At 56.6% G+C, this 57671-nt stretch carries 52 protein-coding genes, 6 tRNA genes and 3 rRNA genes (2 of these 61 running past the window's edge); 15 read left to right on the top strand and 46 right to left on the bottom strand.

From position 1 onward, the window contains the following. The 3 genes from serB to nrdF form a co-directional block, all read right to left on the bottom strand. Window positions 1–34, bottom strand: the start of a protein-coding gene (serB, locus tag I6I12_RS03160; RefSeq protein ID WP_200288692.1) for a phosphoserine phosphatase SerB. Its footprint begins 1157 nt before the window's first position; 34 of the gene's 1191 nt are visible here — the first part of the coding sequence; the start codon lies at window positions 32–34; its stop codon lies beyond the left edge, outside the window. 102 nt (window positions 35–136) lie between these two features. After that, window positions 137–1831, bottom strand: coding sequence for an aa3-type cytochrome oxidase subunit I (ctaD, locus tag I6I12_RS03155; protein ID WP_023020855.1), 1695 nt, complete (start codon window positions 1829–1831; stop codon window positions 137–139). Between the two features lie 342 nt (window positions 1832–2173). Continuing rightward, window positions 2174–3163, bottom strand: a complete 990-nt coding sequence (gene nrdF / locus I6I12_RS03150; protein ID WP_023020854.1) for a class 1b ribonucleoside-diphosphate reductase subunit beta — start codon at window positions 3161–3163, stop codon at window positions 2174–2176. 142 nt (window positions 3164–3305) lie between these two features. On the opposite strand from nrdF, the gene I6I12_RS03145 reads away from it, so the two are divergent. Next, complete coding sequence (locus I6I12_RS03145) at window positions 3306–4001, top strand: FadR/GntR family transcriptional regulator (RefSeq protein WP_023020853.1); 696 nt, start codon at window positions 3306–3308, stop codon at window positions 3999–4001. Between the two features lie 55 nt (window positions 4002–4056). On the opposite strand, the gene nrdE is transcribed toward I6I12_RS03145, so the two are convergent. The 6 genes from nrdE to I6I12_RS03115 all read right to left on the bottom strand — a co-directional run bounded on the left by nrdE (window position 4057) and on the right by I6I12_RS03115 (window position 9939). Further along, complete coding sequence (nrdE, locus tag I6I12_RS03140) at window positions 4057–6219, bottom strand: class 1b ribonucleoside-diphosphate reductase subunit alpha (protein ID WP_023020852.1); 2163 nt, start codon at window positions 6217–6219, stop codon at window positions 4057–4059. 54 nt (window positions 6220–6273) lie between these two features. Next, complete coding sequence (nrdI, locus tag I6I12_RS03135) at window positions 6274–6705, bottom strand: class Ib ribonucleoside-diphosphate reductase assembly flavoprotein NrdI (RefSeq protein WP_023020851.1); 432 nt, start codon at window positions 6703–6705, stop codon at window positions 6274–6276. A gap of 22 nt (window positions 6706–6727) precedes the next feature. Next, complete coding sequence (gene nrdH / locus I6I12_RS03130) at window positions 6728–6967, bottom strand: glutaredoxin-like protein NrdH (protein WP_023020850.1); 240 nt, start codon at window positions 6965–6967, stop codon at window positions 6728–6730. Window positions 6968–7271: 304 nt separating this feature from the next. Then, window positions 7272–8177 (bottom strand): esterase/lipase family protein, encoded by a 906-nt coding sequence (locus I6I12_RS03125; RefSeq protein WP_023020849.1) that lies wholly within the window; start codon window positions 8175–8177, stop codon window positions 7272–7274. A gap of 163 nt (window positions 8178–8340) precedes the next feature. Next, window positions 8341–8463: a type B 50S ribosomal protein L36 gene (ykgO, locus tag I6I12_RS03120; protein ID WP_003847162.1), complete on the bottom strand. Its 123-nt coding sequence runs from the start codon at window positions 8461–8463 to the stop codon at window positions 8341–8343. A 120-nt stretch (window positions 8464–8583) separates the two neighbouring features. Beyond that, window positions 8584–9939 carry a sugar porter family MFS transporter gene (locus I6I12_RS03115; protein WP_023020848.1) on the bottom strand — a complete coding sequence of 452 codons (1356 nt, stop codon included), beginning with the start codon at window positions 9937–9939 and terminating at the stop codon, window positions 8584–8586. Window positions 9940–9966: 27 nt separating this feature from the next. Here I6I12_RS03115 and nadE point away from each other — a divergent pair, with 27 nt between their 5' ends. Then, window positions 9967–10788: an NAD(+) synthase gene (gene nadE / locus I6I12_RS03110; RefSeq protein ID WP_023020847.1), complete on the top strand. Its 822-nt coding sequence runs from the start codon at window positions 9967–9969 to the stop codon at window positions 10786–10788. Here the strand turns inward: nadE and I6I12_RS03105 are convergent. Together I6I12_RS03105 and I6I12_RS03100 are read right to left on the bottom strand one after the other, a co-directional pair. Further along, window positions 10785–11510: a fructosamine kinase family protein gene (locus tag I6I12_RS03105; protein ID WP_023020846.1), complete on the bottom strand. Its 726-nt coding sequence runs from the start codon at window positions 11508–11510 to the stop codon at window positions 10785–10787. The genes nadE and I6I12_RS03105 overlap by 4 nt on opposite strands. Window positions 11511–11540: 30 nt before the next feature. Next, window positions 11541–11915, bottom strand: coding sequence for a DUF805 domain-containing protein (locus I6I12_RS03100; protein ID WP_023020845.1), 375 nt, complete (start codon window positions 11913–11915; stop codon window positions 11541–11543). 78 nt (window positions 11916–11993) lie between these two features. Here I6I12_RS03100 and I6I12_RS03095 point away from each other — a divergent pair, with 78 nt between their 5' ends. Further along, a complete protein-coding gene (locus tag I6I12_RS03095; RefSeq protein ID WP_023020844.1) occupies window positions 11994–12902 on the top strand; it encodes an NAD(P)/FAD-dependent oxidoreductase in 909 nt (302 codons plus the stop codon). A 229-nt stretch (window positions 12903–13131) separates the two neighbouring features. Here the strand turns inward: I6I12_RS03095 and I6I12_RS03090 are convergent, their stop codons facing one another. From I6I12_RS03090 to pgm, 12 genes are all read right to left on the bottom strand, one after another. Further along, entirely contained in the window at window positions 13132–13278 is a 147-nt protein-coding gene (locus I6I12_RS03090; RefSeq protein WP_200288691.1) for a hypothetical protein, read from the bottom strand. 255 nt (window positions 13279–13533) lie between these two features. Next, window positions 13534–13830 carry a hypothetical protein gene (locus I6I12_RS03085; RefSeq protein WP_200288690.1) on the bottom strand — a complete coding sequence of 99 codons (297 nt, stop codon included), beginning with the start codon at window positions 13828–13830 and terminating at the stop codon, window positions 13534–13536. A 1484-nt stretch (window positions 13831–15314) separates the two neighbouring features. Continuing rightward, on the bottom strand, window positions 15315–16634 hold the full coding sequence (locus I6I12_RS03080) for a hypothetical protein (protein WP_200288689.1): 1320 nt from the start codon (window positions 16632–16634) through the stop codon (window positions 15315–15317). Further along, entirely contained in the window at window positions 16634–16828 is a 195-nt protein-coding gene (locus I6I12_RS03075; protein WP_200288688.1) for a hypothetical protein, read from the bottom strand. The genes I6I12_RS03080 and I6I12_RS03075 overlap by 1 nt, the downstream gene beginning before the upstream one ends. Before the next feature lie 2 nt (window positions 16829–16830). Further along, window positions 16831–17415 (bottom strand): DnaB-like helicase N-terminal domain-containing protein, encoded by a 585-nt coding sequence (locus tag I6I12_RS03070; RefSeq protein WP_200288687.1) that lies wholly within the window; start codon window positions 17413–17415, stop codon window positions 16831–16833. Beyond that, window positions 17416–17730 carry a hypothetical protein gene (locus tag I6I12_RS03065; protein WP_200288686.1) on the bottom strand — a complete coding sequence of 105 codons (315 nt, stop codon included), beginning with the start codon at window positions 17728–17730 and terminating at the stop codon, window positions 17416–17418. Beyond that, complete coding sequence (locus I6I12_RS03060; RefSeq protein WP_200288685.1) at window positions 17730–17999, bottom strand: helix-turn-helix domain-containing protein; 270 nt, start codon at window positions 17997–17999, stop codon at window positions 17730–17732. Before I6I12_RS03060 ends, I6I12_RS03065 begins: the two co-directional genes overlap by 1 nt. Window positions 18000–18434: 435 nt before the next feature. Then, the gene (locus I6I12_RS03055) at window positions 18435–19685 is read right to left on the bottom strand and encodes a tyrosine-type recombinase/integrase (RefSeq protein ID WP_200288684.1); all 1251 of its coding nucleotides are present in this window, start codon (window positions 19683–19685) and stop codon (window positions 18435–18437) included. A 173-nt stretch (window positions 19686–19858) separates the two neighbouring features. Continuing rightward, window positions 19859–19931 (bottom strand) — tRNA-Ala (locus tag I6I12_RS03050). Window positions 19932–20007: 76 nt separating this feature from the next. Then, window positions 20008–20757 carry a DsbA family protein gene (locus I6I12_RS03045; RefSeq protein WP_200288683.1) on the bottom strand — a complete coding sequence of 250 codons (750 nt, stop codon included), beginning with the start codon at window positions 20755–20757 and terminating at the stop codon, window positions 20008–20010. Window positions 20758–20811: 54 nt separating this feature from the next. After that, window positions 20812–21276 (bottom strand): MauE/DoxX family redox-associated membrane protein, encoded by a 465-nt coding sequence (locus I6I12_RS03040; protein WP_023020842.1) that lies wholly within the window; start codon window positions 21274–21276, stop codon window positions 20812–20814. A gap of 16 nt (window positions 21277–21292) precedes the next feature. Further along, window positions 21293–22909, bottom strand: coding sequence for a phosphoglucomutase (alpha-D-glucose-1,6-bisphosphate-dependent) (gene pgm, locus I6I12_RS03035; RefSeq protein ID WP_023020841.1), 1617 nt, complete (start codon window positions 22907–22909; stop codon window positions 21293–21295). 133 nt (window positions 22910–23042) lie between these two features. On the opposite strand from pgm, the gene I6I12_RS03030 reads away from it, so the two are divergent. The 5 genes from I6I12_RS03030 (at window position 23043) to I6I12_RS03010 (ending at window position 28693) form a co-directional block, all read left to right on the top strand. After that, window positions 23043–24464 carry an alanine/glycine:cation symporter family protein gene (locus tag I6I12_RS03030; protein ID WP_023020840.1) on the top strand — a complete coding sequence of 474 codons (1422 nt, stop codon included), beginning with the start codon at window positions 23043–23045 and terminating at the stop codon, window positions 24462–24464. 10 nt (window positions 24465–24474) lie between these two features. Then, window positions 24475–24777 (top strand): fluoride efflux transporter family protein, encoded by a 303-nt coding sequence (locus I6I12_RS03025; protein ID WP_023020839.1) that lies wholly within the window; start codon window positions 24475–24477, stop codon window positions 24775–24777. Further along, window positions 24774–25133: a FluC/FEX family fluoride channel gene (locus I6I12_RS03020; RefSeq protein WP_200288682.1), complete on the top strand. Its 360-nt coding sequence runs from the start codon at window positions 24774–24776 to the stop codon at window positions 25131–25133. Before I6I12_RS03025 ends, I6I12_RS03020 begins: the two co-directional genes overlap by 4 nt. A 61-nt stretch (window positions 25134–25194) precedes the next feature. Next, window positions 25195–26397 (top strand): alpha/beta hydrolase, encoded by a 1203-nt coding sequence (locus I6I12_RS03015; protein ID WP_200288681.1) that lies wholly within the window; start codon window positions 25195–25197, stop codon window positions 26395–26397. Then, the gene (locus I6I12_RS03010) at window positions 26384–28693 is read left to right on the top strand and encodes a bifunctional lysylphosphatidylglycerol flippase/synthetase MprF (RefSeq protein WP_200288680.1); all 2310 of its coding nucleotides are present in this window, start codon (window positions 26384–26386) and stop codon (window positions 28691–28693) included. Before I6I12_RS03015 ends, I6I12_RS03010 begins: the two co-directional genes overlap by 14 nt. A 54-nt stretch (window positions 28694–28747) precedes the next feature. On the opposite strand, the gene I6I12_RS03005 is transcribed toward I6I12_RS03010, so the two are convergent. The 8 genes from I6I12_RS03005 to ramA form a co-directional block, all read right to left on the bottom strand. Then, on the bottom strand, window positions 28748–31291 hold the full coding sequence (locus tag I6I12_RS03005; protein ID WP_200288679.1) for an ABC transporter permease: 2544 nt from the start codon (window positions 31289–31291) through the stop codon (window positions 28748–28750). Next, window positions 31292–32020: an ABC transporter ATP-binding protein gene (locus I6I12_RS03000; protein WP_200288678.1), complete on the bottom strand. Its 729-nt coding sequence runs from the start codon at window positions 32018–32020 to the stop codon at window positions 31292–31294. A gap of 145 nt (window positions 32021–32165) precedes the next feature. Beyond that, window positions 32166–33413 (bottom strand): HNH endonuclease signature motif containing protein, encoded by a 1248-nt coding sequence (locus I6I12_RS02995; RefSeq protein ID WP_200288677.1) that lies wholly within the window; start codon window positions 33411–33413, stop codon window positions 32166–32168. Between the two features lie 393 nt (window positions 33414–33806). Continuing rightward, window positions 33807–33924 (bottom strand): 5S ribosomal RNA (gene rrf, locus I6I12_RS02990). A 127-nt stretch (window positions 33925–34051) separates the two neighbouring features. Next, a 23S ribosomal RNA gene (locus I6I12_RS02985) occupies window positions 34052–37119 on the bottom strand. Between the two features lie 470 nt (window positions 37120–37589). Beyond that, window positions 37590–39107: ribosomal RNA gene (locus I6I12_RS02980) — 16S ribosomal RNA — on the bottom strand. Together the 16S, 23S and 5S rRNA genes form the textbook arrangement of a ribosomal RNA operon. 604 nt (window positions 39108–39711) lie before the next feature. Then, on the bottom strand, window positions 39712–40980 hold the full coding sequence (gene murA / locus I6I12_RS02975) for a UDP-N-acetylglucosamine 1-carboxyvinyltransferase (RefSeq protein ID WP_023019848.1): 1269 nt from the start codon (window positions 40978–40980) through the stop codon (window positions 39712–39714). Between the two features lie 21 nt (window positions 40981–41001). Beyond that, window positions 41002–41841 carry an acetate metabolism transcriptional regulator RamA gene (gene ramA / locus I6I12_RS02970; RefSeq protein WP_005325834.1) on the bottom strand — a complete coding sequence of 280 codons (840 nt, stop codon included), beginning with the start codon at window positions 41839–41841 and terminating at the stop codon, window positions 41002–41004. Window positions 41842–42106: 265 nt separating this feature from the next. Between ramA and cysK the strand changes: the two genes are divergently transcribed. Next, window positions 42107–43042, top strand: a complete 936-nt coding sequence (gene cysK, locus I6I12_RS02965; RefSeq protein ID WP_023019849.1) for a cysteine synthase A — start codon at window positions 42107–42109, stop codon at window positions 43040–43042. Between the two features lie 70 nt (window positions 43043–43112). Then, the gene (epsC, locus tag I6I12_RS02960) at window positions 43113–43676 is read left to right on the top strand and encodes a serine O-acetyltransferase EpsC (RefSeq protein ID WP_034655513.1); all 564 of its coding nucleotides are present in this window, start codon (window positions 43113–43115) and stop codon (window positions 43674–43676) included. Between the two features lie 40 nt (window positions 43677–43716). Here epsC and I6I12_RS02955 read toward each other — a convergent pair whose 3' ends face one another. From I6I12_RS02955 to I6I12_RS02930, 6 genes are all read right to left on the bottom strand, one after another. After that, window positions 43717–44007, bottom strand: a complete 291-nt coding sequence (locus tag I6I12_RS02955; protein WP_023019851.1) for a GNAT family N-acetyltransferase — start codon at window positions 44005–44007, stop codon at window positions 43717–43719. A 49-nt stretch (window positions 44008–44056) separates the two neighbouring features. Next, a tRNA-Phe gene (locus I6I12_RS02950) sits at window positions 44057–44129 on the bottom strand. A 19-nt stretch (window positions 44130–44148) separates the two neighbouring features. After that, a tRNA-Asp gene (locus I6I12_RS02945) sits at window positions 44149–44222 on the bottom strand. Window positions 44223–44305: 83 nt separating this feature from the next. Next, the gene (locus I6I12_RS02940; RefSeq protein WP_023019852.1) at window positions 44306–44620 is read right to left on the bottom strand and encodes a DUF4288 domain-containing protein; all 315 of its coding nucleotides are present in this window, start codon (window positions 44618–44620) and stop codon (window positions 44306–44308) included. Window positions 44621–44704: 84 nt separating this feature from the next. Continuing rightward, window positions 44705–44778: transfer RNA gene (locus I6I12_RS02935), tRNA-Asp, on the bottom strand. 35 nt (window positions 44779–44813) lie between these two features. Continuing rightward, window positions 44814–44889 (bottom strand) — tRNA-Glu (locus tag I6I12_RS02930). 82 nt (window positions 44890–44971) lie between these two features. Between I6I12_RS02930 and I6I12_RS02925 the strand changes: the two genes are divergently transcribed. Further along, entirely contained in the window at window positions 44972–45304 is a 333-nt protein-coding gene (locus I6I12_RS02925) for a metal-sensitive transcriptional regulator (protein ID WP_023019853.1), read from the top strand. 31 nt (window positions 45305–45335) lie between these two features. Here I6I12_RS02925 and I6I12_RS02920 read toward each other — a convergent pair. Both I6I12_RS02920 and scpC read right to left on the bottom strand, forming a co-directional pair. After that, window positions 45336–45408: transfer RNA gene (locus I6I12_RS02920), tRNA-Lys, on the bottom strand. A 108-nt stretch (window positions 45409–45516) separates the two neighbouring features. Beyond that, entirely contained in the window at window positions 45517–47019 is a 1503-nt protein-coding gene (gene scpC / locus I6I12_RS02915; protein ID WP_200288676.1) for a succinyl-CoA:acetate CoA-transferase ScpC, read from the bottom strand. A 191-nt stretch (window positions 47020–47210) separates the two neighbouring features. Here scpC and dusB point away from each other — a divergent pair, with 191 nt between their 5' ends. Then, window positions 47211–48356: a tRNA dihydrouridine synthase DusB gene (gene dusB / locus I6I12_RS02910; protein ID WP_200288675.1), complete on the top strand. Its 1146-nt coding sequence runs from the start codon at window positions 47211–47213 to the stop codon at window positions 48354–48356. 101 nt (window positions 48357–48457) lie between these two features. Continuing rightward, window positions 48458–49186, top strand: coding sequence for a phosphate signaling complex protein PhoU (gene phoU, locus I6I12_RS02905; protein ID WP_023019856.1), 729 nt, complete (start codon window positions 48458–48460; stop codon window positions 49184–49186). Window positions 49187–49256: 70 nt separating this feature from the next. Here the strand turns inward: phoU and pstB are convergent, their stop codons facing one another. The 5 genes from pstB to mshD form a co-directional block, all read right to left on the bottom strand. Then, window positions 49257–50030 (bottom strand): phosphate ABC transporter ATP-binding protein PstB, encoded by a 774-nt coding sequence (pstB, locus tag I6I12_RS02900; RefSeq protein WP_023019857.1) that lies wholly within the window; start codon window positions 50028–50030, stop codon window positions 49257–49259. Between the two features lie 52 nt (window positions 50031–50082). Further along, the gene (gene pstA / locus I6I12_RS02895; protein WP_049360033.1) at window positions 50083–50997 is read right to left on the bottom strand and encodes a phosphate ABC transporter permease PstA; all 915 of its coding nucleotides are present in this window, start codon (window positions 50995–50997) and stop codon (window positions 50083–50085) included. 14 nt (window positions 50998–51011) lie between these two features. After that, the gene (gene pstC, locus I6I12_RS02890; RefSeq protein WP_023019858.1) at window positions 51012–52058 is read right to left on the bottom strand and encodes a phosphate ABC transporter permease subunit PstC; all 1047 of its coding nucleotides are present in this window, start codon (window positions 52056–52058) and stop codon (window positions 51012–51014) included. Between the two features lie 121 nt (window positions 52059–52179). Beyond that, the gene (gene pstS / locus I6I12_RS02885; RefSeq protein ID WP_179386949.1) at window positions 52180–53283 is read right to left on the bottom strand and encodes a phosphate ABC transporter substrate-binding protein PstS; all 1104 of its coding nucleotides are present in this window, start codon (window positions 53281–53283) and stop codon (window positions 52180–52182) included. Window positions 53284–53496: 213 nt separating this feature from the next. After that, complete coding sequence (mshD, locus tag I6I12_RS02880) at window positions 53497–54414, bottom strand: mycothiol synthase (protein WP_200288674.1); 918 nt, start codon at window positions 54412–54414, stop codon at window positions 53497–53499. A 33-nt stretch (window positions 54415–54447) separates the two neighbouring features. On the opposite strand from mshD, the gene I6I12_RS02875 reads away from it, so the two are divergent. Further along, window positions 54448–55275 carry an LmeA family phospholipid-binding protein gene (locus I6I12_RS02875; RefSeq protein ID WP_200288673.1) on the top strand — a complete coding sequence of 276 codons (828 nt, stop codon included), beginning with the start codon at window positions 54448–54450 and terminating at the stop codon, window positions 55273–55275. On the opposite strand, the gene I6I12_RS02870 is transcribed toward I6I12_RS02875, so the two are convergent. Further along, a complete protein-coding gene (locus I6I12_RS02870) occupies window positions 55259–56296 on the bottom strand; it encodes a diacylglycerol/lipid kinase family protein (RefSeq protein ID WP_234288162.1) in 1038 nt (345 codons plus the stop codon). The genes I6I12_RS02875 and I6I12_RS02870 overlap by 17 nt on opposite strands. A 53-nt stretch (window positions 56297–56349) precedes the next feature. Between I6I12_RS02870 and I6I12_RS02865 the strand changes: the two genes are divergently transcribed. After that, entirely contained in the window at window positions 56350–57045 is a 696-nt protein-coding gene (locus I6I12_RS02865; RefSeq protein WP_049360047.1) for a heme-binding beta-barrel domain-containing protein, read from the top strand. On the opposite strand, the gene I6I12_RS02860 is transcribed toward I6I12_RS02865, so the two are convergent. Next, window positions 57042–57671: the 3' portion of an aminodeoxychorismate lyase gene (locus I6I12_RS02860; protein ID WP_086588951.1), read on the bottom strand. 234 nt of this gene lie beyond the right edge of the window; 630 of the gene's 864 nt are visible here — the last part of the coding sequence; its start codon lies off the right edge, out of view; it ends in the stop codon at window positions 57042–57044. The two genes, I6I12_RS02865 and I6I12_RS02860, sit on opposite strands and share 4 nt — an antisense overlap.

The following is a 57671-nucleotide window of genomic DNA, read 5'->3' as shown; positions in this document are numbered from 1 at the left end:
CATTGGTATCAGCTTGAGTACTCACGCCGCCCATTATCGCACGTGGGGGTACAGAAGATACGCCAAAGCCGCCTCCCATTGCCCATTAAGGGCTGGGAGGCGGCTTAAGTCAGGAGTTTGTGCGAGTTACTTCGCTTTAGTGGCTACCCACGTGTGCTTCCTCGCGCATGCGCTGAACCATATGCGGGTAGTGCAGCTCGAAGGCCGGACGCTCGGAGCGGATACGCGGCAGGGACACGAAGTTGTGGCGCGGCGGTGGGCAGGAGGTTGCCCACTCGAGGGAGTTGCCGTAGCCCCATGGGTCATCCACGGTGACAATCTCGCCGTAGCGCCAGGACTTGAATACGTTCCAAATCAGCGGGATGACGGAGGCGCCGAGGACGAAGGAGAAGATGGTGGAAATCTGGTTGAAGACCGTGAAGCCATCAGACTCCAAGTAGTCAGCGTAACGACGCGGCATACCCATGTTGCCTACCCAGTGCTGAACCAAGAAGGTGCCGTGGAAGCCGATGAAGGTCAGCCAGAAGTGAATCTTACCCAAACGCTCATCCAGCATACGGCCGGTCATCTTCGGGAACCAGAAGTACAGACCCGCGAAGGCGGAGAACACAACGGTACCGAACAGGGTGTAGTGGAAGTGAGCAATCAAGAAGTAGGACTCAGCCAAGTGGAAGTCCAATGCCGGGGATGCCAGCATAACGCCGGTCATGCCGCCGAAGAGGAAGGTTGCCATGAAGCCCATAGCGAAGATCATCGGGGTATCCCAGGTGATGTGGCCCTTCCACATGGTGCCGACCCAGTTGAAGAACTTAACGCCGGTAGGCACCGCAATAAGGAACGTCATGAAGGAGAAGAACGGCAGCAGGATAGCGCCGGTAACGAACATGTGGTGAGCCCACACAGCCATGGACAGGGCGCCGATGGCCAGCAGTGCGAAGACCAAGCCGATGTAGCCGAAGACCGGCTTGCGGGAGAAGACCGGAACAACCTCAGAAACAACGCCGAAGAATGGCAGTGCAAGGACATAAACCTCAGGGTGGCCGAAGAACCAGAACAGGTGCTGCCACAGGATGCCGCCACCGTTAGCGGAATCGTAGATGTGGCCGCCCAGCTTGCGGTCATACAGGACGCCCAGTGCTGCAGCGGTCAGCAGCGGGAAGATCATCAGCACGATGGCGGATGCGGTGAATACGGCCCAGCTGAATACCGGCAGGCGGAACATGGTCATGCCCGGTGCGCGCAGGGTCAGAATGGTCGTAATCATGTTGATAGCGGAGGCAATGGTACCAACACCGGTAGCGCCCACGCCGACGATCCACATATCCGCGCCGATGCCCGGGGTGTGGACGCCATCAGCCAGTGGCATGTACATGGTCCAGCCGAAGTCAGCTGCGCCACCTGGGGTGACGAAGCCCAGCAGCATCACGGTGCCGCCCAGCAGGGTAACCCAGAAGCCGAAAGCGTTCAGTCGGGGGAAGGCCACGTCCGGCGCGCCGATCTGCAGCGGCAGGATGTAGTTACCAAAGCCCCACACAACTGGTGTTGCAAACAGCAGCAGCATCACGGTGCCGTGCATGGTAAACAGCTGGTTGAACTGCTCATTGGACAAGAACTGAAGACCCGGGGTGAACAGCTCCGCGCGGATCAACAGTGCCATAAAGCCACCAAGGAAGAAGAAGCTGAAGGACATGATCAAGTACATGATGCCCAGCTGCTTGTGGTCGGTGGTGGTTAGAAATACCCAAGCCTTTGAACCGGTCTTCGCATTACCGGTTGGCTCTGGACGTGTAGGGGCGACGTAATCGTCGACCCGTGGCGCCACAGCGGTCATAAAATCCTCCTGATTAACAAAGTGTCTGTGGGCAGGGCCCACCTACACCTAGGTTTACTCGCATTATATTAGGCCATTTTCCCCTGTTCTTTCCAGCTTCCCCCAATAATGAGCCGCACGACCACGCCTCGACACTAACCACATCTTTCACATAGGCCCTGCACGTGGCGCGGCCGCCAATTCTGGCACGGATTTTCGGCCCCCAATTACCGTGCTATATGTCACAGACGCGCTTAATTGTGCACCCCCAAAACGCGAAAACACACCCCCGCTCGTTATCAACCTTTCGATTGATTTAGAGCAGAAGGTGTGCCGCTAGACCACGCTGATCAGCGGGAATGCTTAGAAGTCCCAGTCATCATCCGTGGTGTCCTCAGCCTTGCCAATGACATAGGAGGAACCAGAGCCAGAGAAGAAGTCGTGGTTCTCGTCAGCATTCGGCGAAAGCGAAGACAAAATGGCCGGGGAAACGCGAGTCTCGTCTGCTGGGAAGAGCCCCTCGAAGCCCAAATTATTCAGCGCCTTATTGGCGTTATAGCGCAGGAAGCGCTTAACGTCCTCGGTCCAGCCCAAGTCATCGTAGAGATCCTCGGTGTAATCGATCTCATTGTCATACAGGTCGTAGACCAAGTCGAAGGTGTATTCCTTCAGCTCCGCCTGGCGCTCCTCATCCAGCTGCTTATAGGCCTGCTGGAACTTGTAGCCAATGTAGTAGCCGTGCACGGCTTCATCGCGGATAATCAGGCGAATGATATCGGCGGTATTGGTGAGCTTCGCGCGGGAAGAGAAGTACATCGGTAGATAGAAGCCGGAGTAGAACAAGAAGGACTCCAGCAAAGTGGAGGCCACCTTCTTCTTCAGCGGATCCTCGCCCTTGTAATAGGACAAGATGATCTTGGCCTTCTTCTGCAGGTTCTCGTTTTCTTCGGACCAGCGGAAGGCATCGTTGATCATGGGTGTGGACGCCAAGGTCATAAAGATATTGGAATAGGACTTGGCGTGCACGGACTCCATAAACGCAATGTTGGTGTAGACCGCCTCTTCGTGCAGGGTCTGGGAATCCGGGAGGAGGGAAATCGCACCGACGGTGCCCTGGATGGTATCCAGCAGCGTCAGGCCGGTGAAAACCCGCATGGTGGTTTCCTTTTCCTTCTCCGTCAGCGTCTTCCAGCTGGGAAGGTCATTGGAGACTGGGACCTTTTCTGGCAGCCAGAAATTACCGGTGAGGCGCTCCCATACCTCGAGGTCCTTTTCATCCGGGATGCTATTCCAGTTAATGGCCTTAACTGGCTTTTCATGACTAGAAACGTAGTCATCGTACTCGTGCGACACGCGGCGTCACTCCAATACTAAAAACGGACAAATCCAGGTCTCCAGCATACCCAATTCGCCCGCCCTCTAAGCCATTGTGCTGGATACCACTTACCTATACTGATTCCAGTTACTTCGGAGCATGCAAAGAAAGGATTTCCGCATGAGTGCCACCCCTCCCCTGCTGGGTTCCGTGGTGGATAGGCTCGGCGCCGAGATCGTAAGCGGAGACATCGCCGAGGGCGAGCGGTTCCGTCTGGGGGACGTCGAAAAGCGCTTTGGCATCTCCCGCACAGTGGCCCGTGAAGCCATGCGCACGCTCGAACACCTCGGCATGGTCCGCTCTGGGCGTCGCGTGGGAATCACGGTGCTGCCGATGGATAGTTGGGCGGTATATGACCCGGCGATCATTGGCTGGCGGTTAAATGATGACAAAACCCGCGGGCAGCAAGTGGCACGCCTCAACGAGTTGCGGCTGGGAATTGAACCGGTGGCGGCCCGACTCGCAGCCGGCAATGCCAGCGTCCGGCAGCGGGCGGAGCTCCTTCGCCTCGCCGCGCGTTTAGCCGAGCTAGAATCCACTCCTTCCCCGCGCGTGGGCGAGGAACTGGAAACCGATCTGCGTTTCCACACTTTAATTTTGCGGGCTTCCGGCAATGAGATGCTGGCCGCGCTCGCCCCTTCGCTAGTAGCCATGCTCAAGGGCAAGTCCGTCTTTGGTTCCCGCAAGCGCGATCCGATAGGCGGGACCACACAACTGCACATGGAGCTGGCCCGCGCCATTGATGCTGGGCTTGCCGACGCCGCCGAAAGCACCTCCCGCACCATCCTCGACCGCACCAGGGCAGAAAACGGTTAAACGCCTCGATGCACGTCCTTCCCCACGACGTGCATCGAGGCGTTCTACCTACCGTTTAGAGCATGCAGGATACGCAGCCCTCGACCTCGGTGCCCTCCAGCGCCATCTGGCGCAGGCGGATGTAATACAAGGTCTTAATCCCCTTGCGCCACGCATAAATCTGCGCACGGTTGACATCGCGGGTGGTTGCGGTGTCCTTGAAGAAGAGGGTGAGCGATAGACCTTGGTCCACATACTTAGTGGCTACGGCATAGGTATCGACGATCTTCTCGAAGCCGATCTCATAAGAGTCCTTGAAGTACTCCAAGTTGTCATTATCCATGTGCGGCGCCGGGTAGTAGACGCGACCGATCTTGCCTTCCTTGCGGATCTCAATCTTGGAAGCAATCGGGTGGATGGATGAGGTGGAGTTATTGATATAGGAAATCGAACCCGTCGGTGGCACTGCCTGCAGGTTGCGATTATATAGTCCGTACTTGGCCACGTCCTGCTTCAACTCCTCCCAGTCCTGGGCGGACGGGGTGTGGATCGAAGAGGACCCGAAAAGCTCCTGGACCTTCTTTGTCTGCGGCTTGAACTCTTCCGGATCGTAGCGGTCGAAGAATTCGCCGGAGGCGTACTCGGACTGCGGGAACTCCTTAAAGTACTCACCGCGCTCGCGGGCAATCTTATTAGAGGCACGCAATGCCGCATACAGCACGGCCGCGAAGTAGGCATTAGTGAAATCCAAGCCTTCTTCCGAGCCATACTCGATGTGCTCGCGACCCAAGTAACCGTGGAGGTTCATCTGGCCCAAGCCGATAGCATGAGACTCATCGTTTCCGCGGCGCACAGACGGCACGGAATCGATGGACGTCTTATCCGCCACAGCGGTCAGGCCACGGATGGCAGTCTCCACCGTAGTGGCGAAGTCCGGCGAATCCATGGTCATCGCGATATTCAGCGAGCCCAGGTTACAAGAGATATCGCTGCCCAGCTCCTGGTAGGTCAGATCCGCATTGAATTCGGAAGCGGAGTTAACCTGCAGGATCTCCGAGCACAGGTTGGACATGTTGATCCACGATGTCTTTACCGGGTTGGCGCGGTTCACGGTGTCCTCGAACATGATGTACGGGTAGCCGGACTCGAATTGCAGCTCTGCCACGGTCTGGAAGAAGTGACGGGCGTTGATCTTCTTCTTACGGATGCGTGGGTCTTCCACCATCTCCTCATAGTGCTCAGTAACGGAAATGTCACCGAAGGCCTTGCCATAGACGCGCTCTACGTCATACGGCGAGAAGAGGTACATATCGTCATTGCGCTTGGCCAGCTCGAAGGTGATATCCGGCACGACGATGCCCAGCGAGAGGGTCTTAATGCGGATTTTCTCGTCCGCGTTCTCACGCTTGGTATCCAGGAAGTCCATGATGTCTGGGTGGTGCGCATTGAGATAGACCGCACCAGCGCCCTGGCGGGCACCAAGCTGGTTGGCATAGGAGAAGGAATCCTCCAGCAGTTTCATTACTGGGATAACACCGGAAGACTGGTTCTCAATGTGCTTAATGGGCGCGCCGGATTCACGAATATTAGACAGCAGCAGGGCCACGCCGCCGCCGCGCTTGGAAAGCTGCAGCGCGGAGTTGATGGAGCGTCCAATGGACTCCATATTGTCCTCGATGCGCAGCAGGAAGCAGGACACGAGCTCGCCACGCTGGGCCTTGCCGGCGTTGAGGAAGGTTGGGGTGGCCGGCTGGAAACGGCCGTTCATAATCTCGTCCACAAGGCGCTCTGCCAAGCCAGTATCACCATCTGCCAAGAATAGGGCCGTCATGGAGACACGATCCTCAAAGCGCTCGAGGTAGCGGCGACCATCAAAGGTCTTCAGCGTGTAGCTGGTGTAGTACTTATACGCGCCCAGGAAAGACTTGAAGCGGAATTTATAGGAATAAGCGCGCTTAAAAAGCTCCTTAATAAAGGAGAAGTCATACTGCTCGATGACTCGTGGGTCGTAGTACTTGTTATTAATCAGGTAATCGATCTTTTCTTCCAGATCATGGAAGTAGACCGTGTTTTGATTAACGTGCTGCAGGAAGAATTGGTTTGCGGCCTCGCGGTCTTTATCAAACTGAATCTTGCCGTTTGCATCGTAGAGATTCAGCATCGCGTTGAGAGCGTGGTAGTCCAACTGCTCTTCCGGCTTTACTGGCTCGGCGACGGTCTTCCCCAATTGCGTACTCACAGCTGACAAGGCCTTTCTTAAAAATCAGGATCTTTATTTAAGTCGTGGTGGGTGCTAGGCCGCGGCCTCGAGCCCAAGCTCGGCGGCGTTAGCCATTAAGCCTTCACGACAAATTTTTATATCGTCATCGTTTCCCAGCAACTCGAAACGATATACATAGGGCACTTTACATTTGGCACTGATGACGTCACCAGCCTTGCCAAAGTCGGCGCCAAAATTGCTATTACCACCCGCGATTACCGCGCGAATGAAACTGCGGTTGTGCTCATCATTAAGGAACTTAATTACCTGTGAGGGCACGGGTCGGGAATTTTGGTGGCTAATGGACGCGCCCCCGCCATAGGTGGGACACACCAAGACATAAGGTTCGTTGACCTTGAGGGGCTCCTCCGTGCGGCGCAGCGGAATGCGCGCGCTGGGAAAGCCCAGTTTCTGCACGAACCGGTGCGTATTTTCCGTTGCGGAGGAAAAATACACGACCAACATCGCTACTGGCCTCCCCTACCCCTTAGGCGGATGCCGCTAGGGAAGCCAGGCCCTTGATACGGTCTGGGCGGAAACCAGACCAGTGCTCACCGTTGGCCTCAACTACTGGGGCCTGAACGTAACCCAATGCCATTACGTAGTCGCGAGCCTCGTCATCGGCCGAGATATCGACGAGGTCGTACTCGAGGCCGGCACGATCGAGGGCCTTCTTGGTGGCGTTGCACTGGACGCACGCTGGCTTGGTGTAAACGGTGATAGACATATAGATCCTTAAAGCTCCTGCATTGAAAACTCGTCAGAACGGGGAGCGTTTCCCGCCTATTCGGGCGCTTCCTGCGCCGCTCTGAACAACATCAACGACACTATACTTTGGGGGAAAGACCCGCAACCAACACAATATGTAGTAGTTACAAGCATGGTATTCCCAGGATGACACACCCCCAGGCCCCACATGTTGACCACACCCAAGGACAGCCATGAAACTACATCAATGAGATTCCTGCGGGTTTACCTGGAATTCACCGTTTTGTGTGTCAAAGTTCACATTTCCGGTGTGGCGCTTCGCTTCAGGAACCGACCGTCGATGACTCCCCGGAGACACAGGTCGACGGCCGCGGCCCCTCCCCTGGGGCGCGCTTCAGGCCAAAAATGACCTGGCTCAGCGCCGTGCGGTCAGTCGGCAGCTTATCGTGCCGAGGAGCCACGCCGCAGACCTCACCAAGGTCGAGGTTCACCACATCGGCGCCGTCGACAGCTACCAGCTGCGAGGAGCTATTCGGGGTTACCGTCGTATCCGCCGGCGAGTAGATGGAGGTGTAGAGCACGCCCGGCGCGGTGTCCGGCAGCGCATTGAGCCTTTGCATAAATTCCGAACCCACCACCTGTTGGATGCCGGCCGTGCTGGCCAAGAAGGCGGCGAGGCGGGGTGCGAAGGCGATGAATTTGGCCAGACCTTCGCCCTGCCCACCCAGCGTGGTGCCGTGGAAGTTGCCGCCTAGAGCCACAGCCCGAGCGACGTGCTCAGCCCCGCCGTACATTTGGGTATAGGTCTTAATATGGGTACCGCCCTGGGAATGGCCTACCAAGTCCACTTTCTCTGCGCCGGTTACCGCTCGGACATAGTCCACGTGCCGCGCTATTTCCTCGGCCGCATCATCCAAATCTGAAATGGCCTTCGTTGAGGGAGAGGCATTCTGCAAAGAAACATCATCCGCTCCATAATCAAAGGCCCATACGCACGCACCCTGATCCTTCAACATCGGAATCAAGCTTTTCCACACACCCGCGTTGTTATAGGTGCCATGCAGTAGCACCACCGGCTCAACAATCTGGCCAGAAGGCACACAGGAAGGGTCATTGATCCCAAAGGACTCTGGAACAGAGGATTCCCACTCCGACTGAGAGGCATTAGCAATAGGGGCGGATAGCCCAAGGGCTGCAGCAGCAAGCACAGCAACAATTCGCCGGGACATTATTCTTCTTTCTCACGACACATAACGGCGATTTGATTATATTCATACATGTCTCTTTATTCCCCGTGGCCCTGGAGAAAATTATCCCTTGTGCCATAATTCACCCATAAAAAATCCGCCCCACTCCGGATAGCCGGAGGGAGCGGATGGAATCGCGAATCAATTAGCCCTGACGAGCCTTGAAACGGGGATCCTTCTTGTTGATCACGAAGACCTTACCGTGGCGGCGAATAACCTGGGCGCCCGGCTTCTTCTTCAGCGACCGAAGGGACTTACGGACCTTCATCGGGCGCTCCTTTCGTTATGCGCAATCTACATGCGGTTGAATAAGTAAAGCACGGACTGGGAATCCCCAGCCATGACACGAGGAAAAATTTTACCTCACACGGCCGTCAATACCAAAACACTAAGGCTTGACGACTGCGGACTCGCGCTCGTAGCGCGACTTCATCTCCTCGCCTACCTCATCCAGGCTACGTCCCATTGTCTCTGGAACCAAAATGCGGGTATAGGCAATGGCGATGAGACCAAAGACTCCAAAGACCATAAACGCCACCGGGCCAGTCAGCCACTCCACTAGCGGCAAGAAGTACTGCGCCACGGCCCAGTTGGTGGCCCACAACGATAGCCCCGCAATGCCCATGCCTAGACCACGTACCTGCAGCGGTACTAGCTCGGAGATAAGCAGCCACGTCGTGGGTGAGACCGCCGCCTGTTGGAAAGCAATAAACAGCGCCATAAATACCAAAGACACCATGGCCATAGCGGTGGAATCCTCGGCGTGGGAATAGGCGAAGGAAAGAATGAATAGCGAGACCACGTTGCCGGTCAGGCCGATAAGCAATAGGCGCTTGCGCCCAATGCGGTCTACTACCTTTAGGCCAACCCAGCAGGCGAGCACAGATACCGTGCCGATAACGATGGACGTGTAGACCGAATTGGCCGTAGAAATCCCCACCTGATTCATCATGGTCGGTGCGAAATACACAATGGCGTTGACACCGGTAATCTGCTGTGTGAGCCCCATCAGCATGGCCAGCAGCACCGTAATCTGCATCCACCGGTTGGCGGCAAGCGCCTTCCACTCAGACCCGCTGGACTTGCGCGCGGTCTCCTGCGAAGTCAGCTCCGAAATATCCATTCCGGCGCGCCCGGCAATTTCTTGGGCACGAGCCATCTTGCCGTTCGTCGCTAGCCATACCGGAGTCTCTGGCAGAAACACCATTCCGAGTGCCAACGCTAGTCCTGGCACGGCGGCCAAGCCCAGCATCCACTCCCAACTGCCAGTAGAGGCCAGCGCGGAGTTGACCAGGTAGGCCATCAACTGGCCCACCACAATCGCCAGGGTATTGAGAGAGACCATGCGCCCGCGCACCTTGGCAGGCACGATCTCCGCGATGTACATGGGCGAAACGATGGATACCGCACCTACAGCAAAGCCCAAGAACGTGCGTGCCGTAGCCAGCATGCCCACCGATCCGGACAGGGCGCACCAGATGGAGCCCACCACGAAAATGATGCCACCCGCAATCAGTGTGAAGCGGCGGCCAAACCTATCGGCGATGCGCCCGGCTGTCAGCGCACCAACAGCCGCCCCCACAAGCAGCATCGAGGTCACCCACCCCTCTTGGTGGGCGCTCATGTCGAATGCGGGGCTAATAAAAAGCAAGGCACCGGACATCACTCCGGTGTCGTATCCAAAAAGCAGCCCGCCGAGGGCCGCTATGCCAGCTACTACCTTGACATAAACATCCTTATTCACAGCACAATATTGTGTCAGGCAGCTACCATGAACGTCATGTCGAACGATGCCGAAAACCTGCAGCAAACCATCATAAAAGCCCTGGGTGTACGCCCCTTTATCGATCCAGAAGCGGAGGTCCAGCGCCGCGTAGATTTCTTGGTTGACTACCTGCGCACCACCGGTGCCAAGGGGTACGTGCTGGGGATTTCGGGCGGCCAGGATTCCACCTTGGCAGGAAAGCTCGCGCAACTGGCGGTTGACCGCGTCGACGGCGCGGAGTTTTGGGCCGTGCGTCTGCCTCACGGTGTGCAGGCTGATGAGGACGATGCCCAGATTGCCCTGGATTTCATCCAGCCCGATCACCGCCTCACCGTCGATATCAAACCAGCTACCTTGGCCCTCGACGAGCAGGTGGCGGATGCTGTGCAGCTTGCCGACGTCACCGATTTCAACCGCGGCAATACCAAGGCCCGCCTGCGCATGACCGCCCAGTACGCCATCGCCGGCGAGGTCGGCGCCCTCGTCATCGGCACCGATCATGCGGCGGAAAACGTCACCGCTTTCTTCACTAAGTGGGGCGATGGCGCGGCAGACCTCCTCCCCTTGGCCGGGCTCAACAAACGCCAGGGCGCCGCTCTCTTAGAGCACCTCGGCGCCCCGCGCTCTACCTGGGAGAAAATCCCGACCGCGGATCTGGAAGACGATAAGCCCCAGCTTCCCGACGAAGAAGCCCTCGGCGTCACCTACGCCCACATCGATGACTACCTGGAGGGCAAGGCGGTTCCCGATGCCGCCCGCGAACGCATCGAAACCCTATGGCGCCGCGGCGCTCATAAACGCGTCATGCCGCAGGGGCCGAGCCTTTAGGCCAGCGCCTCCAAGGTTGCGGCAGCCGCACGCTCCAGCGGCCGGTTATAGCTTGCACCGTGCGTGAGCGCATGCACCGCTAGTGGATGCAGCTGATGCATAGGAATCCACTTCTCGATATCTTTCGGCGCACCATAGCCCTGGAAAATTTCTTCTAGGTATGGTGCCCCGAAAAGGGCCAGCATTCCCAAATCCGTATGCGGATGCCCGCCGTGGGCAGCGGGGTCAATCATGATGCCGCCATCGGAACCAAAGAGCAGGTTTCCCGCCCACAGGTCACCGTGGATGCGAGCCGGCGCCACATCCCAACTGCGCGCGGCGATGGCATCGCAAGCTCGCCTTACCAAATCCAACTGCGCCGAACTAATCCCAGCCAGTTCCGCAAAAGGCAGCACGCGCTGTTCGACGTAGAACTCACCCCAGTTATCCGTCGGGATGCAGTCTTGCTCGATGCTGCCGATGAAGTTCTTTCCCTCCCATCCGGCAGGAGGTGCGCCAAACGCTTCGACTCCTGCGCGGTGCATGCGAGCCAACTCCGCACCAAACTTCCTCGCCGCCTCCGGCGTGGGCATGACCTCGTCCACGCGCTCGGTAACGATCTCTAGCCCGTCGGCGCTTACTACGTTGACCACCGCGTCGGTAGCTTCCCCAAGCCACCGCAATCCTGCCGCCTCGGCGCCAGCTTGATCTGTGTCGCGTACTCGCTTTGAAAAAGTCTGCATGGCGCCCAGCCTAATCCGGCAGGGAAATTTTTAAAGCGCCGCGCGCTCCCGCGTGGGCAAACACATCATGAATAGAAGCGCTAACCCACCGAACATTGGGATAAACCCGATCAAGCATAAGAACCCCGTTCTCCCAGAATCGTGCAACCGCCGGAAAATTAAGGAAACGACCGGCATAGCAAGAAATCCTTTTACAACAGGCTTGATATTCACGCCATAATGCTGATCGATGGCGTTAATTGGCACTGAAATCAACACTAGAAAGCCAAATACCCACCAGAACTCACTCACAGACGCTCGGCCCAGGAAGTTGAAGTATCGAATAAAGAACCTGCCCACTGCCTGCGCAGGAGACGCCCCGTAGAGCGCATCGCGTGCAAAGAACCCCGTGGATTCGTAAGCCATAACGCGCGGGCCCCTTCGACGTTGACTGCATATACTCGGCTGCGAACCATGCTACCCACTTCCCATAAAGGATGAGCAATGCAATCAGACGTCATCATCATCGGCGGAGGTTTTGCCGGCACCGCCGCTGCCATCACTTTGGCCCGCGCTAACCGGAATGTTCAGGTTATCGATTCCGGCACTCCCCGCAATCGCTTCAGCGAACATTCCCACGGCATCCTCGGTCTCGATGGCGTGGCTCCCACCGAGCTGCTCGAACGCGGCCACGCGGAGGTTAAAAAATTCGGCGGCGCCATTACCCACGCCACGGTGGAAAGCCTCTCCCGACCTTCCGAGCAGGCCCCGTGGCAAATAAGACTCACCGATGACACGCTTCTAGAATCCCGCCATGCCCTCGTTGCTACTGGTCTCACAGACAAGCTCCCTGAGGTCCCTGGTCTTAGTGATTTATGGGGAACGCGCCTCTTTCACTGCCCTTATTGCCACGGCCACGAGGTCAAGGGGAAGAAGGTTGCGCTCATTGGCGGCGCGAATCCGCCTTTTACTATCCGCATTAGCAAACTGCTTTCTAAGTGGACGAGTGCTCTGACCTTCTACCCCAACGGCCTTGAGCTCACCGAGCTTGACCGCACCCAGCTCGCCGGGTTGGGCGTAGAGATAAACGAAGCGAAGGTGACACAAGTCCAGCCGGATCAGGCATCGCCCACCGGCGTAGAAGTACACAGCGCCGATGGAGTAAGCATCTACGAAGCATGCTTTACTGGGCCCGATTTTCTGCCCAACGATGCACTGTTGCGGGATGCCGGTTGCGAATCGGCCCATGGCTGGGTCAGTGCAGAACGTGGCCAAACTTCAATATCGCGACTATGGGCAGCCGGCAATGTAGTCAGCTCGCCGGACCAGGTCTCTCAGGCAATGGGTAGCGGCGCCGCCGTAGGCATTGCTATCGACCAGTGCATGCTTGATGAGGACTTAGCAAAACTATAGGCACCCGAGACAAACAAAAAGGAGAGGAACTAATGTTCCTCTCCTTTATATTGTGGAGCTAACGGGATTCGAACCTCGACACCACATCAGCGCAGGTAATTGCCACTTTCTAAAACTACTACGGGAAGAAATTCCCGTAATTTTCCCGTTTCTACCCAATAAGACCGGCGACTAACCCCCACACACAACCACAATTCGTGTCCCGTGTCGTTGCCGATGCCGGCAAGGATCACTTGCGGCTCCTGCGGTGAGACAATGCAGCCTCAGAGATGGCGAGAGCCACGGGGGCAATTAGGAGCCAGTTGGGTATCACTGTGGATACCGCAATGAACGCGGCGAAAGCAGCCGCAAACGCATAAGTCATAGTCTTTTCCATGATGATTCCTTCCAAAGTGGGTATGATACTCAGACGCCCCAGGGTTCAGGATGATTGAGGCTTCCTGAACCCCTGGTGGCTACTTTTTGCGGCGCGCTATATGGCCGCCTAAGCAATTAAGGGGTACTACCACCCCAGCGGGAAAATAAAACGCCTTAAACGGCGATATTGAACAGGCAAAACACCGCCCAACATACAAAGATAGGCCACCCGATATATACCGAGCGGCCCCCTTTTTACGCCTAGTTACGCGCCTTAGTCTTTGACCAGCGAGGCCTTCATGCGGGCGTAGTCCTCAGTAGCCTTGTTGGACCGGTAATTTAGCGCTTTCAGAAGCACAGAATTACTAAGAATCCAATCCTGAGCTTCCTTAGGGAGGCTGTAAAAAGCCGCAGACCCAATACTTAAAACAATGGCATATGCCTGAAGCAGGTCATCGGAACTGCTCGTTGCAGCAGGTGCAACTGGCGCTGCGGATGCTACAGCAGGGGAGCCGCCACCAATCGCTGCAGCAACAGCCACAGCAGCCACACACTTCTTAAACCTAGACATGATTTTCCTTTCAGGGAAGAAAGTTTAACGACATTAAGCACACAGCTTGTAGCCGCTACTTAGTCAGTTAATCGCCAAAGAAACTCTGCCCGTTACCTATACCGATATTTTCATTTCACACCCCCAATACCGCCGTCACCTTAACCGGGAACAGCGCCGCGCTTTGATTGCAGAGTCACTCAAAGCAGATCCGCAGTTGTCGAACCGGGAACATGCTCGACGAACTGGGACGAGTGATAAGACAGCAGGGGATGTACGCAGTGGCTTGGAGGCAGGTGCGAATAATTACGCAGCTGAGCCTTCCCCTGTGGTTGGAGTGGATGGTAAGACCTACCCTTCGTCTCAGCCGCGCCGGGAACCTGTGGAACAGCAACCCCAGTCTCGAACTCCCCACGGCAGATTAAAGCCCCACATTTAATGGGCGTAGACCAACCATTGTTAACTACCAATTAATAAACCTAATAAACCAATAGAAAACTGTTACTAACCAGCTCTGTCCATATACCGTGAGGATAGACCTTGCCCATGAGGGGGAGGTACCCCCCACCCCTAGGTGATGGTGGTCACATGTTGTTTAGTGAGCATTTTTATTTCTTTGTGTGAAGCATTGAGTGAATCACTATCGACTCTTTTACGTTCCGTTGTGCTGGTTGCTCTTTAGATGGGGAAGTTTCCAAGTCGGAAGATCTTCCAGCATGAGTGCTGCGAATCCACCTGTACAACTTCCCTTAATCCCGAATTCGGGACTAACTCCACTCAGCGCGCCCCGTTTCCAATGACCATTGACGCGCTAACGCGGGGCACAACTTCAGGACTGTGAGCATCCCAGACTTATCGCTTTTTACAAATTGTAAATAGCTCGCTCTTTAAGTCGGGACCCCGACCTAACGATCCGCGCTCCCACTGCCCGTGCTGCTTTGGTAGCACTCATGTCCCCGTCAATGACCTGCTGCGCGAGGTCGGGGTGGTCTCGCTTCAGGCGGGCAAGCAGGCCAGAGGAACTATGCCGGTTAGGGCTAGGAGTAGAGCTAGGTAAGTTACTCACCTTGCTCATGTCGCCCCCTCGCCTCCTACTTGCTGGCAGTTCTTCTAGCCATAGTTTCTTAGCGTTCTCCGCCACCCCAGCGTCCACCGACTCAACAAGACCAACAAGGAGGCAGGGAAGCCGAGGAAAGAAAGGTGAGAACCAGTTCTCGGGTTTAGAAGAGTCCCGGGGAGAAAAGCAGACGATGGCTAAAGCTTCTACCAGACGTGACTGCTTTGGAAATAGGATTGAAAGTGTAGAAACACAAAATAGGTGTCCTATGAGTCCTATGCAGGTCAGGGCCTATTTTTGGGTGTCCTAAAGGTGTCCTATTGGGTGTCCTAAGTGTCCTAACACCAGGTGAAGATAGGACAGATAGGACAGTCAGGACATCCCGAAAGGACAGGCAAAAACACCGTGTGACCTGCATAGGACAGTTAGGACGCTAGGACAGGTCTACTTACACAACATTTTGGAAGGCCGGGCCGCGCTCTACGTAGTCACCATCCCTGCGCAGAACCCCATCATGGATCATCTGCCCACAAATGGAATCAGCATCGGAACGGTCACGACTGTTAAGCGTCTGCCTAAACTGCTGCCACGTTTCAGGCTCTGGAGTACAACCATCCTCCACATCCACCCACGAAACAATCTTTTGGATAAGGCGTTGCCGCTTTTCTTCCTTCCGCTTCATCCTCCGCTCTGCCGCCAGCTCTGCCGCCTGCTCATCTTCACCCCGACGCGCCGCCCTATCCTCAATCCGCTTATCGCTCTGGTGACGCTCACAGCGGGCGATAACAGCAGCGGAATAGCCCATAATCGCCTTAGCACTGTCATAGTCATGCTGGCTGGCGCTACTCTGGCTGCGCAGTAGGGCAATGCCCATAGCCAGCTTGGCGGTGGTGAAATCAGCATGACCTACCGGCGCGACCGCTGCACCATGCTTTAACTTTTGCTTCAGCATCAATTGGGAGTACTGGCAGACTTCACGAGGGAAGGTAAACGGCTTACCATCCACCAATCGCTTAGGAATCTCCACGGGCAGCAGCTGCGCTTCCGGGTAATCATGATCAATGTCCAGCAATGGATCTTCTAGCTCCACGAATACGAAACGATGCCGTAGCCCATCATCGCCGCCTTCCAACAAAATGCCGGCGGTATCAGGCTGGGCACCTACCCACAGGCAACCACGGTAGGAATCCTGCGCCAAATACATTTTGTCTTGCCGGTTATTAATCCCCAATGGGTTACCACTGTAGACAGACAGCAAGTTCTGCCTAAGCGTGTTGCCCTGCCGCTTCATCAGGTTGCCCAGCAGACCAACTTCCGAGACGCCAAACAGTACAGGCGCGCCGGGCATTGCTGCGCCATCTTCCACAATGGGGTTTCCCTTTTCGTCGTGTTCAATCATGGAGGTGATTACACCTTCACCAGAACTTACGGAAGCGGGTACTGGCTCCAGGGGCCTACCGTTGCACGACACCTGCATAGCGCGGCGTACGTACTTCATCAGGCGGTCTTTTCCCATGCCTGGTGCGTCCATAAGGCAGACGAACATGTTCGCGGTGCCAGGGCCTAAACCAGCATCCAGCATGACGCTGCTCGGTGTTGCTGCGATGGCGTATTGGGCGCAGGCTACGAGAAACGGCACTGGGGGTAGGTTGTTATGCCGGGCGTAGTCTCGTACTGCTGTCAGGGCGGCGGAGCCATTATCGAACACTTGCTGCTCTAGTTCGCGCCACTGTTCTACGCTGTAGGCGCTCGCATTAAAGGCCGTCATTACTCATCACCTCCAGCGACGAAATACCAGCGGTCCGGCGCGTCGGTTTGCCACCCGTCCGGGTCTCGGTATCCACTAGCCAGAGGCGGCAACCTTAATTCGGCATCCCGTCTTTTCTCCCACTGTTTCTTCTTCTCCAGCGCGGCCTGAATCTGCGCAGCACGACGATCAGTTTCCACCTTGGCAATTTCCACTGTTATGCCACCTCCAGCCCGGCGCGCCGGGATAATTCGGGAAGGTATGCCAGGTTGCTGATGCAGCGGCGTATGTCGTCGTCTGCTCCACGATTAGCGGCCTCTATAAGGTCATGGCCGGCGGTATCTAAGGCGCGGTGCAGGCGGGCACGGCGTAGGGCTTCAGCGAGCCTGTATACGTCTTGTATTACCGGCGGCAGGTGCTTTGCACTGGTGGCCTGTAGTAGGGCGGTGGCAACGGTGTCGAATAGTTTCCCAGCAGCCTGTAGGTCACGCTGTATTAGCTCTGGCTGTAGTGGTGCATCTGGTTGCCCATCCTTGTTTAGGCGGCGTGCAGCGGTGATTACAGCGGCGTAAATGGTGGCGTGCTGGGGCGCGTAGAAATCACGGGCATCCAGCTGTTGCGCTACTTCAAGTACTTGCCCGGCGCGGGCGGCTAACAGGCCACTAAGCAGGGTTAATTCCGTTGCCGGGCTGTGTAGCGCGGTGCTAGAGTTAGCATCGGATACCGCACCAGCATGGTCGTCCACCCTCCCCTTCTCGGCTTCCGCCGCCGGGCGGGGGTTTTCTTTTGTTGGGGTGGTCATTTACCACTCACCTCCATCGACTTCTTCAAAAGAATCCCGGCCTGTACTGTGGCCGCGTTCTGGATGGTTTAGCCACCATCCGCCTTCTTTTCGCTCATAGACGGGCATACCGTGCGAGTAGAACTGCCGACGGGAAAGACCACTGGCTGATACCTCACCATCAACATCTTCAGAAAGTGCGTAAAGGATCTCTCCTATTTCTTCACAGACACTTTCTTCCACTTCAGCACCAGCCAGGGCATCCATCGCACAATCAGTGAGGCTCTTGGTCAACTCGCGGATATAGATGAGACGATCTTCGACGGTGACGTTCATTAGGCTGCGCCCCCGTTCCACTTATTGGTTGGGGTGAACAGTGCGTCTACATCTTCAGGCTTTAGGCGGATGGCACGTCCGTGGCGGTAGGCAGTCAATCGCCCTTCAGCAATGCGACGGCGCAGAGTGCGAATGCTTACCTGCCATCGTTCTGCGGACTGCTCCAGTGTGAGTGCTTTTGCTCCTGCCGGAATGACAGGGCGGGAAGCGTCGTGCTGAGTGCAGTGAGGGTCCACGGGGGTAGTACCCGGGGTTGGCTGGAATGGCATTTCTTAGCCATCCTTTCTACCGTCACACATGACGGTGGTTATTCCGTGCCCATCGCGGTGCGAATAAACACAGTCAAATGGTCGGCCCCGCCGCTGGTTTTCTTCCAGGTCCACCAGTGGTGGGGCATCCCAACGATTGTTGGAACTACATCATTGTAACTTACCCACCGCAGGACTATCCCGGACACAAAAGGCCCCAATGGGACAAAGCTAATACCGACAAAAGGGAAACCTAACAATCCGCCCCCGCCGGAACACTCCCCGCACACAAAACCCCAGGTCGCAACATTAGGTATGCGTATCCCCGGTCACAAATGTTCGTTTCTGTCTAATTCTTCACAAAAATTTGACAGTCCTAAACCTGTGGATAACTCACCCCAAACCCCTGTGGATAACTCACCACAACCGAGAAACTAAAGTCCCCAAAGTCATCCCTCAATCCTCCAAAGTCCTACTGACCTTCTCCATCAACGAGGTCGTGCGCTCCGCCCTCACCTTCAAATACACATTAAGAATCGTGGTCACATCATCCTGCCCCAACAGGCGACCAATCTCCTTCAAATGCGCACCCTGCTCCGCCAGCCGGGTAATCAACCAATTACGCCCCGTATGCGGATCAATATCAGGACTCACACCAGCCGCTTTCTTCGCCCGTGCGAGCACACTGCGATAGCTGGTATCCATCACCATCTTCCCGCTCGAGGTAGTGGTTAAAAGCACGGCACTGCGCACACCTTCCGTAGTGCGTAAGACTGTGGGAACTCCAGGCACATACTTTTCCAAGTGCTCCAGAAAAATAGGCACATCCGCCGCCATAATCGGCACCTCCCGATAACCCGCCCTAGTCTTAGGCGGCTGCACCATCATGTAGGTACCGTCATTGCCTGAAATACGCTGCGCATTCTGCTTTATTCGCACAGTCACACAAGGAAGAGCCGCGCCGGGCTGGTGCTCTATCCGTACATCGTCGCGCTCCAGGGCGATAGCTTCACCAATACGCAGACCATGATGCAACATAAGTGACGTTAAAGCGCGATAACGGTCGGGGACGTGCTCCAAGATGGCGGCTATTTCCGCATCCGTAGGCAGGTACTTTTCGTTGGTCTCAACACGTTTCCCGGCTTCCTTAATATCCACGGGGTTAGCGTCAATCATTTCCCGTTCAACCGCCCCAGCACACGCTGCTTTGAGGCGCTTATACGCCTGTTGATTAAGCGTATGAGCACTGGGATAACACCGCTGTACACCATCCCACCAGCGGTACACATCCGCCTTAGTCAGCTTCGCTAATGGGATATCCCGCAGACTGCAAACATCTTTATCTTCAGCTCCAGGGCCAGAAGGCTCTGTGATACGCACGCGAGCCAGACGGCGATAAAGCTGCATAGTGGACGGCTTAAGCGGGGTAGGCCGCTGCTCTAACAGATCATGGAAGCGGTCTAACCACTGCCCCACCGTTTCGCCTGAAGCCTCCTCTTTAGCCCGGCGCGCCTTAGGCGGCTCCCACGCGTCTAAGTCGATTAGGCGGCGCTCTGCGGCTATCCAACCATCCGCATCAATCTTATTGGCGAATGAGTGGCCGGGGGTGTGAATGGCGGCATCAGGGCCGGTATATTCCGCATACCATCGTTTGCCTTTTTGGCGTACACGCCCAAACGAGCTGCGCTGTGCTTTCTTACGTGCCATGAATGTGCTCCAGGGATAGGGCCGGGAAGCGGGAAAGTATTCCCGTTATTTTCCCGTTCAGAGTTCATTTAGTGCCATCTTATGGCAACCTATGGCAAGATACTAGACGGGCGATGACCTGCACAGACACAACAAAACCCCTAGTCACTAACGACTAGGGGAAATGCAATTTGTGGAGCTAACGGGATTCGAACCCGTGACCCCCACACTGCCAGTGTGGTGCGCTACCAGCTGCGCCATAGCCCCTCAAACGAGGTGCAACCTTGTGGGCTGCAACTCGCTTAAATATACATGGAGGGTATTTAACTCTCCAAATCGCCTGCTACTGGGTGACGATTTCTACCCAATCGCCCAGGTTCTTGCCGGCCTTTTGATCCTTTTCGGATGGAACATCCTTGCCATTTTGAACAATACGCGGCGAAGAGACAGAGCCGGTTTCTTTATCCAGCTTGTCGTAGTTGGTCTTCGCCATCTTATTGCCCTGCTTGATATCCACGTTCTTCATGGACTCAACAACGTCGTCTTCCGCGCCAAGCTCCTTGGCTGCTTCTGCAATGTCCGCAATCTCCCAAGAAGAAGCCACCGTCTGCTGGTTTTGCAGCATGTAATCACGCAGGTTCCAGTAAGTCTTGACGTCACCAGACTTAGACAGCTCAGACATAGCGGCTGCCGCCTTCGTGGAGTAGCCTTCCTGGCCTTCAATATCCTTGCCATCCAGGAAGTTGAGGGTGCGCACGTGAACGATCAGCTTGCCATCTTCGATGGCCTTCTTCATGTCACCGTCGGTAGCCTGAGCCAATTCAGCACAGTGCGGGCAGGAGAAATCCTCGTAGAGATCTACCTCAGGGGTACCCTTCTTGGCACTGTCAGACTTGAGGGTGATGGCTCCGTCGTTGTATTCCATGGACATATTCACGTCCTGGGCTTCACGGTCACCGACAGAGTCCGTGGATGACTGCTTGCCATTCCACACGATATAGCCGATAACAACGGCAATGATGACGAGAAGTACACCGACTCCCCAGATAAAACCGTTGCCACCCTTAGCGTTCGGGTCAGTTACTTTGCTCATTTGAACCTTGCCTTTGAAAATTCTCGGACCAATACAGCCTACCTTGCCCACCTATTAGGGGTGAAGGGCAAACTTGGTGAAAGGGCGTTTAATAGTCCAAACAGTGAAGAATAGATACGCGGCATCGCGCAACAGCGTCTTCGCATAATCCATTCCGCGGTCAGGATTTTGGGCGTCATAGCCAAAGCAGCCGCAGTCAATATCTAGCCCGCGGGCCCAGGCCTGCGCGATGCCCACCATAAACAGCAGCAACACGATGGTTGCCACGATGGAGGATCTCCGCAAAAACAGCCCGAGAAGCAAGAGCACGCCACCGATAACTTCTAATGGGCCAATGACCGTTGCTAGGTAAAGAGCCCAATCAGGCGTAAAAATGTCATAGCCTTTGATGGCTTGGGTCATGTCCAGAGTTTTGCCGAGCTTGTGCACGCCGGCTTCAATCCACACCCAGGCCATGCCAAAGCGGGCGATGAAGCTGATGATATCGAGCACCAGCTTCCCTTTATTCTTGCTACTCACGAGGATGAGTTTAGCGTTAAACCTCTAATACATGGGTAACAACTGCCTGTGCTTCTGCTTGTACCTTTCTGAGATGCTCCTCACCCAGGAAAGACTCCGCATAGATTTTGTACTTATCTTCCGTACCGGAAGGACGGGCGGCAAACCAGGCATTTTCCGTCGCTACCTTCAGGCCGCCAATGGCCGCACCGTTGCCGGGCGCCTCCGTCAGCTTGGCCACAATGTCCTCCCCCGCCAGCTCCGTAGCGGTGACCTTGTCCGGAGACAGCTTCTTGAGGATGGCCTTCTGCTCGCGGTTCGCGGGGGCGTCGGTGCGAGCATAGGCTGGGGCACCGAATTTTTCTGCCAGCTCTGCATAGCGCTGGGACGGACTCTTGCCCGTTACCGCGGTGCTCTCCGCGGCAAGCAGATCCATAATGATGCCATCCTTATCGGTAGACCATACGGAGCCATCGAAGCGTAGGAAGGAAGCACCGGCCGATTCTTCGCCACCGAAACCAATGGTGCCTTCCACCAGCCCCGGCACAAACCATTTGAAGCCGACGGGAACCTCCACCAGCTCCCGGTCAAGGCTTTCCACCACGCGGTCAATCATGGAGGAGGACACCAAAGTCTTTCCCACACCGGCCTTCCCCCACTGCGGACGGTGACTAAAGAGGTACTCGATGGCCACGGCGAGGTAATGATTGGGATTCATCAGGCCAGCATCGGGCGTGACAATGCCATGGCGATCCGCATCGGCGTCATTGCCGGTGGCAAGGTCGAAGCTTGAGCGGGCGTCGATAAGCGAGGCCATGGCATCCGGCGAAGAACAATCCATGCGGATCTTGCCGTCCGTATCCAAGGTCATAAAGCGGAACGTGGAGTCCACCTCAGGGTTGACCACGGTCATATTCAGTCCGTAGTGATCCGCAATGGCCTGCCAATAGTCCACCGAGGCACCACCCATGGGATCGGCGCCGATACGCAAGCCGGAATCCTTGATAGCCTGCATATCCACCACGTTTTCTAGGTCAGCAACATAGTTTTGTACGTAGTCGTGCTTCACGCAGCGCTCATCCAGCACGCCGTGAACCGAGGTCCGCTTGACCCCCTCCAGCCCGGCGCGCAAGTAGTCGTTGGCGCGCCCTGCAATCCAATCGGTTGCCTGCGCATCGGCCGGGCCGCCGGTTGGCGGGTTGTACTTGAAACCACCATCGCGCGGAGGGTTATGCGAAGGAGTAATCACAATGCCGTCGGTACCGGGGTGGGTCAAAATCGCGTGGGATACCGCCGGAGTCGGGGTATAGCGGCCGCGATCGTCGACGCGAACCTCCAGCTCATTGGCCAGCAGCACCTCGAGGGCGGAGACCATGGCGGGCTCGGATAGCGCATGGGTATCGCGGCCGATAAAAATTGCCCCGGTAACACCTTGCTCTGCGCGATAGTCCACAATGGCTTGGGTGATCGCCAGGATATGCGCCTCATTGAAAGCGCAGTCGAGTGCGGAACCGCGATGCCCAGAGGTACCAAAAGAGACCTGCTGGTCTGGGTTCTCCGCATCCGGGGTGCGGGTGTAGTAGGCGGTGACCAATTCTGCGATGTCAATGAGGTCCGATGGTTGTGCAAGCGTGCCGGCGCGCTCGTGGGCCATGGCGTACTCCTTGGGGTTGGGGTCCGTATAGCTATAGCTTGCCTTCTCCCCAGTGATTGCGCAGGACGGATAATCCCCCGGCTGGGGGTATGGCCAAATTTACTCCATTTCTATAGTTCGCTAGATTTGCAGAATGGACTCGCTTAATTCCATTCTCTCCGCCATCAGCACCGTGGTCTGGGGACCATTCATCCTCATTCCACTCCTGTTGGGCACGGGCCTGTGGCTGACAATCCGTTTGGGTGGCCTCCAGTTCCGGACGCTAGGGCGTGCGACGCGCCACGTCTTTGCCACAGACTCTGATGATGAGTCCACCGAAGGAGATATTTCCAATTATCAGGCGCTGACCACCGCCCTTGCCGCCACCGTAGGCGTGGGAAATATCGTGGGCGTGGCCACCGCGCTGTCTATTGGTGGCCCCGGCGCGCTGGTATGGATCTGGATTACGGGCCTAGTGGGCATGGCCTCTAAATACACCGAGGCGTACCTCGGTGTGCGCTTTCGCACCACCGACTCCAATGGCGAGATGTCCGGCGGCCCGCAACAATATCTCAAGCGCGGTATCCCCGGACCGCTCGGCTCCGTGCTAGCTGTCTTCTTTGCCATCTTCGCAATCTGCGCCTCCTTTGGCATCGGCAACCTCGCCCAAGCCAATGCCGTGGCCACCAATATGGAATCCACTTTCGGCATCGCCCCAGCGGCCACCGGTGCAATCCTGTTCGTCTTGGTAGGCTCCGTACTCCTCGGGGGAATCCAGGCCATCGGCCGCATCACCGCGGCCTTCGTGCCTTTAATGATCATCGTTTATGTTCTTGGTGGACTGTTTGTGATCTTCTCGCACGCTAGCGAGATCCCCGCCGCCTTCGCCATGATTTTCAGCGGTGCTTTCACCGGCACGGCCGCCGGCGGCGGCTTCGTGGGTTCTACCTTCATGATGGCTATTCAATACGGCGTCGCCCGCGGCATCTTCTCCAATGAGTCCGGCATGGGCTCCGCCGCCATCGCCGCGGCGGCCGCCAAAACCCCGCACCCGGCGCGCCAGGGGCTAGTCTCCATGACGCAGACCTTCATTGACACCATCATTGTGGTCACCATTACCGGCTTGGTCATTGTGGTGGGTGGCACCTGGGACATGGGCCGCGACGAGGCCGGAATCATGACGGCTGAGGCCTTCTCTCGTGTACTGCCCGGAGACTGGGGCGGCACCATCGTTTCGCTCTCCATTATTTTCTTCGCCTTTTCCACCATCATGGCCTGGGCTTATTATGGCGAGCGTTCCCTGGAATCCCTCTGCGGCCGCAAGGCTTCCATCCCCTACCGCATGTTCTTTGCCTGTCTGCTTTTTGTCGGTTCCGTCTCAGAGCTCGAACTTGCCTGGACCTTCTCCGATCTGGCCAATGGTCTCATCGCCATCCCGAACCTCATTGGGCTGCTCCTCCTTTCCGGCCTCGTGGCACGCGAGACTAAGGCGTACCTAGCCTTTGATCCCAAACTCACTAAACCGGTAGATGAGGTACGCGTGTTCGTAGAGTCCCAGGGAATGGACTGGAAGTAACATAGGCCGCATGCCTCAATTCCTCGTCGTGGGTGCTGGCGCCGCGCTCGGTGCGGCTGCCAGATACTTGCTTTCCGTAGCACTCGGCGGCGGCATGTTCCCGCTGCTCATCATCAATATCCTTGGCAGCGCGCTCATGGGTTTTTTCCGCCCCAGCCCATTCTGGGGCACGGGCGTGCTGGGCGGTTTCACTAGCTTCGCTACCTTCGCTTTCCTGACCTCCGAGGCGCACTGGACCATCGCTCTGGCTTATGTTCTAGCCACCATCGTTGGCTGCGTGGGCGGCTACCTGGCGGGTGACAAGCTGCGATGAATCTTCTTTGCGTCCTTCTCGGCGGCCTCATAGGCGGCAGCCTCCGCTATGGTTTTACCCGGCTTTTACCTGCCCCCTATTGCACCTTCGTGGCGAATATTTTGGGTTCCCTCGCCCTCGGCCTGGCTTATGGTTTCGCCCAGCTTGCCGACGTCCCCCTCATCCACCCCTTCCTCGCCCTCGGCCTTGCAGGTGGCCTGTCCACCTGGTCCACGCTGGCCAAGGAACTAGGAGAAATGATCAAACGCAGGCAGTGGTGGCGGCTTAGCAAATACCTCTTCTGGACCATCGGACTGGGCATCGTTTTGGCCTGGCGCGGCACCATCTGGACGGCCCGCATTTATCACGGGATTTAAGGGGTAAACTCCCAGCTATCTAGCAGTTACTTTTGGCCCGCTCAGGCCTAATATTTTTCGCGTGAGTTTCCTTTTGAATCTGCCTTTGGCGGATCCCATCAATGGCGTGATCTTTTACGCCATCCTCGCGATTGCGGCCATCATCATTCTCCTCCAACGCAAGGTGTGGCCACTGGTCATCGCCGCCCTGCTGTGCATTATTGCTTGGTTCCTACTCCGTCACTGGCAAGTACCGTGGTACATCTTCCTCGCCGCCTTCGTCCCCGTGGCGGCGCTGATACGCAAGCCCAAGATTGTCACGGTCACCGCCGGAATCTTTTCCCTTTTGGCCACGGTCGGCATCGTCAACATGGAATATCAAACCTATCCAGATATTGCGTCCCTTGACCCGCGCCCTGTGGCAAAGGAAATGAGCTACGAAGAGTTTTCCCACACCAAGTCTGGTGCAGCCATCGTCCATGTGGATCTTCCCGGCACCACCTCCCATTTCGCCGCTCGGCAAGCCACGGCGTATATTCCGCCGGCATACTGGACGGACCACACCTTGCCTGTCATCGTGCTCCTGCACGGCAACCCGGGCGGCCCAGATCAGTGGTTTGGTTCGGGCGAGGCGGCCGAAACTGCAGACCAATTCCAGGCGGCTAACGGGGGCCGCAGCCCCATCGTCATAGCCGTGGACGCCACCGGCTCCGAAACCGCCAACCCCATTTGCGCCGATAGCTCCCAGGCTAAGGTAATGACCTACCTCAGCCAGGACGTACCACAGGCCATTAAACAAAAATTCAAAGTCAACCCGGATCAGCGCACCTGGACGGTGGGCGGATTAAGCTACGGCGGCACCTGCTCCCTACAGATCGCCACCAACCGCCCCGAAGCCTATGGTTCCATCATCGACATTTCCGGCGAGGCTGAGCCCACCATTGGCAACCACGCGGCGACGGTGAAGAAATTCTTCGCCGGGGACGAATCCGCCTTCAATGACCAAGACCCCGCCCACCTGCTCGCCCACAAGCACTTCTCTACCCAAGCCATCTTCATCGCTGGCGATAAGGACACTGCTTCGGTCAATGCTTTGCGCTCGCTTTCCGATGCCGCCCGCGCCGCCGGCATGAAAACCTACTTTGGCACCCGGCCCGGCGGCCACTCCTTCCAGGTGTGGCGCCCAGCCCTGCGCGAATCCTTCGCTTGGGCCGCTAGCCGCGGTGGAATGACCGCTATCAAGGATCCCTTCGATGGAATTGGAGCCCACGATGTCCGTTCTTAAAACCATCCTGACCAGGTTTCCCGTTTCCCTAGCCGTCTTAGTCATTATGTGGGCACTTCACCTAGTGGATTTCCCCACCTCCCACTGGCTGGCGCTGACTACCGCGCACCCCGGTGGCGCCATTATTTTGTCCGTGCTCATCGTGCTCTGGCTCGTTCCCGCTGAATGGCGCTTAGGGTCCTTGCGCACATTGGCGGTAGGAGTTGTCTCCCAGCTCATCAGCGTCCCGCTGTCCATCGTGCTCGCCCGCGGCATTGAGACCGTAGGCCTAAATCGATGGGGCAATGACTTATTGAGCGATACCTTCCTCACCCCTATCGGCTTTATCGCCGGTGCCGCTGGTTTTGCTTCGGCTTTACTCCCCCGCCTATGGCGCCGCCGACTGCGCGTTTCGCTTATCGTGCTTACCGCCACTTTTGTGCTCTACTCCGGCACCATGTCAGATGTTCTCGGCATCGTCGCCGCCATGCTTTCCATTACGGCTGGCCAATTGCTCTTTAAGCCCGAATCCGCGCCGCCTTCCATCAGGGAGCGTCGCGTGCTCCTCGCCGTCGGTATCGCCTGCGTAGCCATTGGCCCTGCCTTCGTGGCACTCGACCCCATGGCCGAAGGTCCGTTCTCCCAAATCACACAGCTCCTGTGGGCACCACACCTTTCGGCTCTGGAGGCCACTCAAGTCTGCGCAGATTCGCTAACTTCTACCAGTTGCACTGCCGCAGTCGATCTCGCCCGTGCCCAAGGCATCGGCGCCTTGGTAGCCAATATCATGCCATTCATCATCCAGCTGGTGGTGTGCTTTGGTCTCATGCGGGGCCGCGTGCTCGCTTGGTGGATGGCGGTTATCACCCAAGTACTGGCCATCGCGTTGCTGACCTACCAGCTTTGGGATGATTCCCGCCTGAGCTACCTCCTGCCCAACCTCGTGCTCGTCATCCTGCCCTGGCTCTTGGCGCTATTCATGCTGCTTATCAATTATTCGCTCTTCCGGATCCGCGAAAACCGCGCATTTTTCTCCCGCACTATTGTCTTCGCCATCCTTGCCTCTTCCCTCGGCGCGGGCTTATGGATCCTTACGGCCTCGTTGCACAACACCGTTCCCCCAGCAAATCTTGCCGACATCCTCGCAGAGACTCCCTTGCGCTTCGTTCCGGCCGTTGTTGCGCTTATCCTTCCCCACCACGTCGCGCCGGCAACGATGTTTTCCTGGTTCATCTACCTATGGGTTGGAAACGCCTTCTGGATCCTGCTGGCAGTCCGGCTCTACCTTGGCTTTTCTCGGCCCGTTGACCCTGCGCAAGAATCCGACCGCGACTCGGCCCGCCGCCTGCTCGAATCCGGCACCGGCGATCATCTTTCCTTTATGACGCTGTGGAAATCCAACCGGTACTTCTTCCACGGTGACTCCTATGTGGCCTATCGTGTCTCCAATGGCATTGCGCTCACGCTGGGCGCCCCCGTCGGCCGCGATATCAGCGCCGAATTCGAGCGCTTTGCCTCCGAGCAAGGCTGGGCCGTGGCGTGGTATTCCGTCAATGCGCAGTTCGCGGATGCTCACCCGCAGCTCAAGCGCCTTCAAGTTGCAGAAGAAGCAGTCCTCAACTGCGAATCCGTGGAATTCAAAGGAAAGAAATTCCAAAATGTGCGCACGGCCCGAAACAAAGCCGAGAAGGAAGGCGTTAGCACTCGGTGGACCACGTGGGAGGAGCTAGATATTGCTTCTATCGCCCGCATTAGCGCACTCAGCGAGGACTGGGTTTCCGACAAGGCCCTACCCGAGATGGGCTTTACCCTCGGCGGCTTAGAAGAAATGACGGTGACCGGCACCCGGCTTTTGCTTGCTGAGTCCGCCGACGGCACTTTGCACGGTGTGACCAGTTGGATGCCGGTATACGAAAACGGTGCTATTACCGGCTACGTTCTCGACGTCATGCGCCGCAACGAACACGGCTTTAAGGGAGTAATTGAGCTCCTCATCTCAGAGGCAATGCTCATTGCCCAGTCCGAAGGCCTTGCCTGGATCTCCTTGTCCGGTGCGCCATTGGCTGGACAGCCTGACGAGCCTAACTGGCTCGACGTCGCCCTCAATCGCATTGGGGAAGAAGTCGAACCGCTCTACGGCTTCCGCACCCTCGCGGCCAGCAAGCGCAAATTCCAACCCGAGGAGCACCCGTGGTACCTGTGCTATCACGATGAATTGAAGCTTCCTTCCATCGCGCTGGCCACCATGCACGCCTACCTGCCCGATATGAAGACCAAGGATGCGGTATCGGCAGTCAAGGCATGGATGGCCGCGTAAAAGCATTAAGGCCTCCCCTCAACGTGTGATGAGGGGAGGCCTTAGACTAGGCAGCTAGTCGGCGATTGCTTCCAATGGCGGCGTCTTCGCCGCGCGGTGCGACGGCCATACTGCCGCGATAATGCCGACGAGGGCCGAGCCCACAAGCATAATGAGCACCATCGCCCACGGAATCTGCGCAGAGTCTAGTCCCTCATCGCCGAGGATCTTGATGAAGGACCAGCCCAAGCCGAGCCCAATGAGGATGCCCATCACCGCGCCAAAGAGCGCGATCTGCACCGACTCCAGGGTAATCATCGTGCGGATCTGGCGGCGTTGTGTGCCCACAGCCCGCAACATACCGATCTCCTGGCGGCGCTCGATTACACCCAAGGTCAAGGTATTGACAATGCCCAACACCGCAATAATGACGGCAAGGGCGAGCAGACCATAAAGGATGGAGAGCATCTGGTCAATAAAGCCTGCAGCTTGGCCCGCATACTCCTCACCGGAATTGACCTGAACCACAACCAGATCCTTGACCGCATCCTCCAGGTTATGGCGCAGTTCTTCCTTGTCATAGCCTTCTTGACCCAAGACGCCCACCATCTGGACGGTAAAGGACTTCTCCGGTGCAACCTTTTCAGCTACCTCCTGTGAGAGCACCATATTCTGCACCACATCGGTGGGCTTAAAGATGCCGACCAATTTGGCCTCGGCCTTCTTGTCCTTTTCCGCAGAAGCTACCTTATAGGTCTCTCCTACCTTCCAGCCGTGTTCCTTGGCAAAGTCTTCGGTAGCAATGAATCCCTTATCCAAGTTGGCATCGCCCTCGACCATGTCGAGCGCAATCATCGACGACGGATCTCCATCCGCAGTCGTGGTCTGCTGGAATTGCGGACCATAATCCATCGATGCCTGACCATCAACGGTCACCGGAGCCATACCGATGGTGATGGCCTTATCTACGCCCTCAGCCTCAGCCGCACGCTTACCAGTGTCCTTCGGTGTTGGGAATTCACCGGAGCTAGGGCCAGAAAGGAGGTAATCGGAGGTGATGTTCTGCTCCACGGTATCGGCCACGGAGGACTTCATCGTCGCGCCAAGCATGCCAATAGCCGTCACCAAGGCCACGCCTAGGGTCAGGGCAAATGCAGTAGCAGCCGTGCGGCGTGGATTGCGACGCGAGTTCGTCGCCGCCAAAGAACCGATAGCACCGAAAGGCGCACCGATTACCTTGCCTACCGTCGGCACCAAAGGGAGCGACAGGGCTGGGCCAGCCAAGAAGAATCCGACAATGATCCCGAACGCGCCCACACCGACGAGGACGGCGCGGACGTTCGTCTCGCCGTCGGAAAGCACGCCTGCCAACGCCGCAACAATGCCAACCAGCAAAATAATGGCACCGAAAATCGTGCGGACCTTCAGGGACGTTGCGGAAGCAGACTCGGTGGTGCGCATCGCTTCAACCGGCTGCACGCGACCTGCGCGCCGTGCCGGGGCCCACGCGGATACGACCGTCACGATGGTGCCCAAAATAATCGGGACCACGATGGCCGAAACGCTCAGGCCCAAGCCACCGTCGAACGGCATTCCTTTCGCGCTCATTACTGCCTTGATGATGGCCACCAAGCCCATGCCGGCAACAACGCCGACAATGGAACCCAGAAGTCCCACGATGGCAGATTCCACCACCACCGAGTTCGTAATCTGGCGGCGGGAAGCACCCAGCGCACGCAGGAGAGCGAATTCCTTGGTGCGCTGCGCGACAATCATGGAGAAGGTATTAGCGATGATAAACGTGCCCACCAGCAGTGCAATCAGGCCGAACGCAATGAGGAAGTAGTTAATGAACTTCAAGGCGGAGGACATCATCTCAGAGGTTTCCTCCGCCAGGCGCTCGCCCGACTCCGCCTTGACGTCATATTTGTCATTTAGGTGATCCACCAAGGCGTTCGCATCCACGCCTTCGGCCGCAGAAACCTTGAGCTGGCTCGGATCGCCGTAGCGCTCCAGGTAGTCCTTCTCGGCCATGCTCAGCACGATGCTATCGCCCTGGTCGACGGCGGGCTCCGAGATACCAGAAACGGTAACCGTATCCTGCTCATCGGGGTGAACCACAATGAGCTTTTGTCCCACGGAGATTCCGTATTTATCCGCCGCGGAGGAATTGACAAGGACTTCGTCCTTACCGCTCGGCTCCTCGCCCTCCTTCAGCTTATCGGCACCACCAACGACCTTATCCTCTGGATAAAACGGGACAACGCTGGCCGTACCGCCCTGAGTCTGATAGGCCTCCGAGTTCTCATTGGCTGCGACGACAGTCTCCGAATCCGCAATATTGATGTTCTTGACATCTTCATCATCGGCCAACTTCTGGCGAAGCTTTTCATCCAGCTTCGCGCCATTGTCGTCCTTCTGGCTCACCACCGCATCCACGCCACGAAATTCATTATCCACGGCGGAGTCAAATGTAGACTTCAGCGAATTGGTGAACATAAACGAGCCGGCAATAAACGCTGTGCCCAAGACCACCGCGAGAATTGTCAGCCCAAGGCGCAACTTATGCGCCACGATATTGCGCAGGGACACTCTGCGCATTGCATTTCCGCGTGCCATTTAGCCCTCAATCTCCGCCATTACCTGGTGAATGGCCTCCATCGTCGGATTGTGCAACTCGTTGACAAGCTTGCCGTCAGCAAGGAAAACCACTCGGTCCGCGTACGACGCTGCCTTCGCATCGTGCGTCACGATGACCACGGTTTGGTCATCCTTGTCCACTGCCGTGCGCAAAATATCGAGCACCTCGGCCGAAGAATTGGAGTCCAGGTTGCCGGTTGGCTCATCGCCGAAGATAATTTCCGGACGGGAAACCAATGCGCGAGCGCAGGCTACGCGCTGCTGCTGGCCGCCAGAAAGCTCAGCTGGACGGTGCTCCAAGCGCTCTGCCAAGCCTAGGCGGCGAGTTACCTCTTCGAACCACTGCTTATCGACGTCCTTACCCGCAATGTCGGTCGGCAACGTGATGTTTTCCGCGGCAGTCAGCGTAGGAACAAGGTTAAAGGACTGGAAAATAAAGCCCAGCCGATCACGGCGCAGCGCCGTAATGTCCTTGTCGTTGAGCGCCGACATATCAGTGTCGCCGATAAACGCCGAGCCGGAAGTCGCGGAATCCAAACCAGCCATGGTGTGCATTAGCGTCGACTTACCGGAGCCCGATGGGCCCATGATCGCAGTGAATTCGTTCTTGCCGAATTCAATGGATACATGATCCAGGGCCACAACGGCTGTGTCATCGCTTCCGTATTGCTTGAACAAGTCAACGGCGCGAGCCGCAGCATCAGTCATAAGACAAATTCTCCTTGTAAATGGGAAATTACCTCTTATAGTTTAACTACCCTGAACGACGGCAAACATCATCCCAGAGGAGGAAAAACGGCACACTAAAGCGAGGCACGACCATTCATTCAACCGTGCTCCGGATGCAATCAACCTAATCTGTTGCCGTTCCTCTTTTTGTTTTTTGTTGTTGTAGTGCGAGGTATTGTGCCCAGGTGTGGTTCCAGTGTGTTTGGTGTGTGGCTAGTGGTCCGGTGGCGTGGTCTAGTTGGTAGGTGCCGTCTCGGTAGAGCCAGGCGATGGTGCCGGTGATGGGGTCGAGGATGTAGTGGACGCGGCGGTCGGTTTTGATGTTGTGGTGGTGTTGGCACAGATTCACTAAATTATCCGGACTGGTGGGTCCGCCTAGGTGGTACTCGATGCGGTGGTCTAGTTGGCACTGTGTGGCGGGGATGGTGCAGCCGGGCCAGCGGCAGGTGGCGTCTCTGCCTTGGGTGTAGGCGCGGATGTCCGCATTTGGGATGTATCCATCAACCTCGTCGGCGACAAGGCGGCGTAAGAAAGTTGTGTCTGTGGGCGCCTGGTTGAGGTTTATCCATCCGGCGCCTGGGATGTAGACGCTGTTGGTGTCTTCGTTGGTGGTAAAGGTGTTGATCGCGACGCTAGTTTGGGTGTCTTCCAAGATGAGGTCGATAAGGCCTTGTGCTGCGGTGGTTTTGGCTTTATTGGTGTAGGCGTCGATGTGGTGGGCGATAACGGTGGCGGTAGCAGTATCGCAGGTGAGGGTGAGTGTGGTGGTGTTGTCCGGGTTGTAGTTGATGCGCAGCCGTGGTTCGGGTTTTTGTTCTTTATCTTCTGGGCGCAGATGGGTGTCGATGAAGGTGCGGATAAACCGGCGTAGGTCGGCGTCGGCGGGTACTGTTTCGTTCGGTGTGGTGGGTGTGAGGAAGTCTGCGAGTGCTGCGTCGATAGCTTCGAGGTGGTCAGGGTTGTCTTCAAGTCTGTTGAGTTCGCGGTCGATGATGCGCAGTTTGGTCAGATCGAGTATCCAGTGCTGGCCTTGCACTTCGGTGACGAGGGGTAGTTGGCGCATGCGGTAGTGGGCGCGGATATACCCGAGAAGTTTGGAATAGCAGATGCCGAGGTCTTTGGCCAGGCTGGTGAGGGTTAAGTCGACGTCGTCGTCTAGTTGGGGCAGGATTGCGCGGTAGAGGAACCAGGAAGTTTTACGCGTGTAGGTGCCGGCTTGGCCGATGTGGTTGCCGGGTGCGTTGGTGGTATAGAACGCTTCGGGGACTTCCGGCTCGATGTTGGGGCCGGTGGAGGTTGGGTCGTCAATGAGTAGGGTGTCGGGGTAGTCGAGGGCAACATCAGGTTCGGGTGGGGATAATGTGGCAGTCACAGCGGGGCACTCCAACGAGAAGAGACAGATTCGTATCTGTTTTCTAACGAGTACTCAAATACTATCCCAAGTACCGGACATATGACCTTGGTGGGGGTGTTTGTGTTCGAATAGGATTACCTAAACCCGCAGGGATCCCCAGAGTCGACCCTTAATAGGCAACGGGGGTAAAAGGAAAGGTTGAGGGTTGGCATCGCTGGTGTCTTTAGGCGGATTAATGGCCGCTTCTTCACATAACCCCTACGGGAAGTCAAGTACGGGCAGTCAAGACGGCTGATCTTCCGGACCGAAGGCGGCTGTAAAGTATGTGGAAAACGCAAAAAAGCCGTAAACATCACTGTGTTGTGTGTTTACGGCTTCTTTGTTGTATTTTGTTGTGTTTGTGTTGTTTGGTGTCGGCGGTGACTTACTCTCCCACAACCTCCCGGTTGCAGTACCATCAGCGTGTGCAGGCTTAGCTTCCGGGTTCGGAATGGGACCGGGCGTTTCCCTGCAGCTATTGACCACCGACAAACTTTCAGAACATCTACCCTCTTTTTGGGTGTTTGGGTGTTGTGTCAGATACTGCATAGTGGACGCGGTCACGACAGTGACTGTTTCTTGTTTTGTTGCTTTTTGCCAGCACACATAGTGTGTGTTGGTGTTTGTTGTGGTCAATTAGTACCAGTAGCCTTCACACCTTACAGTGCGTCCAGGTCTGGCCTATCTACCCTATCGTCTTTAGGGGACCTTAACGAAACCTCATCTTAAAACAGGCTTCCCGCTTAGATGCTTTCAGCGGTTATCCCTTCCGTACGTAGCCAACCAGCGATACCCCTGGCGGGATAACTGGCACACTAGAGGTACGTCCGTCCCGGTCCTCTCGTACTAGGGACAGCTTTCTTCAAGTTTCAACGCGCGCGGCGGATAGAGACCGAACTGTCTCACGACGTTCTGAACCCAGCTCGCGTGCCGCTTTAATGGGCGAACAGCCCAACCCTTGGGACCTACTCCAGCCCCAGGATGCGACGAGCCGACATCGAGGTGCCAAACCATCCCGTCGATATGGACTCTTGGGGAAGATCAGCCTGTTATCCCCGGGGTACCTTTTATCCGTTGAGCGACACCACATCCACAAGTAGGTGCCGGATCACTAGTCCCGACTTTCGTCCCTGCTCGACATGTCTGTCTCACAGTCAAGCTCCCTTGTGCACTTACACTCACCACCTGATTGCCAACCAGGCTGAGGGAACCTTTGGGCGCCTCCGTTACATTTTGGGAGGCAACCGCCCCAGTTAAACTACCCACCAGGCACTGTCCCCAACCCAGATCATGGGCCAAGGTTAGATGCTCAATCCGATCAGAGTGGTATTTCAACAACGACTCCACCACCACTAGCGTGATAGCTTCCAAGTCTCCCACCTATCCTACACAAACCGAACCAAACACCAATACCAAGCTATAGTGAAGGTCCCGGGGTCTTTTCGTCCTGCCGCGCGTAACGAGCATCTTTACTCGTAGTGCAATTTCACCGGGCCTGTGGTTGAGACAGCAGAGAAGTCGTTACGCCATTCGTGCAGGTCGGAACTTACCCGACAAGGAATTTCGCTACCTTAGGATGGTTATAGTTACCACCGCCGTTTACTGGGGCTTAAATTCTCAGCTTCGCCAACAACGTTGACTAACCGGTCCTCTTAACCTTCCAGCACCGGGCAGGCGTCAGTCCATATACATCAACTTAACGTCTTCGCATGGACCTGTGTTTTTGATAAACAGTCGCTTCCCTCTATTCTCTGCGACCCCACAACGCTTAACACCGCAAGGATGCTCACATCGTAGGGCCCCCTTCTCCCGAAGTTACGGGGGCATTTTGCCGAATTCCTTAACCACAGTTCACCCGAACGCCTTAGTATTTTCAACCTGACCACCTGTGTCGGTTTAGGGTACGGGCCATACACACACATCGCTAGAGGCTTTTCTCGACAGTACAGGATCACCACCATCAACCCCAATGGGTCTACGCATCACGCCTCAACCAAAATGTGCGGCGGATTTACCTACCACACGGTCTGCACGCTTACACCACCAATCCAATAAGTGGCGTGGCTACCTCACTGCGTCACCCCATCACTTGAACCACACATCAGGCCCCACGACATCAACACCACCAGACTTCAAAGAAGACCAGCAATGCATCCGCGGTGGTTAGTATCAGTGCTTTATCATGGGCGCGCATGTACGGGTACCAGAATATCAACTGGTTATCCATCGACTACGCCTGTCGGCCTCGCCTTAGGTCCCGACTCACCCTGGGAAGACGAACTTGACCCAGGAACCCTTAGTCATCCGGCGGATAGGATTCTCACCTATCAATTCGTTACTCATGCCTGCATTCTCACTCGCACACAGTCCACGCCTCCTTACGGTAACGCTTCAACCCATGCACGACGCTCCCCTACCCAACAAAAAAATTGTTGCCGCGGCTTCGGCGGTGTACTTGAGCCCCACTACATTGTCGGCGCAGAACCACTCGACCAGTGAGCTATTACGCACTCTTTCAAGGATGGCTGCTTCTAAGCCAACCTCCTGGCTGTCTTCGCGATCCCACATCCTTTTCCACTTAGTACACCCTTAGGGGCCTTAACCGGCGATCTGGGCTGTTTCCCTCTCGACTATGAAGCTTATCCCCCACAGTCTCACTGCCGTACAACACAATTAGTGGCATTCGGAGTTTGGCTGACATTGCTAAGATTGTAGTCCCGCTCAACCAACCAGTCGCTCTACCTCCACCAAGCTATAATACGACGCTGCACCTAAATGCATTTCGGGGAGAACCAGCTATCACGGAGTTTGATTGGCCTTTCACCCCTACCCACAGCTCATCCCCGCAGTTTTCAACCTACGTGGGTTCGCGCCTCCACAACCTCTTACAGCTGCTTCACACTGGCCATGGGTAGATCACCCCGCTTCGGGTCCAGGACATGCCACTTGACACCCCATTAGGATTCGGTTTCCCTACGGCTACCCCACACGGGTTAACCTCGCGACATGCCGCTGACTCGCAGGCTCATTCTTCAAAAGGCACGCCATCACACACACACGGTGCTCTGACGGATTGTAAGCACATGGTTTCAGGAACTATTTCACTCCCCTCCCGGGGTACTTTTCACCATTCCCTCACGGTACTCATACACTATCGGTCACACTGAGTATTTAGGCTTACCGGGTGGTCCCGGCAGATTCACAGCAGATTCCACGAGCCCGCTGCTACTCGGGCAACCCAACAACCCACACATCATCATCTTCAGCTACAGGACTCTCACCTACTCCGGCAGGCCATTCCAAACCACTTCACCTAACAACAATGCGCAAGCACGATGATGGTAGTCACCGCACATCAGGGCCCACAACACCGCACACACAACCCCTACCAGGTATCACATGCACACGGTTTAGCCTCATCCACGTTCGTTCGCCACTACTAGCAGAATCATTATTATTTTCTTCTCCTACGGGTACTGAGATGTTTCACTTCCCCGCGTAAACCCCCACAACAGCTATGAATTCACTGAAGGGTAACCCCACATAACCAGGGCCAGGTTTCCCCATTCGGACATCCTCGGATCAACGCTTAATTGACAACTCCCCGAGGCTTAACGCAGCCTTTCACGTCCTTCATCGGCTCAGCATGCCAAGGCATCCACCATGCGCCCTTAATAACGAACACACAAACCACCACACACAAAAAGCGCGGGTGGCCACACAAGTGAACTTGACAAAATAAACACAAAAAAGAAATCACACAAACACACACAACACACCACACACAAAGCGCAGCACGTCATACGTGTTTAATGCTCGCGTCCACTATACAGTTCTCACACAACACCCCAACCATCAACCAGCACACACACTGTGTCCACCAGTCATATGGTCAGGCACCACAAAAAGGGGATAATGCCCCAGACACCCAACAATGCACCAACATACAAACAAATACTTTTTTTCAAACTGTGCACGACACTGTGTGTCACAAAGCGCCATTCAAACACTCGGTCTTTGTCTTAAAGGTGTATCTTCCACCCGGAAATTTTCAAACAAATAACGTTGGCAGCATGACACTCGCACACTCAACCAACACCCACCACAAAGTGGCAGGACAAGGCACAACTGTGCCCGAATAATAAAGCTCCTTAGAAAGGAGGTGATCCACCCGCACCTTCCGGTACGGGTACCTTGTTACGACTTCGTCCCAATCGCCGATCCCACCTTCGACGGCTCCCTAACAAGTTTGGGCCACCGGCTTCGGGTGTTACCAACTTTCATGACGTGACGGGCGGTGTGTACAAGGCCCGGGAACGTATTCACCGCAGCGTTGCTGATCTGCGATTACTAGCGACTCCGACTTCATGGGGTCGAGTTGCAGACCCCAATCCGAACTAAGGCCGGCTTTCAGCGATTCGCTCCACCTCACAGTGTCGCTGCGCGTTGTACCGACCATTGTAGCATGTGTGAAGCCCTGGACATAAGGGGCATGATGATTTGACGTCATCCCCACCTTCCTCCGAGTTGACCCCGGCAGTCTCTCATGAGTCCCCAACCAAATGCTGGCAACATAAGACAAGGGTTGCGCTCGTTGCGGGACTTAACCCAACATCTCACGACACGAGCTGACGACAACCATGCACCACCTGTACACCAGCCACAAAGGGAAAGACTATCTCTAGCCCGATCCGGTGTATGTCAAGCCCAGGTAAGGTTCTTCGCGTTGCATCGAATTAATCCACATGCTCCGCCGCTTGTGCGGGCCCCCGTCAATTCCTTTGAGTTTTAGCCTTGCGGCCGTACTCCCCAGGCGGGGCGCTTAATGCGTTAGCTACGGCACGAAAGTCGTGAAAAGACCCTCACACCTAGCGCCCACCGTTTACGGCATGGACTACCAGGGTATCTAATCCTGTTCGCTACCCATGCTTTCGCTCCTCAGCGTCAGTAACTGCCCAGTAACCTGCCTTCGCCATCGGTGTTCCTCCTGATATCTGCGCATTTCACCGCTACACCAGGAATTCCAGTTACCCCTACAGTACTCAAGTTATGCCCGTATCGCCTGCACGCCCGGAGTTAAGCCCCGGAATTTCACAGACGACGCGACAAACCACCTACGAGCCCTTTACGCCCAGTAATTCCGGACAACGCTCGCACCCTACGTATTACCGCGGCTGCTGGCACGTAGTTAGCCGGTGCTTCTTATCTAGGTACCGTCACAAAAAGCTTCGTCCCTAGCGAAAGGAGTTTACAACCCGAAGGCCGTCATCCCCCACGCGGCGTCGCTGCATCAGGCTTGCGCCCATTGTGCAATATTCCCCACTGCTGCCTCCCGTAGGAGTCTGGGCCGTATCTCAGTCCCAATGTGGCCGTCCACCCTCTCAGGCCGGCTACCCGTCGCCGCCTTGGTAGGCCATTACCCCACCAACAAGCTGATAGGCCGCGAGCTCATCCTACACCGAAAAAACTTTCCAACCATCACACTAAAAATGGCTCCTATCCGGTATTAGACCCAGTTTCCCAGGCTTATCCCGAAGTGCAGGGCAGATCACCCACGTGTTACTCACCCGTTCGCCACTCGAGTACCCTGCAAGCAGGGCCTTTCCGTTCGACTTGCATGTGTTAAGCACGCCGCCAGCGTTCGTCCTGAGCCAGGATCAAACTCTCCACAAAAAAATTTCAGAACAAATCCGAAACAGGCCGTGAAAAGCCCGAAACCCAACAAAAGAACAAACCACCACAAACCACACAAAATGCAGCTCATGCTGGCGTCCAAAAAATTACTACAAAGAAAAAATAAACAGTCCCCTCAACCCGACGGGGTCAAAAAGAGGAAACCAAAAAAGGTAAACACAATCACATGCCAACCAATCCATCTCAATGCAGCCGAAACACCAAACAGCATTCAAAAAGGTACGTGTTTCACATACCCAACCGGCACACACCAACCAACAAACCACTAAGCCTGCTGGCAGACAAACCAATCAACACACAACCATGCACACAAAAAATAAAAAGTACATTGGCACACTATTGAGTTCTCAAACATCACCACCAACCAACAAAAAATTAACTTCCCGTTAACCTCTCATCGGCAGCCCGTACAAACTTACTCAACTCAAAGAACAAAGTCAAATCATCGAACCAAGTCCGTACAAAATGTCACCATCAAGTAACCTCCCGGCTACCTCTCGGCGACTTGGATTAATCTAGCCCACCACAACCAAACAACACAAATCCCCAGCACACTACGGAAAACTGTGTACTGAGGACGTCGTTAAAAGAGCTCTTCTTCTTGAGTTCTTTCAATCGTGGCGCCGAGACGCTGCAGGTTTTCTACAAAATTCGGATAACCGCGGTCGATGTGGAAAACATCGTGAACCGTAGTGGTCTCATCCGCACACAACGCAGAAAGCACCAAGCCCGCACCTGCGCGGATATCGGAGCTCCATACGTGAGTAGAAGACAGCCGCTCTTTGCCACGGACTACTACATGGTGGCCGTCAACCTGGGCGTCGGCACCCAGGCGCAGCATTTCATCTACAAAACGGAAGCGGGATTCAAAGACATTCTCTGTAATGACCGTCGTTCCGTCCGCAATGGCGGAGATGCCAATGGCCATAGGCTGCAAATCAGTAGGGAACCCCGGAAATGGCAGGGTCTGATAGTCCACCGACTGCGGGCGCTGATCCATGCGTACGCGGAAGCCGTTCTCATAGGTTTCCAGTTCGGCACCGGCGGACTTCAGCTTTTCCAGTGGCAGGTGCAGGTGGCGCGGTGAGATACCGCCCACCGTGATGTCCCCCTGGGTCATGGCGGCGGCATATGCCCATGTACCTGCCACGATGCGGTCACCGATAACCTCGTGCTGGGTGGGCTGCAGCTTATCGACGCCCCGGATAGTCACCACCGAGCTTCCTTCACCTTCGATATCGGCACCCATGGATTTGAGCATGGTGCACAGATCGACGATTTCGGGCTCACGAGCCGCATTATGCAGAACGGTTTCCCCCTCAGCGAGAACCGCGGCGGTGAGGATGTTTTCGGTTGCACCCACTGACGGGAAATCAAGGCGAATATTCGCGCCACGTAGGTGGGTGGCTTCTGCCACGACGGCACCGTGCTCAATACGAGTGGTAGCGCCCAGCTTTTCCAGGCCCGTCTGGTGCATGTCTAGCGGGCGGGAACCAATCGCGTCGCCGCCGGGCAGCGCTACCTTGGCATGACCACAGCGGGAGGTCAGGGGTCCGAGCACACAAACGGAGGCGCGGAACTGGCGGACTGCATCAAAGTCCGCATTAGATTGTGGCTGCGCAGGAGTAGTAATCCGGACTTCAGAGCCCTCGATAACTACCTCGCAACCGAGCCCCTCGAGGACCTTCTTCATCAGGGGGACGTCCAGAATTTCTGGGCAGTTGGTCAGCGTCGTAGTGCCCTCCGCCAGCAAGGATGCGGCCATGAGCTTTAAGACGCTATTTTTTGCGCCATCTACTTTGACGGTGCCCTCTAAGCGGGCACCGCCGGAAACAATAAACTGATCTTTCACAACTGCCTACGCTACCGGTTCTTAAGGCAACGCGCCGATGCGACGGGCGGCATTGACCGCCTCGTAGCGGGTGTGCGCACCGAGTTTACGCATTACCGAGCGCAGATAAGACTTCACAGTTTCTGCGCCGATTCCCATTTCCTCAGCCGCTTCCACGTTGGTGTGGCCCAGGGCCACACAAGAGAGAACGTCGAGCTCGCGGGCGGAGAGCTTGGTGGATTGCTTCACGCGCACCGGAGAAACCATCTGGTCACATAGCGTCTCCAGTTCCTTGCGCAGCTCCTCGTCTTCCACGCGGTTAGCCAGCATGCGCAGCTTGGAGTGGGTGGAGCGTACCTGTTCCCACTCAGCACCGTTCATAACGTGGCCGCGGGCGGCTCCGCCTTTAGACCCATCGGCGCGGCGCATCGCGGAATTTACAGCTAGGTCCTGCTCAAGAGTGCGCGCGGTCATCGTCACTTCTTCAATGACCTTGTCGCCCAGGCGAACTGGTGAATGCACTCCCACGTAGAGGACGCCGCGGATTTCGCGCTGGACCGTAACGGGCACAGCCACGATGGAGTGCAGGCCCTCGTCTTGGATTACGCGATCATTCTCGTGCGAAATGGTAGTAGCACGGGTGTAATCGGAGACGCCTACCGCGCGGCGAGTGCTCACCACTCGCCCACCCACACCAACGCCTGAGTCAATGATCAGATTCTGCAGCGCTGGGGTACGTAGGCCCACCCACTGCGTAATCTGCAAGCGATTGTCTGGCAGCAGCGTGGCATACATCGTCACCGGAATACCTGTAGCGGTTTTCAGGGACGATAACGCCGCGCGTACGGATTCTTCATCATCTTTGAGGCGATGCGACTCCATGAGACTCTTTCCTCGTCGGGGGTAACCAAGCAGGTGTACCCGTCTTCCCCCCGGGAATTTGGGGGCCAGCGGGCAACTGAGTGGAAGTATAGACAGCATGTGGGGGTAATTCGAAATCGCCCCTGGCTTATCCGGTGTTGTAATCCCACATGGAATGCCCGAATGCCCGGTCTAGAATTTATATACTGACCGGTCTACTTGTGTAGTGTACCCTTGCGTTGTACACGATTTGAATCCAAATCCGATTCCCAAAGGAGTCAATACAATGGCTGTCTACAACAACATTATGGAAACCATCGGCGGCACCCCGCTGGTCCGCCTAAACCGTCTTACCGAGGGCAAGGGTGCAACCGTGCTTGCCAAGGTTGAATCTTTTAACCCCGCTAACTCCGTGAAAGACCGCATCGGCAAGGCCATCGTTGAGGCCGCTGAGAAGTCTGGTCAGCTCAAGCCGGGCGGCACCATCGTGGAAGCCACGTCCGGCAATACCGGCATTGCCCTAGCTCTGGCCGGCGCCACTTTGGGCTACAAGGTCATCTTGACCATGCCGGAGACCATGTCCAACGAGCGCAAGGTGCTGCTGCGCGCCTATGGCGCAGAGATTGTACTGACCCCAGGCGCGGCGGGCATGCAGGGCGCCGTCGACAAGGCGAATGAAATCGTCGCCGAGAACGACAACGCTATCCTGGCTGCACAGTTCGCCAACGAGGCAAACCCGAAGATGCACGAGGAGACCACCGGCCCGGAGATCTGGGAAGACGCCGAGGGCAAGGTTGATGCCTTCGTTGCTGGTGTAGGCACCGGCGGCACCGTTACCGGTGTGGGTCGCTTCCTCAAGTCCAAGAATCCGGACCTGCACTTGGCCGCCGTCGAGCCGTCCGACTCCCCTGTCCTATCTGAAGGCCACGCTGGCCCGCACAAGATCCAGGGCATCGGCGCCAACTTCGTTCCTGAGGTACTTGACCGCGAGCTTCTCGACGAAGTCTTTACCGCCACCACCGAGGAGTCCATTAAGGCCTCCCGCGACTTGGCCACCCAGGAAGGCCTGCTGGTAGGCATTTCCGCCGGCGCTAACGTCTCTGCAGCTTTGAAGCTGGCAGAGCGCCCAGAGTTTGAGGGCAAGACCATCGTGGTTGTCCTACCGGACTTCGGTGAGCGCTACGTCTCCACCATCCTCTTCGAGGACATCCGCGAGGCTTAAATCACTTCGGATGAATAAAAGCACCCGCCAACCTTGGCGGGTGCCTTTTTTATGCCAGTACTATGTGAGCATGAACATTATGAGCTACATCCGTGAAGACTTAGCGAATGCAAGAGATCACGATCCAGCCGCTCGCGGCGACGTCGAAAATGCAATAGTGTACTCCGGCCTCCACGCGGTGTGGTCTCATCGCATTTCGCACTGGATGTGGAAGCGCGGCCTACGCGGGCCCGCGCGCATATTAGCGCAAATTAACCGCTTCTTTACCGGCGTGGAAATCCACCCGGGCGCCACTATCGGTCGCCGCTTCTTTATTGACCACGGCATGGGCATCGTCATCGGTGAAACCGCCGAGATTGGCGATGGCGTCATGCTTTACCACGGTGTCACCCTCGGTGGCCAGGTACTCACTCAGACTAAGCGCCACCCCACCATCGAGGACAATGTAGTCATCGGCGCAGGCGCTAAGGTACTCGGCCCCATCACGATCGGTGAGGGATCGGCCATTGGCGCCAATGCCGTAGTGACGAAGGACGTGCCCGCCGAACATATCGCGGTGGGCATCCCGGCCAAGAACCGCCCACGCAATCCAAATGAGCGCATCAAACTGGTCGACCCCGACTACTACATCTAAATTCTCTCCCAGCGGCCCACAGGCACTTGTGGGCCGCTTTTTATATGCCTTCTGGGCGTAGCAGGTCGCGGTATTCGGGATTCTTTTCTATAAAGTGCGCCACGGCGGAGCAGGAAGCGATGACTTGCTTGCCGACGCCCCGGGCATCATCAAGCGCAGCCTTAATCAACGGCGCAGACAGTCCTTGGCCGCGAAAAGCATCCTTGATGACCGTGTGGTTGAACTCGCGGGTATCGCCCGCGTCTACGTAGTAGCAAGCACCCGCCTCAGTACCGTCCACGGTGAGGACGTAACGGGATTTATCGGTCTGGTGTGCAATAGCGTGTTCCATGCACCTATACTAAAGCAAAAATGGCCCCTCTTAAGAGGAGCCATTATTGTGGCCAGAGCCAGGATCGAACTGGCGACCCCACACTTTTCAGGCGTGTGCTCTACCGACTGAGCTATCTGGCCAGAAACCCGAAGGTTTCCGCGACCTTGACGGGACTTGAACCCGCGACCTCCGCCGTGACAGGGCGGCGCGCTAACCAACTGCGCCACAAGGCCATTTTAAATTATGTGTGCTCTCTGGCACGGATAGTTACTTTACAGAAGACTCCCGACACTCACCAAATCAGCACGTCATAACACTATTCGGGAGCCTGAAGAGGATCGCTTCCTCCTAATTTCATCTCAAAGCGCTCATAGTCTTCCAGTGCGGCAAAGTGTCGCGAGTAAAGGTCGCAATCTCGGTCCACATAGCCATACAGGGCCGGAGCAACATCTACAATGTGGCGCAACTTCAGCTCTTCATACTCTTGCTCGTGAGCTCGGTTAGCAACTTTGTGGTGCGCCTCCTCCTCAGAATCTGCGTAGACGAGGAAGAAGTCTTCCCGGTAGAAATTCCTAAGCTCCGAATCCTGCGACACGAGCTCAAAGACGACAATCCCTACGTATGGTTCCACAGTGCTGACTCTCCTAATTCCTTAGTTGGCGCCAGCGTACCAAAACAAAAAGCAGCAATCGTAGAAACGATTGCTGCTTTTCTGCGACCTTGACGGGACTTGAACCCGCGACCTCCGCCGTGACAGGGCGGCGCGCTAACCAACTGCGCCACAAGGCCAATCGAATATTTAATTCGTACCAACACTTTCATGTTGGTACCCCCAACGGGATTCGAACCCGTGCCGCTGCCGTGAAAGGGCAGTGTCCTAGGCCGCTAGACGATGGGGGCCCGTCGCGCTATGGCGACCTCTAGAAATATACTGGAGACCTCACCTAGTTACAAAATCGCTCCCCCAGAAAGATTAGGAACCATGTCTGACCAGCATCAAACGTGCTCCTGTCACGAGCCGCACGTGCACGGATATAACGCAGATTCACAAAGTAAAGATCGCTACCTCGCACGGCTCAAACGTATTGAGGGCCAAACACGCGGCATCCATCGCATGATCGAGGAAGACCAGTATTGCATTGACATTATTACCCAGATTTCGGCCGTGAAGTCAGCGCTAGAAAATGTCTCACTCGCGCTCCTAGAAGACCATATCGAGCACTGCGTGGCCGGTGCTGCCGCCGAGGACGGCGAAGTGGCCACGGAGAAGCTAGAAGAGGCGATGCGCGCCATCAAGAAGATGGTGAAAAACTAAAAGGAGCCACCCTACCGGGTGGCTCCAGTTGTGGGCCCTGTGGGGATCGAACCCACGACCTGCGGATTAAAAGTCCGTAGCTCTACCAACTGAGCTAAAGGCCCAACGTCGTTACATCTTAGCTTGCGACATTTGCAAAGTCCTAATTAGGGGGCGTCGGCAAGCGAAAGGCGCCCAGCTCACCGCTGAGCGCCCGCCAGGACACAGTTAGATTAGCCGCGCATATCGCCCTTTTCCATGAAGTTCACCTGGAAGTCGAAGGCGGTCTTCAAATCGTGCGGGGTGTGCTGGAACTTGTTTTCCTTGGCACGCTTGAAGTAGTCCTCCAGCAGCGGACGGTAGTCCGGGTGAGCGACAGAGATAACCTTCTCCACGCGCTCCTTCGGAGCCAGTCCGCGCAGGTCAGCTGCTCCATACTCGGTAATGATGACCATGGTGTCGTGCTCGGTGTGGTCCGTGTGAGACACGAAAGGAACCAGCGCGGAAATGGCGCCATCCTTGGCCACGGACGGCGAGACGAAGGTGGAGATATAGGCGTTGCGGGTGAAGTCACCCGAGCCACCGGTGCCGTTCATGATTCGGGAGCCGGAGACGTTGGTGGAGTTGATATTGCCGTAAATATCGGCCTCAATCATGCCATTGGAAGAAATCAGGCCAACGCGGCGAATGACCTCTGGGTGATTGGAGACCTGCTGTGGGCGAAGAATGATGTGCTTGCGGTAGCGCTCTGCCTCCGCGTTCATCTTCTCGGCATACTCCGGGGAAAGGGCAAAGGAGGTAGCAGAGGCCATGGTCATCTTGCCGGCGTCAATTAGATCAAGCATGCCATCCTGGATAACCTCGGTGTAGGCTTGGATATTTTCAAACTTGGAATCCAGGAGGCCAGCCATCACGGCATTTGGCACGTTGCCCACGCCGGACTGCATGATGAACTTGTCATACTCAAGGCGGCCGGCAGCCACCTCACCCTCAAGGAACTCGATGAAGTTTGCAGCGATCTTTTCCGAGATCTCGTCCGGCTCCTTAAACGGCGCGTTGCGGTCGGGGGCATCGGTCTTGACCACTGCGACCACCTTCTCCTCCGGCACCTCCATGTAGGTGGTACCGATGCGGTCACCCGGCTTGGTGATAGGGATCGGCTGACGGTTCGGCAGCTTTTCAATGCGGTAGATATCGTGCATGCCCTCGAGGTTGATGGACTGCCACTCATTAATCTCGATGATGATCTTATCCGCAGCCTCAATGTATTCGAGGTTATTGCCCACGGCGGAGGACGGGACGACGTGGCCTTCCTCGGTGATGCGCACAGCCTCGATGATGGCTACCTGGAAATCACCGTAGAAGCCCTCCTCTACTTGCTGGCCAGAGTGAGACAGGTGAATGTCCTGGTAGAGCGCGGTTCCGTCATTGAACTGCTTACGCAAGGTGGGATCGGAGTTATAAGGAGAGCGGAAGCGAATCGCCTCAGCTTCCGCGAGGACGCCATCGCAATCCGGAGCAGTAGAGGCACCAGAGAAGACATCGATCTTAAATTCCTCGCCCTTTTCGTGCAGGGCCTTGGCCTTTTCTGCAATGGCGGTAGGCAGGCCCTTAGGGTAGCCAGCGCCGGTAAAGCCGGAAATGCCTACGCGATCACCGTGGTTTACGTGCTGAGCAGCCTCTTCTGCCGAAACTACGAGCTTTTGAAACGGGGCATACGCGATTCTTTCGGACAAGGGTAATCCTCCTTCATCGAGAGACTAGCCAAAATAACGGCCGTCCTAATTAGTTACACAGACCACATTAGCGAATCTTTGCAAGATTTCCACCACATTTGTGTGACCCCCACCCCATAAAACGGAAATAAGGAACGCCACCACTGTGGCCCTAGTTGCTATTTTGGCCCGTCAACTAGCACAATTGGGGCGTGAATTTGCGCATTGGACACTACGATCTCTCCTCCCCCGTCATCCTCGCCCCGATGGCGGGGGTAACCAACGTTGCTTTCCGCACGTTGTGCCGCGAGCAGGAATTGGCGCGCACTGGCACGGTTTCCGGCCTCTACGTCTGTGAGATGGTCACCGCCCGCGCGCTAGTAGAGCGCAATGAAAAGACGCTGCACATGACAACCTTTGCTCCGCAGGAGGATCCCCGATCACTGCAGATTTATGCGGTGGATCCGGAATATACTTACAAGGCAGCAAAGATGATCGTGGACGAGAACTTGGCGGACCACATTGATATGAACTTTGGCTGCCCGGTTCCCAAGGTGACCCGTCGCGGCGGTGGATCCGCTTTGCCTTATAAGCGACGCCTCTTTGGCAATATTGTCTCCGCCGCCGTCAAAGCTACTGAGGGCACCGACATCCCAGTAACGGTAAAGATGCGCGTAGGCATTGACGATGAACACCATACGCATCTTGATGCGGGGCGCATCGCCGTCGAATCCGGCGCCGCCGCCGTTACCTTGCATGGCCGTACCGCCGCCCAGCGCTATTCCGGTGAAGCACGGTGGGACGAGATCGCCCGACTAAAAGAGCACCTAGCAGACACTGGAGTCCCGGTTTTGGGCAATGGCGATATCTTCCGCGCCGAGGATGCGCGCCGCATGATGGAACAGACCGGTTGCGACGGCGTGCAGGTCGGGCGCGGCTGCCTCGGCCGCCCGTGGCTCTTTGCGGAGCTCGGCGCTGCCCTTCGCGGCGAGTCCATCCCAGCTGAGCCCACCCTGGGTGAGGTTACCCAGGTTATTCTCCGCCACGCAGAGCTACTCGCAGAGCACGATGGCGAGGATAATGCTTCCCGCGACATTCGCAAACACATTGGCTGGTACCTGCGCGGCTTCCCAGTCGGCGGCCAAGTACGCGCGGGCTTGGCCAAGGTGGATTCCCTCGACGCACTGCGAGAGCTCCTAGCCCCATGGGCAGATTCCGACGCCTTGGCTGCCGACGCCGACGGTGCCCGAGGCCGCCAAGGTTCGCCTTCCAAGGTGGCATTGCCAGATGGCTGGCTCGACGATCCGGAGGATGAATGCGTTCCCGTCGCCGCAGATATTATGAATTCCGGCGGTTAACCTTATTAGGGCATCAGAGCACCCTGGGGTATATAGGTATCGTGCATTTATCTTCCACTTAAGTTGCGCGGGAATGGAAAGTTTTCGCTATTATTTCTGGCATGCGTGCTGCCTACAGGGAACACTTAGACAACTTCTCCCATGACCTCATCGTCATGTGCGATACCGTGCGCACCATCATGGATAAGGCCTCACAGGCGCTAATCCAGGGCGTTTTGGAATCTGCCGAAGAAGCTCTCACTATGACTGAGGAGCTCGATGAGATCCGCACTCGATGCTCGGAGCGCGCCGTAAAACTTTTAGCACTAGAAAACCCCATGGCGCAGGATCTCCGCCAAGTTGTCTCTTCCATCTATATCGTGGAAGACCTCTACCGAATGGGAAAGCTTGCCCAACACATCGCGGATTCCGCACGCCGCCGCCACCCCGATCCCGTGGTGCCTGCGAACTACATGGGCTACTTTGAGGAGCTGTACCGTCTCACTGAAGAGATGGGTTCTGTGCTGCACAATATTCTCGTTACTCCCGACGCGGATCTATCCGTGAACCTTCGCGCCGATGACGACGCCGTGGACGATATCAACTCTCATCTTTTGCGCCTCCTGACCCAGCGCGAGTGGGAAGGATCCGTCCGAGAGGCAGTGGAGACCTCGCAGATTACGCGCTATTACGAGCGCTATGCCGACCACTGCGTTTCGGTTGCCGGCCACATTATCTATTTGATCACTGGGCTGCTGCCCCACGACTATGCCAAGAAGCTAGAAGAGAGCAAGAAGGACGCGGAGTTCGAGGCCCGTATGGCCGAGCTGGAGCGTCAGTTCCGCCGCTAAGGAATAAAAACTAAGAAACGGGGCCGGTTCGAATGAACCGGCCCGTTTTCTCGGACAATCTCTCTACTCTTTAGCCAAAGCGGCCAGAGATATAATCCTCGGTCTCCTTCTGGGAAGGATTCTCGAAGATCTTGGTGGTGTCATCGAACTCCACCAGGTGACCCGGCTTGCCGGTTGCTTCCAGGGAGAAGAAGCCGGTCTTATCGGACACACGGGCTGCCTGCTGCATATTGTGGGTCACGATGACGATGGTGAAGTTCTCCTTCAGCTCGTGGATAAGGTCCTCCACGGCGAGGGTGGAAATCGGGTCTAGGGCGGAACAAGGCTCGTCCATGAGCAGCACCTCTGGCTCCACGGCGATGGCGCGGGCGATGCACAGACGCTGCTGCTGACCACCGGAAAGGCCGCCGCCCGGCTTGTCCAGGCGGTCCTTGACCTCGTCCCACAGGTTGGCGCCGCGCAGGGACTTCTCCGCGACTTCCTTGAGCTTCTTCTTGTTCTTCTCACCGGAAAGCTTGAGGCCAGCCACGACATTGTCCTCAATGGACATCGTGGGGAACGGGTTAGCCTTCTGGAAGACCATGCCGATGGTGTTGCGTACGGATACTGGGTCAACCTTTGGTCCGTAGATATTGGTGCCATCGAGCAGGATTTCACCCTTTACCGAGGCGCCGGGAATGACCTCGTGCATACGGTTGATGGTGCGCAGCACGGTGGACTTACCGCAGCCGGAAGGGCCGATGAATGCGGTCACGGCCTGGGCCGGGATCTGCATATTCACGTTCTGCACGGCGTGGAAGTCGCCGTAGAAAATGTTCACGTCATTGAGCGCGAGCTTAGACATTTGGGAGTTTCTCCTCTAGCAAGTGTATGGCGGAATCGAGTGTTACGGCGTTTTACTTCTTAACCGAGAACTTTGCGGACACGATGCGGGCCGCAATATTGAGGACGGCGATGAGGATAACCAGCGTCAAAGCTGCACCCCAGAGCTTGTCCAGCACGGCTGGCTGAGCGCCAGCCTTGTACATATCCAGCATCATCAACGGGAGCGAGGACTGAGATCCCTTGAAAGCGTCCCAGTTGATGACGGAGGAGGAGCCAACCAAGACCAGCACCGGCGAGGACTCACCCATCACACGGGCAATCGCCAGCATGATGCCGGTGACGATGCCGGACAGGGCGGTAGGCAGAACGATACGGGCGATGGTCTTCCACTTTGGTACACCGAGCGCGTAGGACGCCTCACGCAAGTCCATTGGGACCACGCGCAGCATCTCTTCGGTATTGCGCACCACAATCGGAATCATCAGCAGTACCAGGGACAGCGCCACGGCGAAGCCGGAGCGGCCGAAACCGAAGAGGGTGATCCACATGGCGAAGATGAACAGAGCCGCAACAATGGACGGCACACCAGACAGGATGTCCACCATAAAGGTGGTGACGCGGCCAAGCCATCCACCCTTGGAGTACTCCACCAGGTAAATAGCGGTGAAGATGCCGATGGGAATGGAGATGACGGAAGCCAAAATGGTTTGCACGAAAGTACCCACGATTGCGTGGGCAGCACCGCCGCCAGCCGAGCTATTCATGATGCCGCGCTGGGAGGCGGTCCACCACTCAGGGTTGAGGATTACGCCACTACCGCGGGCGATGAGTTCCCACAGAACCCACACCAGCGGGACCATAGCCAAAATCATTGCGCCCCAGACCACTGCAGTGGCGATGTTATTGGTCATCTTGCGGGAGCCGGAGATGTCCAGGAATGTCGCGCCGCCTTGGGAGGCAGGCTTGGCATTAGTTGTCGTAGTCATTGATCCTCCCCTCCTTACTTCTTCTTCACGATGGCGCGGGCAATTGCGTTGACCACGAAGGTCAGCAAGAACAGCATGAGGCCGGCGGCGATGTAGGCACCAGCGCGCATCTCGTTACCGAACTCGGCAGATGCCAGGGCGATGGCCGTGGCGAAGGTCGTGCCGCCATCGAAAAGCGAGAAGCGGAAGTCAATCAGCGGGGAGACGACCATGTACAGCGCCATGGTCTCACCCAGCGCACGGCCCAGGCCGAGCATGGAGCCTGCGATATAGCCGGACATGCCGAATGGCAGCACGGTCATGCGGATAACTTCCCAACGGGTAGCGCCCAGCGCCAGGGCGGATTCCACCTGGCCTGGAGGGGTCTGCACGAAGACCTCGCGGGCGGTGGCCGCGATGATTGGCAGAATCATCACGGCGAGCACGATGCCACCGGTAAACAAGTTGCGGCCGGTAGCAAAAGAGGGCGAGTTATCGAAGACATGGAAGAGGAAGAAGCCGCCGGCCCAAGACTCCATCCAGGAGTAGAAGCCGGATAGCGCCGGGCCGAGAACCTGCCAGCCCCACAGACCATAAACAATGGAAGGAACCGCAGCGAGCATGTCCACCAGGAAGCCGAGAGGTTTGACCAAGCGGGCAGGCGCGTAGTTGGACAGGAAGATGGCAATGGCCAGGGCCACCGGCATAGCCAGCAGGAGGGCGAAGACGGAGATAAGGACGGTGGTACCGAACATGGTCGGGATACCGAACTTCATCGCAGAAGTATCGGTGGTCTCCCAACGGCCACCATAGGTAAAGAAACCCAAGATGCCGCCGTCGTTGACTCCCAGGGCGGGAACTGCACGCCACAGCAGGAAGGCGGCAATAGCCGCAATCATGACGGTAATAAGTGTTGCCGAAGCAGTGGACAGGAACTCAAAGACACGATCGCCTGGGCGCTTTACGCCGCTATTGGAGCTGGTGGTAGCTACCTCTTCGTGTCCGCTGGTGGAGACTCGCTCGGCAGCGGTGATATTCGCGTCCGCCTGCTCTGGAGCCGTGGTGAGATTATTGTCTGCCATGAGACTGTTAATCCTTTTCAGCGTTGAAAATGGAAAATATCGTTACATACCTGCGCCCCCAAAGCGCGAATCGTGTGCGGCAGTGGGGGCGGGAGGTATTAAGCTTTTACAGCTTTAGCGCTTACTGCAAAGCGTCAACAGCAGCCTTCAGCTTGTCCAGGTGAGCACCCTCAACCGGGATGAAGCCTTGCTCAGCCAGCTGGTCGTCCTGGTGATCCAGGACGGTGGTGAAGAAGGACTTGACCAGCTTGGAGGTCTCCTCATCGTAGCCCTTGGAGCAGACGATGTTGTAGGTGGTCAGGATGAGCGGGTATGCACCCTCGTTATCGGAGGAGAACAGTGCCTCAGAGTCAACAACCATGTTGTGCTCGGAGTCGGTCTTCTTGAACTCCAGGTTTTCCAGAGCCTTGTTGACGGACTCGGTGGAGAGCTCAACTGGGCCGTGGCCGAAGTCAATCTTGGCCTTCTTAACGCCCTCGCCTTCCTTCTGGTCTGCAAAGCCAGCCTCGACGTAGGTGATAGCACCGTCGATGCTTGCAACCTGGTCAGCAACGCCGGAGGAACCGTTAGCGCCCTCACCAACAGAATCCGGGAACTGCTTGCCCTCGGAGTCCCAGTCGCCCGTAGCGGCCTTCAGGAACTTCTGGAAGTTTGCGGAGGTACCGGACTCGTCGGAACGGAAGATGACGGTGATGTCCTTGTCCGGCAGGTCGGTGCCCTCGTTGTCAGCGGCGATAGCCTTGTCGTTCCACTTCTTGATTTCGCCCTTGAAGATCTTGCCCAGGGTCTTGGTGGAAAGGTTAATCTCGGTGTCACCCAGGTTGTAGGCGATTGCAACCGGGCCGATGGTGGTTGGCAGGTGCCATGCCTCGTTGCCGTCGCAACGCTTAGCGGCAGCCTCGACCTCGCCCTCGTCTTCCTTCAGGGCGGAGTCAGAACCAGCGAAGTCAGCCTGGCCGTTGGTGAAGGCCTCAACGCCGGCGCCGGAACCGGAAGCATTGTAGGACAGGGAAGCGTCTGGGTGATCCTCGGAGAACGCGGTTTGGAAGTAAGACATTGCGTTCTGCTGGGAGGATGCACCGTCGCCGACGAGCTCGCCGGAGACGTCCTCGCCGCCAGCGGAATCGGAGGAGGAGCCAGACTCCTCAGAGCAAGCTACGAGAGCGGTAGAGGTTGCGGCTACGATGCCGAAGATTGCGGCAGTGCGCTTGAAGTTGCGAATCACGGGAAAACCCTTTCCGGTGCAGATCAGAGATTGATTGTCCGAGGAAACCGCATCTCTTAGAGAGATTTTCCTGCATCCCGCTCCGCCTTCTGGGGCGGGATGCAGGTGCACAGGTGCGGTTAACTCACAGGGTGTAAAGCTATCCGCAGTATCTGACCAAAAGGGTTCTAGGAGGTGAACTCTGAGTGAACAAACACGGCCCACCCCATGACTTTAGTCACACGCACCCCATACAACGTGTTCTTCATCAACTTTAAAGCCCAGGCGCTCATATGCTTTCAGCGCCGGATCATTGTCCGCTTCCACATAAAGAATTACCCGCTGAGCACCCTTTTCCACCATGCGACGCAGACCAATCTGCAGCAGCGGTCCACCCAATTTCTTGCCGCGATAGTCCGCAGCCAAGCCCACCACGTAGACCTCACCGAATCCCGGGGCTTCCTCCGCATGCCATTTGGTCCAGTGGAAGCCGGCTAGGACCGGATCTCCTGCCGTATCCCACAAGAAGAGCAGGTCAGCGGGATCAAACCAATCCGCCTCCATGCCGCGGTGCAGGCGATCTATATCCCAGCCACCTTGCTCAGGGTGCCAGGAAAAAGCCTCATTATTTGCCTTGAGCCACTGCTCCTCCACAAACTCCTGCCCCCATTTTGCTACCGACTCGGAGTAATTGAGCGCCGTCAAAGGCACGTCCTCGGGACGGGCGACAGCAGCGAGCTCTTCTCCCCCAATACCCATAACCACTAGCTTACGGGTGACCTGCAGACCTCGGGAGTGTGCCAGGGCCTGTGCGGCCGGCAGGTTCCCGTGGGCCCAGGCCTGGAGATTGGGGGGTTCCGCGGCGGCGTCGTAAAGCAAAGCCCCATAGCCCTGTCCGCGGAAATCTGGGGCGATAAATAGCTCGGCGGTGGAACCATCCAGCCCAGCCACGCCGCACGGCTTCTTATCTACCCACGCCACCAAGTGGCGATGCTGCAGGCGGGAATCAGTGAGGCCATTAAGGAACTGCTCTGAAAGGGGCGCCATTCCATCCACACGTTCGGCCTGCTCAGCAAGCTCTTCTAGGCGGCTCGCCAGCTCCGGGGAGTCCGGCAGGTTTTCTTCCGTGATACTAAAGGCATTGCTAGTCATAGACCCCAGAATACGTAGGGTAAGAATGAAGGGGTGAGTGTTCTAAGAATTGACCGGCGCATCGTACACATCCTCCTCGTGGTGTGCGTATTCATTGCGGCCTGGGTGGCGGATGCCTGCGTGGCTATGCACACGGAACACAAGGTGGCACAGGCCGTAAAAGCCAATTCACGGCTGGAAAATACGCCAGATGTCTTTATCGGTGGCACCCCCTACGTGTGGGCTGCGGCCTCGAAGGAAATTCCCTATTTGGAGGTCAAGGCGCTCGACGTGGAGGTGCCCAAGCTGGGAATGGTCAATGCTTCGACCGTACTGCGCGATATTACAGTGACCCCAGAACAAGTAATGAACGGCGATATTGAGGGCGCGCCTGTTTCTACCTACTCGCGCGGCATTTCCTTAGACGGGGTGGCGTTGGGCCGCCTGCTGGGAATTACCGATCTATCCATTGCCAACCCAGACGATATCTCCCCTTCCGGTGGCACCTCCGCGGAAGCTGAGCTGACAGGCACCCTGCCTGGCGATACTCACAAGTCCACCGCCAAAGTCACCCTCCGCTTAGTCGGGCCGGAGTTTCGCATGCAGGTCTATGACACCGATGACGAGCGCCTGCAAAAGGCCTTTTCCCTCAACTTTGATACTCGCCAGCTTCCGCTTCCGGCCCAGGCTACCGCGGTAAAAATGCAGGGCGGCACCATCTCCTTCGAAATACAGCGCCGCAATATCAAGGTGCAGCTGGCCCAACTCTCTCCTCTGGAGATTGAAGGCTCGGAGCAAAAGGCCGTGGAAGAGGCAGAAAAGAAAGCCGCCGACACCAAGCACCGGGTGGGACCTGCGCCGCAGGCTAGCGCAGGCGGATAAAGTCCCGGAGCACTTCCTTCATCGTGCGCTTATGGACTTCTCTCCTATCCTGCGGGGCGAATACCTCGATGGCTTCCTTCACGGAGGCTAAGGTAACGGCATCGAAGCGCCCCTCAGATTCCCCGTCGGCCTGGAAGCGCTGCGGTTCGCGGCAGACCAGTTCGACGCGCATGGCATCGTCGAAGGCCACGGTCTTTTCTTTGGTGAGCTTATTGAGCCATCCACGTTTATCGGCACCAAAGAGGTGCAGCAGGCCGACGACGCCGCCAAGTCCGCTAAACTCCTCCAGGCCAAAAAGAGCAAGGCCCTCATCAAAAGAATTGCGCGGATTGGTCACAACCGGCAGAGGGCCTAGGAAGGTCCACGGGTTGGTATTGGAGGTAAACATGAGCGGCACATCGTCTTTGCGCAGCTGCTCGCCGGTGCTGGATTCGGCCTTAACCGCAATATGCGGTGGATTCTTCCGCGCGCGGCTCCACGCCCGAATGGCAACATTGAGATAGCGCAGTGGAGTGGCAGAAAATCCTTGCTCGCGCGCCCGGTCCACGCGCGCCAAAACATCCGCATCCAAGCCGAAGCCGGCATTGACGGCAAACCAGCGATCGTTCCACGTGCCCAGGTAAATGGTGCGACGGAGGTTGCGCTCCAGCATGCGCGCCAATACGTGAGTGGCTTCCACCGGAGTGTTGGGAAAACCTAGAGCGCGCACGAAAACATTGGCAGACCCGGTAGGAATTACGGCCAGCGCGGGGATGGAGTGGGGGTCGGGGCGCTGCCCATCGGCCGGGCCGAGGAGCCCGTTGACTACCTCGTTGACGGTCCCATCTCCGCCTACAGCGATAATGACGTCATAGTCATCCCTGGTCATTCCCTTGACCATCTCTTCGGCGTGGCCGGGGTGGTGCGTAAATTGCACCTTCAGGCGCAGCCCCTCCACCGCTTGTAGGCAAGGAACGATTTGGCGGAAAAGGGCGTTGGTTTGTGAGGTCGAGTTGGGATTCGAGATCATCAATGCATGCACGAGGCCCAAGTCTAGTAGTTAAATAGGCGGGTTCACGACTAGGCTGGACGCCCATGAGCGAAAATAATAATGAAACCACTCCCGAAAACATCGAAACCACCGCGGCTTCCCACCCGGAAAATGATCCGGGAAAGCTCAACGGCAACGATGCCGTGAACCAGGCCGCCGAGCAGTGGAAAGACGCCGCTAGCCGCAATATCCCCGCTCTCGAGCTGGGCGATACCCCGGTACCGGACGATACCGCTAACCTGCGCCAGGGCCCATCGCTGCACGACGGCCTGCTAGGACTGCTCCCCCTCGTGGGCGTCTGGCAAGGCGAGGGCCAGGCACACGATACGCAGGGCCAGGAATATACCTTTGGCCAGCAGCTGGTCATCGCCCACGATGGCGAGAATTACCTCACGTTTAGCTCCCGTACCTGGAAGATTGATACCGAGGGCAAGCCGGAAGGCCCCTCCGTGCGCGAGACCGGCTTCTGGCGCATTTCTGAAAAGGATGAAATCGAGGTCACTTACACCTCTTCCAACGGCATTGTGGAAATCTTCTACGGCGAGCCGTTCAATGACCGCGCATGGCAGCTGGAGTCCGCCTCCACCATGGTCACCGAAACCGGACCGAAAAACCTGGGGCCGGGCAAGCGCATGTACGGCCTGATGCCCAATAACAACCTGGGCTGGGTAGACGAGCGCATGGTTGATGGTGAGATGCGTCCCTACATGTCCGCAGAGCTCACCCGTATCGCTGGCTAGTCCCCTAGCGCTTTATCAATAAGGTCGCGGATAACGTCCACGTTATCCGGGGCCTTTAATTTTTTGTCATTAAGCCGGGTGACTCGGGCGGCAACGCGCACCGAAGACACCAGCCACACTGAGTCCGCCTTCTCCAGATACTCCACGGTGAGCGGCTTGGCTTTGCAGCGATAGCCCTCCTTAGTGGCGTGGGCGAAAAGGGCCGCCTGCGTGGTTCCGGGAAGGATGCCGCGGCCGGCGGCGGTGCGCAGTTTCTCTCCCTTGACGGCCACCACGGTCGAGGTTGCGCCCTCGAGGATTTCTCCAGTGTCCGGATCGGTGAGGATGAGATCCTCAAAGCCCTTCTCTCGCGCCATGCGCAGCATCGCCATCGTGGCCGCATAGTTGAGCGTCTTGGCGGGTAATTCCTCAGCTACGTGCCACAGGCGCGGACTGGTCATTACGGCTACGCCGTGCGCGCGCTGTTCTAAGACCTTCTCCTCGATGGGCTGCACCACGACCCAGGCGCTCGGCCGCCCCGTAGAGGCGCGCCCGCGGGTATAGGTCCAGGTGCATTTAGCATCCCCTGTCTCTTCCCCGCAGAAATCCGCAATTGCAAGGCGCGTGGCTTCTTCCCACTTCTCCAT

This window comes from Corynebacterium kefirresidentii (genome assembly GCF_016599755.1).
GTDB lineage: Bacteria > Actinomycetota > Actinomycetes > Mycobacteriales > Mycobacteriaceae > Corynebacterium > Corynebacterium kefirresidentii.
The sequence above is the reverse complement of the archived record's forward strand: the minus strand, read 5'-3'. Positions and strand labels throughout refer to the sequence as shown.

Coding starts and splice junctions, on each gene's coding strand:
- ctaD (WP_023020855.1), bottom strand. CDS start 1,831: ATGACCGCTGTGGCGCCACGGGTCGACGATTACGTCGCCCCTACACGT.
- I6I12_RS03145 (WP_023020853.1), top strand. CDS start 3,306: ATGAGTGCCACCCCTCCCCTGCTGGGTTCCGTGGTGGATAGGCTCGGC.
- nrdI (WP_023020851.1), bottom strand. CDS start 6,705: ATGTTGGTCGTGTATTTTTCCTCCGCAACGGAAAATACGCACCGGTTC.
- nrdH (WP_023020850.1), bottom strand. CDS start 6,967: ATGTCTATCACCGTTTACACCAAGCCAGCGTGCGTCCAGTGCAACGCC.
- I6I12_RS03125 (WP_023020849.1), bottom strand. CDS start 8,177: ATGTCCCGGCGAATTGTTGCTGTGCTTGCTGCTGCAGCCCTTGGGCTA.
- ykgO (WP_003847162.1), bottom strand. CDS start 8,463: ATGAAGGTCCGTAAGTCCCTTCGGTCGCTGAAGAAGAAGCCGGGCGCC.
- nadE (WP_023020847.1), top strand. CDS start 9,967: ATGAACGTCATGTCGAACGATGCCGAAAACCTGCAGCAAACCATCATA.
- I6I12_RS03105 (WP_023020846.1), bottom strand. CDS start 11,510: ATGCAGACTTTTTCAAAGCGAGTACGCGACACAGATCAAGCTGGCGCC.
- I6I12_RS03100 (WP_023020845.1), bottom strand. CDS start 11,915: ATGGCTTACGAATCCACGGGGTTCTTTGCACGCGATGCGCTCTACGGG.
- I6I12_RS03095 (WP_023020844.1), top strand. CDS start 11,994: ATGCAATCAGACGTCATCATCATCGGCGGAGGTTTTGCCGGCACCGCC.
- I6I12_RS03090 (WP_200288691.1), bottom strand. CDS start 13,278: ATGGAAAAGACTATGACTTATGCGTTTGCGGCTGCTTTCGCCGCGTTC.
- I6I12_RS03085 (WP_200288690.1), bottom strand. CDS start 13,830: ATGTCTAGGTTTAAGAAGTGTGTGGCTGCTGTGGCTGTTGCTGCAGCG.
- I6I12_RS03080 (WP_200288689.1), bottom strand. CDS start 16,634: ATGACGGCCTTTAATGCGAGCGCCTACAGCGTAGAACAGTGGCGCGAA.
- I6I12_RS03070 (WP_200288687.1), bottom strand. CDS start 17,415: ATGACCACCCCAACAAAAGAAAACCCCCGCCCGGCGGCGGAAGCCGAG.
- I6I12_RS03065 (WP_200288686.1), bottom strand. CDS start 17,730: ATGAACGTCACCGTCGAAGATCGTCTCATCTATATCCGCGAGTTGACC.
- I6I12_RS03060 (WP_200288685.1), bottom strand. CDS start 17,999: ATGCCATTCCAGCCAACCCCGGGTACTACCCCCGTGGACCCTCACTGC.
- I6I12_RS03055 (WP_200288684.1), bottom strand. CDS start 19,685: ATGGCACGTAAGAAAGCACAGCGCAGCTCGTTTGGGCGTGTACGCCAA.
- I6I12_RS03045 (WP_200288683.1), bottom strand. CDS start 20,757: ATGAGCAAAGTAACTGACCCGAACGCTAAGGGTGGCAACGGTTTTATC.
- pgm (WP_023020841.1), bottom strand. CDS start 22,909: ATGGCCCACGAGCGCGCCGGCACGCTTGCACAACCATCGGACCTCATT.
- I6I12_RS03030 (WP_023020840.1), top strand. CDS start 23,043: ATGGACTCGCTTAATTCCATTCTCTCCGCCATCAGCACCGTGGTCTGG.
- I6I12_RS03025 (WP_023020839.1), top strand. CDS start 24,475: ATGCCTCAATTCCTCGTCGTGGGTGCTGGCGCCGCGCTCGGTGCGGCT.
- I6I12_RS03020 (WP_200288682.1), top strand. CDS start 24,774: ATGAATCTTCTTTGCGTCCTTCTCGGCGGCCTCATAGGCGGCAGCCTC.
- I6I12_RS03010 (WP_200288680.1), top strand. CDS start 26,384: ATGTCCGTTCTTAAAACCATCCTGACCAGGTTTCCCGTTTCCCTAGCC.
- I6I12_RS03005 (WP_200288679.1), bottom strand. CDS start 31,291: ATGGCACGCGGAAATGCAATGCGCAGAGTGTCCCTGCGCAATATCGTG.
- I6I12_RS03000 (WP_200288678.1), bottom strand. CDS start 32,020: ATGACTGATGCTGCGGCTCGCGCCGTTGACTTGTTCAAGCAATACGGA.
- ramA (WP_005325834.1), bottom strand. CDS start 41,841: ATGGAGTCGCATCGCCTCAAAGATGATGAAGAATCCGTACGCGCGGCG.
- cysK (WP_023019849.1), top strand. CDS start 42,107: ATGGCTGTCTACAACAACATTATGGAAACCATCGGCGGCACCCCGCTG.
- epsC (WP_034655513.1), top strand. CDS start 43,113: ATGAACATTATGAGCTACATCCGTGAAGACTTAGCGAATGCAAGAGAT.
- I6I12_RS02955 (WP_023019851.1), bottom strand. CDS start 44,007: ATGGAACACGCTATTGCACACCAGACCGATAAATCCCGTTACGTCCTC.
- I6I12_RS02925 (WP_023019853.1), top strand. CDS start 44,972: ATGTCTGACCAGCATCAAACGTGCTCCTGTCACGAGCCGCACGTGCAC.
- phoU (WP_023019856.1), top strand. CDS start 48,458: ATGCGTGCTGCCTACAGGGAACACTTAGACAACTTCTCCCATGACCTC.
- pstB (WP_023019857.1), bottom strand. CDS start 50,030: ATGTCTAAGCTCGCGCTCAATGACGTGAACATTTTCTACGGCGACTTC.
- pstA (WP_049360033.1), bottom strand. CDS start 50,997: ATGACTACGACAACTAATGCCAAGCCTGCCTCCCAAGGCGGCGCGACA.
- pstC (WP_023019858.1), bottom strand. CDS start 52,058: ATGGCAGACAATAATCTCACCACGGCTCCAGAGCAGGCGGACGCGAAT.
- mshD (WP_200288674.1), bottom strand. CDS start 54,414: ATGACTAGCAATGCCTTTAGTATCACGGAAGAAAACCTGCCGGACTCC.
- I6I12_RS02865 (WP_049360047.1), top strand. CDS start 56,350: ATGAGCGAAAATAATAATGAAACCACTCCCGAAAACATCGAAACCACC.